49 protein-coding genes (2 of these 49 running past the window's edge) are annotated in these 57,671 nt (G+C 39.5%); 18 read left to right on the top strand and 31 right to left on the bottom strand.

What is annotated here, in order from left to right; genetic code table 11:
• Positions 1–2,084: the 5' portion of an NACHT domain-containing protein gene (locus tag NMK36_RS22390; RefSeq protein ID WP_254174649.1), read on the bottom strand. The gene continues 268 nt to the left of window position 1, outside the view; only the first 2,084 of its 2,352 coding nucleotides appear in the window; its start codon is at positions 2,082–2,084; its stop codon lies off the left edge, out of view.
• A gap of 236 nt (positions 2,085–2,320) precedes the next feature.
• Here NMK36_RS22390 and NMK36_RS22385 point away from each other — a divergent pair, with 236 nt between their 5' ends.
• Complete coding sequence (locus tag NMK36_RS22385; protein WP_083579932.1) at positions 2,321–2,974, top strand: hypothetical protein; 654 nt, start codon at positions 2,321–2,323, stop codon at positions 2,972–2,974.
• A 126-nt stretch (positions 2,975–3,100) separates the two neighbouring features.
• Here NMK36_RS22385 and NMK36_RS22380 read toward each other — a convergent pair whose 3' ends face one another.
• Positions 3,101–3,721: a DUF3177 family protein gene (locus NMK36_RS22380; protein WP_254174648.1), complete on the bottom strand. Its 621-nt coding sequence runs from the start codon at positions 3,719–3,721 to the stop codon at positions 3,101–3,103.
• 119 nt (positions 3,722–3,840) lie between these two features.
• Entirely contained in the window at positions 3,841–4,062 is a 222-nt protein-coding gene (locus NMK36_RS22375) for a Calvin cycle protein CP12 (RefSeq protein ID WP_072718402.1), read from the bottom strand.
• Between the two features lie 383 nt (positions 4,063–4,445).
• Between NMK36_RS22375 and NMK36_RS22370 the strand changes: the two genes are divergently transcribed.
• Both NMK36_RS22370 and NMK36_RS22365 read left to right on the top strand, forming a co-directional pair.
• Complete coding sequence (locus NMK36_RS22370) at positions 4,446–5,705, top strand: FIST signal transduction protein (RefSeq protein ID WP_072718728.1); 1,260 nt, start codon at positions 4,446–4,448, stop codon at positions 5,703–5,705.
• Between the two features lie 74 nt (positions 5,706–5,779).
• On the top strand, positions 5,780–6,379 hold the full coding sequence (locus tag NMK36_RS22365) for a hypothetical protein (RefSeq protein WP_072718403.1): 600 nt from the start codon (positions 5,780–5,782) through the stop codon (positions 6,377–6,379).
• Positions 6,380–6,483: 104 nt separating this feature from the next.
• Here NMK36_RS22365 and NMK36_RS22360 read toward each other — a convergent pair whose 3' ends face one another.
• A complete protein-coding gene (locus NMK36_RS22360; RefSeq protein ID WP_072718404.1) occupies positions 6,484–7,569 on the bottom strand; it encodes a metallophosphoesterase family protein in 1,086 nt (361 codons plus the stop codon).
• A 496-nt stretch (positions 7,570–8,065) separates the two neighbouring features.
• Here NMK36_RS22360 and NMK36_RS22355 point away from each other — a divergent pair, with 496 nt between their 5' ends.
• The gene (locus tag NMK36_RS22355; protein WP_072718405.1) at positions 8,066–8,344 is read left to right on the top strand and encodes a hypothetical protein; all 279 of its coding nucleotides are present in this window, start codon (positions 8,066–8,068) and stop codon (positions 8,342–8,344) included.
• On the opposite strand, the gene NMK36_RS22350 is transcribed toward NMK36_RS22355, so the two are convergent.
• The 5 genes from NMK36_RS22350 to NMK36_RS22330 all read right to left on the bottom strand — a co-directional run bounded on the left by NMK36_RS22350 (position 8,328) and on the right by NMK36_RS22330 (position 12,677).
• On the bottom strand, positions 8,328–8,951 hold the full coding sequence (locus tag NMK36_RS22350; RefSeq protein ID WP_072718406.1) for a cysteine hydrolase family protein: 624 nt from the start codon (positions 8,949–8,951) through the stop codon (positions 8,328–8,330). The genes NMK36_RS22355 and NMK36_RS22350 overlap by 17 nt on opposite strands.
• Positions 8,952–8,972: 21 nt before the next feature.
• Entirely contained in the window at positions 8,973–10,505 is a 1,533-nt protein-coding gene (locus tag NMK36_RS22345) for a leucine-rich repeat domain-containing protein (RefSeq protein ID WP_254174647.1), read from the bottom strand.
• Between the two features lie 20 nt (positions 10,506–10,525).
• Complete coding sequence (locus NMK36_RS22340) at positions 10,526–11,242, bottom strand: metallophosphoesterase (RefSeq protein ID WP_072718408.1); 717 nt, start codon at positions 11,240–11,242, stop codon at positions 10,526–10,528.
• A gap of 2 nt (positions 11,243–11,244) precedes the next feature.
• Positions 11,245–11,826: a L,D-transpeptidase gene (locus NMK36_RS22335; protein ID WP_083579933.1), complete on the bottom strand. Its 582-nt coding sequence runs from the start codon at positions 11,824–11,826 to the stop codon at positions 11,245–11,247.
• Positions 11,827–12,032: 206 nt separating this feature from the next.
• On the bottom strand, positions 12,033–12,677 hold the full coding sequence (locus NMK36_RS22330) for a bifunctional 4-hydroxy-2-oxoglutarate aldolase/2-dehydro-3-deoxy-phosphogluconate aldolase (protein WP_072718409.1): 645 nt from the start codon (positions 12,675–12,677) through the stop codon (positions 12,033–12,035).
• A gap of 134 nt (positions 12,678–12,811) precedes the next feature.
• On the opposite strand from NMK36_RS22330, the gene NMK36_RS22325 reads away from it, so the two are divergent.
• Positions 12,812–13,186 (top strand): DUF4870 domain-containing protein, encoded by a 375-nt coding sequence (locus NMK36_RS22325; RefSeq protein ID WP_245824202.1) that lies wholly within the window; start codon positions 12,812–12,814, stop codon positions 13,184–13,186.
• A gap of 12 nt (positions 13,187–13,198) precedes the next feature.
• On the opposite strand, the gene NMK36_RS22320 is transcribed toward NMK36_RS22325, so the two are convergent.
• From NMK36_RS22320 to infC, 6 genes are all read right to left on the bottom strand, one after another.
• The gene (locus NMK36_RS22320; protein WP_254174646.1) at positions 13,199–14,020 is read right to left on the bottom strand and encodes a bestrophin family protein; all 822 of its coding nucleotides are present in this window, start codon (positions 14,018–14,020) and stop codon (positions 13,199–13,201) included.
• A gap of 12 nt (positions 14,021–14,032) precedes the next feature.
• A complete protein-coding gene (locus NMK36_RS22315) occupies positions 14,033–15,526 on the bottom strand; it encodes an IS5 family transposase (protein ID WP_254173932.1) in 1,494 nt (497 codons plus the stop codon).
• Between the two features lie 28 nt (positions 15,527–15,554).
• A complete protein-coding gene (locus tag NMK36_RS22310; RefSeq protein ID WP_254174645.1) occupies positions 15,555–15,809 on the bottom strand; it encodes a bestrophin family ion channel in 255 nt (84 codons plus the stop codon).
• A gap of 45 nt (positions 15,810–15,854) precedes the next feature.
• Positions 15,855–16,340, bottom strand: a complete 486-nt coding sequence (locus tag NMK36_RS22305; RefSeq protein ID WP_072718411.1) for a Crp/Fnr family transcriptional regulator — start codon at positions 16,338–16,340, stop codon at positions 15,855–15,857.
• 117 nt (positions 16,341–16,457) lie between these two features.
• The gene (locus tag NMK36_RS22300; RefSeq protein ID WP_072718412.1) at positions 16,458–19,496 is read right to left on the bottom strand and encodes an MFS transporter; all 3,039 of its coding nucleotides are present in this window, start codon (positions 19,494–19,496) and stop codon (positions 16,458–16,460) included.
• Positions 19,497–19,655: 159 nt separating this feature from the next.
• On the bottom strand, positions 19,656–20,189 hold the full coding sequence (gene infC, locus NMK36_RS22295; RefSeq protein WP_072718413.1) for a translation initiation factor IF-3: 534 nt from the start codon (positions 20,187–20,189) through the stop codon (positions 19,656–19,658).
• 152 nt (positions 20,190–20,341) lie between these two features.
• On the opposite strand from infC, the gene NMK36_RS22290 reads away from it, so the two are divergent.
• Both NMK36_RS22290 and NMK36_RS22285 read left to right on the top strand, forming a co-directional pair.
• Complete coding sequence (locus NMK36_RS22290) at positions 20,342–21,268, top strand: alpha/beta fold hydrolase (RefSeq protein WP_072718414.1); 927 nt, start codon at positions 20,342–20,344, stop codon at positions 21,266–21,268.
• A 147-nt stretch (positions 21,269–21,415) separates the two neighbouring features.
• A complete protein-coding gene (locus NMK36_RS22285) occupies positions 21,416–22,270 on the top strand; it encodes an Rpn family recombination-promoting nuclease/putative transposase (protein WP_193870267.1) in 855 nt (284 codons plus the stop codon).
• A 16-nt stretch (positions 22,271–22,286) separates the two neighbouring features.
• Here NMK36_RS22285 and NMK36_RS22280 read toward each other — a convergent pair whose 3' ends face one another.
• The 3 genes from NMK36_RS22280 to NMK36_RS22270 are packed head-to-tail and all read right to left on the bottom strand — an operon-like array spanning position 22,287 to position 26,793.
• Positions 22,287–22,856, bottom strand: coding sequence for a 2'-5' RNA ligase family protein (locus NMK36_RS22280; protein ID WP_072718416.1), 570 nt, complete (start codon positions 22,854–22,856; stop codon positions 22,287–22,289).
• 49 nt (positions 22,857–22,905) lie between these two features.
• Positions 22,906–23,286 (bottom strand): calcium-binding protein, encoded by a 381-nt coding sequence (locus tag NMK36_RS22275; RefSeq protein ID WP_254175220.1) that lies wholly within the window; start codon positions 23,284–23,286, stop codon positions 22,906–22,908.
• Between the two features lie 36 nt (positions 23,287–23,322).
• Positions 23,323–26,793, bottom strand: a complete 3,471-nt coding sequence (locus tag NMK36_RS22270; protein ID WP_254174644.1) for a response regulator — start codon at positions 26,791–26,793, stop codon at positions 23,323–23,325.
• Positions 26,794–27,457: 664 nt separating this feature from the next.
• Between NMK36_RS22270 and NMK36_RS22265 the strand changes: the two genes are divergently transcribed.
• Positions 27,458–28,027, top strand: coding sequence for a GNAT family N-acetyltransferase (locus tag NMK36_RS22265; protein WP_193870264.1), 570 nt, complete (start codon positions 27,458–27,460; stop codon positions 28,025–28,027).
• Between the two features lie 7 nt (positions 28,028–28,034).
• On the opposite strand, the gene larB is transcribed toward NMK36_RS22265, so the two are convergent.
• Positions 28,035–28,820: a nickel pincer cofactor biosynthesis protein LarB gene (larB, locus tag NMK36_RS22260; protein WP_193870263.1), complete on the bottom strand. Its 786-nt coding sequence runs from the start codon at positions 28,818–28,820 to the stop codon at positions 28,035–28,037.
• Positions 28,821–28,837: 17 nt separating this feature from the next.
• The gene (locus NMK36_RS22255; RefSeq protein WP_254174643.1) at positions 28,838–30,607 is read right to left on the bottom strand and encodes an ABC transporter substrate-binding protein; all 1,770 of its coding nucleotides are present in this window, start codon (positions 30,605–30,607) and stop codon (positions 28,838–28,840) included.
• A gap of 307 nt (positions 30,608–30,914) precedes the next feature.
• Between NMK36_RS22255 and NMK36_RS22250 the strand changes: the two genes are divergently transcribed.
• The 6 genes from NMK36_RS22250 (at position 30,915) to NMK36_RS22225 (ending at position 37,432) form a co-directional block, all read left to right on the top strand.
• Positions 30,915–31,826: a hypothetical protein gene (locus NMK36_RS22250; protein WP_254174642.1), complete on the top strand. Its 912-nt coding sequence runs from the start codon at positions 30,915–30,917 to the stop codon at positions 31,824–31,826.
• Positions 31,827–31,959: 133 nt separating this feature from the next.
• Positions 31,960–32,637: a COP23 domain-containing protein gene (locus tag NMK36_RS22245; RefSeq protein WP_254174641.1), complete on the top strand. Its 678-nt coding sequence runs from the start codon at positions 31,960–31,962 to the stop codon at positions 32,635–32,637.
• Between the two features lie 195 nt (positions 32,638–32,832).
• Positions 32,833–33,408: a COP23 domain-containing protein gene (locus NMK36_RS22240; RefSeq protein WP_254174640.1), complete on the top strand. Its 576-nt coding sequence runs from the start codon at positions 32,833–32,835 to the stop codon at positions 33,406–33,408.
• A gap of 145 nt (positions 33,409–33,553) precedes the next feature.
• Complete coding sequence (locus tag NMK36_RS22235) at positions 33,554–34,420, top strand: S1 family peptidase (protein ID WP_254174639.1); 867 nt, start codon at positions 33,554–33,556, stop codon at positions 34,418–34,420.
• Between the two features lie 30 nt (positions 34,421–34,450).
• Entirely contained in the window at positions 34,451–35,437 is a 987-nt protein-coding gene (locus tag NMK36_RS22230) for a S1 family peptidase (RefSeq protein WP_254174638.1), read from the top strand.
• 207 nt (positions 35,438–35,644) lie between these two features.
• Complete coding sequence (locus NMK36_RS22225) at positions 35,645–37,432, top strand: SdrD B-like domain-containing protein (RefSeq protein WP_254174637.1); 1,788 nt, start codon at positions 35,645–35,647, stop codon at positions 37,430–37,432.
• A 113-nt stretch (positions 37,433–37,545) separates the two neighbouring features.
• Here the strand turns inward: NMK36_RS22225 and NMK36_RS22220 are convergent, their stop codons facing one another.
• From NMK36_RS22220 to NMK36_RS22210, 3 genes are all read right to left on the bottom strand, one after another.
• Entirely contained in the window at positions 37,546–37,947 is a 402-nt protein-coding gene (locus NMK36_RS22220; RefSeq protein ID WP_254174636.1) for a hypothetical protein, read from the bottom strand.
• A gap of 43 nt (positions 37,948–37,990) precedes the next feature.
• Positions 37,991–39,619 carry an iron uptake porin gene (locus tag NMK36_RS22215; RefSeq protein ID WP_254174635.1) on the bottom strand — a complete coding sequence of 543 codons (1,629 nt, stop codon included), beginning with the start codon at positions 39,617–39,619 and terminating at the stop codon, positions 37,991–37,993.
• A 74-nt stretch (positions 39,620–39,693) separates the two neighbouring features.
• Positions 39,694–40,803 (bottom strand): sulfate ABC transporter substrate-binding protein, encoded by a 1,110-nt coding sequence (locus NMK36_RS22210; RefSeq protein ID WP_254174634.1) that lies wholly within the window; start codon positions 40,801–40,803, stop codon positions 39,694–39,696.
• Between the two features lie 265 nt (positions 40,804–41,068).
• Between NMK36_RS22210 and NMK36_RS22205 the strand changes: the two genes are divergently transcribed.
• A complete protein-coding gene (locus NMK36_RS22205; protein WP_254174633.1) occupies positions 41,069–44,584 on the top strand; it encodes an ATP-binding protein in 3,516 nt (1,171 codons plus the stop codon).
• A 15-nt stretch (positions 44,585–44,599) separates the two neighbouring features.
• Here NMK36_RS22205 and ispF read toward each other — a convergent pair whose 3' ends face one another.
• The 4 genes from ispF to NMK36_RS22185 all read right to left on the bottom strand — a co-directional run bounded on the left by ispF (position 44,600) and on the right by NMK36_RS22185 (position 48,947).
• Positions 44,600–45,082, bottom strand: coding sequence for a 2-C-methyl-D-erythritol 2,4-cyclodiphosphate synthase (gene ispF / locus NMK36_RS22200; protein ID WP_254174632.1), 483 nt, complete (start codon positions 45,080–45,082; stop codon positions 44,600–44,602).
• 63 nt (positions 45,083–45,145) lie between these two features.
• Entirely contained in the window at positions 45,146–47,014 is a 1,869-nt protein-coding gene (locus NMK36_RS22195; protein WP_254174631.1) for a pyruvate kinase, read from the bottom strand.
• Positions 47,015–47,260: 246 nt separating this feature from the next.
• Positions 47,261–47,452 carry a hypothetical protein gene (locus NMK36_RS22190; protein ID WP_072718425.1) on the bottom strand — a complete coding sequence of 64 codons (192 nt, stop codon included), beginning with the start codon at positions 47,450–47,452 and terminating at the stop codon, positions 47,261–47,263.
• A gap of 376 nt (positions 47,453–47,828) precedes the next feature.
• Positions 47,829–48,947, bottom strand: coding sequence for a Gfo/Idh/MocA family protein (locus NMK36_RS22185; RefSeq protein ID WP_072718426.1), 1,119 nt, complete (start codon positions 48,945–48,947; stop codon positions 47,829–47,831).
• A gap of 152 nt (positions 48,948–49,099) precedes the next feature.
• On the opposite strand from NMK36_RS22185, the gene NMK36_RS22180 reads away from it, so the two are divergent.
• Positions 49,100–49,249, top strand: a complete 150-nt coding sequence (locus NMK36_RS22180) for a hypothetical protein (protein WP_186440315.1) — start codon at positions 49,100–49,102, stop codon at positions 49,247–49,249.
• A 97-nt stretch (positions 49,250–49,346) separates the two neighbouring features.
• On the opposite strand, the gene gshB is transcribed toward NMK36_RS22180, so the two are convergent.
• Both gshB and NMK36_RS22170 read right to left on the bottom strand, forming a co-directional pair.
• Entirely contained in the window at positions 49,347–50,321 is a 975-nt protein-coding gene (gene gshB, locus NMK36_RS22175) for a glutathione synthase (protein WP_254174630.1), read from the bottom strand.
• Positions 50,322–50,383: 62 nt separating this feature from the next.
• Positions 50,384–51,478, bottom strand: coding sequence for an RRXRR domain-containing protein (locus NMK36_RS22170; protein WP_254174629.1), 1,095 nt, complete (start codon positions 51,476–51,478; stop codon positions 50,384–50,386).
• Positions 51,479–51,877: 399 nt separating this feature from the next.
• Here NMK36_RS22170 and NMK36_RS22165 point away from each other — a divergent pair, with 399 nt between their 5' ends.
• Positions 51,878–53,329 carry a trypsin-like serine protease gene (locus NMK36_RS22165; protein ID WP_254174628.1) on the top strand — a complete coding sequence of 484 codons (1,452 nt, stop codon included), beginning with the start codon at positions 51,878–51,880 and terminating at the stop codon, positions 53,327–53,329.
• A 21-nt stretch (positions 53,330–53,350) separates the two neighbouring features.
• On the opposite strand, the gene NMK36_RS22160 is transcribed toward NMK36_RS22165, so the two are convergent.
• Positions 53,351–54,250: a 2OG-Fe(II) oxygenase gene (locus NMK36_RS22160; RefSeq protein WP_072718429.1), complete on the bottom strand. Its 900-nt coding sequence runs from the start codon at positions 54,248–54,250 to the stop codon at positions 53,351–53,353.
• Between the two features lie 448 nt (positions 54,251–54,698).
• Between NMK36_RS22160 and NMK36_RS22155 the strand changes: the two genes are divergently transcribed.
• Positions 54,699–54,923, top strand: coding sequence for a hypothetical protein (locus NMK36_RS22155; RefSeq protein WP_072718430.1), 225 nt, complete (start codon positions 54,699–54,701; stop codon positions 54,921–54,923).
• Positions 54,924–54,987: 64 nt separating this feature from the next.
• Here the strand turns inward: NMK36_RS22155 and NMK36_RS22150 are convergent, their stop codons facing one another.
• On the bottom strand, positions 54,988–57,671 hold the 3' portion of the coding sequence (locus tag NMK36_RS22150) for a PAS domain-containing protein (RefSeq protein ID WP_072718431.1). Its footprint extends 196 nt past the window's final position; 2,684 of the gene's 2,880 nt are visible here — the last part of the coding sequence; its start codon lies off the right edge, out of view; it ends in the stop codon at positions 54,988–54,990.

Below are 57,671 nucleotides of genomic sequence, written 5' to 3'. Positions count from 1 at the left end.
CGCTCTCGATTCTTCTGAATATTAAGCTTATCAAGAGTTTCAAGGATGGGGCAATTGCTATCAAGTAGCCTTGTTGATAATTCAAGAGCCTCCTCTAAATCAACTGAGTCAATGTACCCCTTAGATAAACCATCAACAACTCTTAACAAGCGTATATCTATTGCTGTCTCTTCATATCTAAGAATATTAAATTCTTCTTCAAAATTAAGAAAAATAAAATTATATTCTTTTTTTAAGCTTTCTAGGAATAGTGATGGAACTAGATCCTCTAAAAAATAAAAAATTCCGGGTCTACAAGCAAATTCAAAATAGAAAGCGCGTATAGCTACCTCTTTATAGAACGATACATAGGCTGTACTTGATTTTACATTAACCCAACTTATAAAGTTCTGCAAATCTTTATCTGAATTTAGAACTTGATCAATCTGTTGCTTCATTAAACGTAACAAATTATCAGCAGACGGCAACATTTCAACAGCCAATAAAAAGCTCTCACGCCATCTTGCTTCCATAACGTGGTAAGCCAGCTTTTCCAACGCTTGTGGATGAGAATTGGTAACAAATTTTCTGGTGGTGAAAAATTCCTGAAATGTTAAGTGAGAAAAAGAATAAATTTTTTGCGCCCGCTCCACCAATAACCCATGCTGCGCTTCAATTGATTTCAATACCGTCTCACTATCCAGTTGTAAAGCTTCTGGGTCATTTTGAGCATCAGGTAAATTGTGAATGTAATCAGAAATATACTGCTCTAATTCTTTTTGTTTAAAGAAATAATCTCCTCGCTCAAATGTTGTTAAAGCCATTTGACTTAGTAAATCTTTTTTACGCTGCAATGACAGATACTTATAAACTTGATCTCGCTCTATGTTTCGTGTTTCATCCCATTTTTTTAGTAAAATATTAATTCCTTCTTCATAAAGTTCTGAACGATTAGCCGGAAATTTGAGTGAGTCTTCAAAAACTAAACATAGTAACGTTAAAAGCAGTGGATTAGTTGCTAATTCTCGAATTCGACTATTTTGTTCAAGTTCTTGAATAAATTCATAGAAATTTCCAAGATCGTTAAGTTGAAACCAGTTTTGAACAAAAGTAAAAATCTGTTTATTATCGAAATCTGCAACTGCAACCTCTCTAAATTTCTCAAAATTATAAGTTTTCGCTGCACTTCGACAAGTGATTACAAATTTATTCTGGCGAAATTTTTCCGACAAATCACGAACTTGCTTGATAACACGGCTATTATCCTCTATTTTTACTTCATCCAAACCATCTAATAAAATTAGTAACTTCCCCTGTTTCAAAAGAATAGATACCTGTTCACAAGAGACATCATAATCAGAAAATATCTCGGTGATGTATTCGAATAAACTCGGTTTTTCTGCGACTTCTGCAAATTGCTTGAGTGTAATAAAAATTGGTACAAGTTCAGCTTTTAAATTCGCTTTATTACACTGGATAGCTAAATGTTTTAAAAACGTGGTTTTTCCTGCTCCTGGATTACCTAATACCATCAATTTTAAGTATTTCTTAACCGCTTCTATTCCTGGTATTGGTTTATCAGTTACTCTACCAAGCCCAAAGCGATCAAAGTTTTTTGAGTTAAAGTCTTGCAATAGTTCATCAATTTCATATTGTTGATGACTGGGAATTTTTTCCAGAACATTAACGTTAGTGTAAAGGTCGCTGACATCAATGGGTTGTGACATTGTGAGCGATCGCATTGTGCCACATTGATCTTGAATGATTTCATAACACTTCTGACGAACTTCTTGCACTAAATTATTTAGCTCATCCTCTGACAGATTATTAAAATTTGCAGAGTCAGGAGCCTTAAATTTTTGATACTCAGTAGTTAGAAAATTGAGCAAGCGACCATATTTCCCTGGGCCTTTGCCATTAATACTAAACTTCTTGTAAACATGACTCATTCGAGTGCGAAGTGCCGTATCAGAAATATGAAGTTCTGTTGCTATCTCTAATTCTGTCTTTTTACTGTTAAACCAGATTACAAAAGCATCCTCTTGCTCTGGTGAAAGATCATATTTACGAGCCATTTCCATTAAAAATTCACGGGGTAGCGACATTAACCAATTTCTCCATAGCTTGAAAGCGAATCCAGTCTTTCTAATCTAGCCTAAAACTATAGTTAAGACTACTCTAATATTACTGATTCGGGAATAAGAATAATATTAAAGAGCAGCCTAAAATTGAAGATTGTAGATAAGTCAGCCTAAGTCAGTCTAAGTCAGCGTTAACTTGAGAGATATCTCCAAAACAAAATTGCGACATTGAATTTAGCAATTTTTTGGAGATGGTTTTTATGAAAAGAACCTACATTAATGGACGGGTTTACTACCAAGACGAAAAAGGCATTCGGCTACCATCCGTTACTACCATACTGAAGGCTACACAACCTATTGAGTCTGTTGGGACTCTTTCTAATTGGCGCAATAAGGTAGGAAATACAGAAGCAACTCGTATGACTTCAACGAGTCGTCGCCGAGGAAAATTATTGCATCAGTGGGTTAAGGACTATTTACAAGGGTTATCTCCTGTTGCTGATAGCCTAATTCAACCTTATTGTTATAGTCTGAAATCGGTTTTAGAGAAACTCAGCGATGTACAGTTAATTGAGACAGTTGTGCCAAATTATGTCGAAGGATATGCTGGGAAAGTTGATTTAGTTGCTCGTTATCAAGATGTTCCCTGTATTATTGAATTGACAACGGCTGAACAACCGAAACAGCAAATCAGAAAACTTTACGATAAGCCGTTACAATTGGTTGCTTATGGAGGTGCAATTAATCGCTATTACAGAGATAGTTTGTTTGGTGCTAAAATTTCTAACGGTTTGATTATTGTTGCACTTCCAGATCAAGATGCAGAAGAATTTCTGATGGAACGGAAACAATTAATTATTTATTGGCAGGAATGGTTAAAACGATTGGAAAAGTATGTTAAAAAAGCTGCCTGATCAATGATTTTCTCTGTCTTTACTCTTTCTGACCTAAATAGAAAATATCCCTGGTGGCTTTCCTCATAGGGGTGGGTTCAACACGTTAACCTAAAATATCCTAAAATCCACCCCTAAAAGATTAGTTTACCCCATAGCTGAACGTCCTTGTTTTCCTAATTTAAAGAATACAAAATAACCTAAACACAGAATATAAAATGCTAAACCCACTAAAGCTAAAAAGCCTAAAAACTGCTCAGTTAAGTTGGGATGAAAGGTTGCTTTATATAACCAAGGGGGATCTAACCAGATCCGACAATTTGGATCAGCTAATAATTCTTTTTGACCTTTAAAAAATGCACAATGTAGAAAAGGAACTAAAGCGATCGCACCTAAAGTATTATAAACAGTCACAGCCCACCGCCAAGCGGTAAAAACTAACTTGAGGGCTGAAGCGGGCATTTCTGAAACTTCTTCATTGAGATCTGCCCAAAACCAAAGGCTAATCGGAATTAAAACCCGTGCCATAATTGAAGAGAGAAAACTAATCGGTAGAGCAGCGATCATTAAATACACGGTAATCATTAACAAACTAGCAACACGCCAATAGATAACCATTAACCGTTGAATCGCTTCTACTTTCCCAACAAACGCCCAAATTGAGATTACTAACGGCAGGATAACTGTAAAGATAACCGCTAATCGATAATCCATCCAGACGAATGGTTGAATCCAAGGAGATTGTACAGCCAGTAAAGGATTGAACATTCTGAATCATCAAACCCAATATTATAAAAATTAAGCAACTGGGTTAACCCTAGTTAAATCCCAGTTGCTTATCAATCAGCAAACTTTAGAGAAGAGTTCTTCCCTGATCAAACGGTTGATTAATCTTCATAAAGCCGACATTCAGCAGCATCGGGGTTATCGTCGCAATAAACTTGGAAAGAGGTTTTGGGTTTTTCTTGTTTTTGGTGTGAAGCTTCAGCTTGTAATTCTTCCACAGCATCCCAAGCTGCCGCACATTCTTTAGAAGTGGCGCCGCTAACATCGCAGACTGCACGCGCTTCTTCCAGTTCTTTTTCGATGAGTTCGTTGATGTTGTTCATAAACCTTTCGTTAAATCCAATCTACTAAGTACAGGTTCTAATCCCACTTTAGAACATTAAGCAAGGGTTACTCACTGTGTCCATTTTACTGCCCAGTGCAGCCAAAGTTTGGATTTCCCCCCTCACTGTAATACATCAGCCTTAATCTAACCACAACTTCAAGCTGGATTTTTTAAGATTTGCTGACGTTGAACTAATTGTGTTACAGATCAATAAATTATGCCAGATTGGGTCACTCTTTGACATTTGCAACCCTTGAGCTAACCCAGATGGCAACGGTCAGAAATAGTGTATCTGCTGTATTTCTACACAATCTGCTATCTTAACACAAGAGAGCAGACTATTCAGGGAGGGCGAAAATGGCAGAATCGACAACCAAACCGATGCGCTGGGTTAGTGCTTTATCCCAACGTCCTTCATTAGAAGCGGCGATTAAGGAAGTCGTGGAACTAGCTCAAGATCACCTACGCGCTTCTCCAGATTTAGGCTTAGTCTTTATTTCCTCTGCCTTTGCTAGTGACTATTCCAGATTAATGCCGTTACTCCAAGAACAGCTTTGTCTTCCCACTTTGATTGGTTGTGGTGCTGGGGGGGTTGTAGGGATGAATTCTAGGCACCAAGCTCAAGAAATCGAGGGAGAACCTGCTCTCAGTTTGATGTTGGCCCATTTGCCTGATGTTAAAGTTCATCCGTTTCATTTATCCGCCGACGATTTACCCGATTTGGATAGTCCCCCGGATCAGTGGGTGGACTTAATTGGGGTAAAACCGGAAGATCAGCCGCAATTTATTGTTCTCGTTGATCCGTATTTCGGTCAAATCAATGATTTTTTGCAAGGTTTAGATTATGCCTATCCGGGTTCGGTGAAAGTGGGAGGACTGGCCAGTACGGGTGTCATGGGAGGAACAACGGGAGTGTTTTGTGGTTCCCGACTGTACTCGGAAGAAATTGTCGGTTTAGCCTTGCACGGGAATATTGTGATTGAAACCATTGTTGCCCAAGGTTGCCGTCCCATTGGCTATCCCTATCGAGTCACCCAAGGGGAACGCAATATTGTCTTAGAAGTGGAAACTCAAGCAGAGGATGCGGATTTGGAAATGGCTTCTTCTGGGGTATCGGTGCGTTTATCCCCCTTAGAAGCGTTGCAAGACCTGGTACAGGACTTAAACGAAGAAGATCGACAACTTGCTCAAAATTCCCTGTTTGTTGGGGTTGTGCGGGATGAATTTAAACAAAAATTAGAACCGGGAGATTTTTTAATCCGTAATTTAATTGGGGTTGATCCTAGGGCTGGGGCCATTGCCATTGGCGATCGCGTTCGTCCAGGACAACGGATTCAATTTCACCTGCGCGATTCTCGCACCTCCGCAGAAGATTTAGAATTGTTAATGGAACGCTATCAACGACAAGCTTCTTCTTTTCCCGAAGAAATGACCAATGCGGCGGCGTTAATGTTTTCTTGTTTAGGACGGGGAGAGGGACTTTATGGGGAACCTAACTTTGATTCTGAACTCTTCCGACGGTATTTGAACATTCCTCTGAGTGGCTTTTTCTGTAATGGTGAGATTGGCCCGGTTGGAAATGGAACATTTTTGCATGGTTATACCTCGGTCTTTGGCATTTGTCGGCAAAGGAAAAATTAACCTTTCTACGATGATCAAAAGAGGAATAAAGAGTTGTACCAACCTATCGAGTAAAAATTCAGTTTTTAAAATTTATGAAGCGAAATTCAGAACATTTTTTAGTCTTGGAACAATTATTTAAAGTGGGCATTGATCGGGCTGATTCGATGCTAGAAACAATTACTCGATCCCCGATAAAATTAAAATTACTTTCTTTGGATATATTTCCCCCACAGCATTTGACGCTTCAACTGGAAAAACAGTTAGGTTCAACGGATCTCAAGGCAATGGAATTGGTATTTACTGGAGAGTTTCAAGGAAATAGTCAACTCATGTTTCCTAAATCCACTGCCGGGATGTTAATTGATTTAATTGACAATCAAGAGCGGCGAAAATTAGATAAAGATGTGTTTGAAAAAGCCATTTTTAGTGAAGTTGGTAATATTTTTTATAATGGGATTATGGGAGTCATTAGCACCCTATGTGAATATGGAATTACTTATATGATTCCTAAATATAAAGAAGGAAATCTCAGACAGTTACTCTTAGGAACGTTATCTCCTAAATATTCACTAGCCGTTATTGGAACAGTTCAAACGTTCCCCGACCGCAATCTTGTTTTCTGGTTTCAATTTGATACCTTAGATAAATTGTTAGCCCAAAGCAGTAATCTTTCAGATTATTTTGATGTTTAAGGGAACAGGGAACAGGGAACACTTCGACAGGCGAGCGTGCAAAGCAGGGAACAGGGAACAGGAAAGAAATTATTAACTTTTAGTCCCTGAGTCCTGAACTTTTTTTAGGATAAGATTAACTGAGCAAAATTATCAATCTGATCCGTTGCACTAAATCCTTCAAAGTAACGGCGAACAGTCGGTGGAAACACTTCAAAGTTAAATTGAGCATCTCCGTTAGCAATATCTGCCCAAAAATAGCGGAGATGAGGAACTAATTTCTCAGCTTCTTGAACGGTTAATTTTAAGGGTGGATTCGTTAATAATTTCATCATAAAAGGAAAGGAACGCTCACCCATCCATTCTCTTGATTTTAACGGTAAATCTGGCCAATCTTCAACGGCGGTAATCCGATGGGATTCTATTTTCAATACAGGTTTCCCTTGAGCATTTGTATTGACATGAATGACTCGATAGGGATGGGGATAACTGACTAATGATCCCGTTGTAATATCATAAATTCCTTGCCATTGGGCAATATCTTGGACGTGCAAATGTCCGGTAAAAACTAACTGCACTCCGGCTTGTTTTAATAAATTCAAAAAGCGAGGGGCGTTTTCTAACATATAGCGTCGTCCCAACGAATTTGTCGCTTGTCCAGGTAAATGTTCAATCACATTATGATGAATCATCACGAAAACCAATTGATTTTTGACATCAAATAAAACCTGTTCTAGCCACTCTAACTGTTCTTCTCTTAAACAACCGATTTGATTACCCTGGGCATCAAAATGATTAGAATTTAATCCGATTAATTGTAAACCGGGTAAAATTTCCTGGGTATAATCTAAACTTTGAGTTTGTTGATATCCAAAGGAACGATAATACTGAGGGAATTCCCTAAAACCGATTAAATTTTTCTGACTTTCTAAGACAGGAAGATCATGATTTCCGGGAATAACATAAACTGGGTAAGGAAGCTGGCTTAACCGTTGACTTAACCATTGATGATTCTCTCGTTCTCCATGTTGGGTTAAGTCTCCGGGTAAGAGGAGAAAATCTAAATCTAACTGTCCTAGATGCTCTAATACCAGTTCTAAAGCAGGAATACTCACTTCAACTAAATGAAAGCGATTTGGATGATCCCAAATGGTCTGGGGTAGGGCAATATGCAAATCACTGACAACGGCAAATTTAAAATTTAAGCTCATAAAGAAATCAGTACAAGGGGAAATAAAAAGGCATTGCTTAACACAAAAATTGACCGGATTAGGGTATGAGATAACCGGAATCAATGTGTTTCATGAGATTGATTTTGTAAATCGGCTTTGATATCTTTCTTAAAAGAATATAGCGAAATTAACGGGGTTTTTTAAAGTATATTAAGAATTTTAATATTTACGTTACATTTCTTGATATATTCCTGACGATTTGTTTGAGTAAAAATCTCTATTTTGTTTAAGGATTGGGATTAAAGTTTTTATATTTTTTTATTTATGTAAATAAAATAAGACGAGATCTTCATCCTTGAAAAAAGTTCATCTGTAACAACGATCTGTATTTTTGAATACAGACAAATGATTTGTTTTCTGAATGTCAATCTGTACATATACTCATTTTTAACATAACTCTAAAAAGAGTTGAAATTCTTTAAGAAGTGTAATACAATCCTTAAAGAATTGTTAAAAATTTTTTAGCAGTATACCGATGCACAAGGACTATTACGGCTTATTAATCTCCGCGCTCAGTGTCCGTCATCGCTGGAAATGGCAAATTATTCTTCCTTATGGCGGGTATTTGACCTCCAGCGAAGACTATTCATCTGCCGAAGATGCTCTCAGTGGCGGAAAATGTTGGGTAGAACGAGAGTCAACCTTTAATGCAATTAATAGCTGTTTGGCTCAGTTTTATAGCGCGGGTGTGCTCAATCCTTCGGAATATAGTAGTTTAATGGATTCTCTGCGGGGTATTACTCAACGCTGTTAATTTGAGCCTCCAGTTGTTGAATTTGAGAGTGCCAAGTTTCTAAACAGGAGGGAATTTCTTCCAAGGTCACGACCTCTAATAAATAGTTTAAATAACGCTTAAGGGTAATCGCGTGAGATTCTGGATAATCGGCACAACAATCAGAAATCATCACGGTTAAAAATCCCAATTGAGCAGTTGAAGCGGCGGTAAACAAAACGCACACAGAAGTCGCTAATCCGGCGGTGAGTAAAAAACGTTTGCCTCTTGTCTGAAGATAATCAATGAGTTGGGTATTTTGACATCCATCTAAAGTGTATTTTTCAAAGACTTTTTCCCCTGGAAGTTCCCTCGCCCAATCTAATACCTCAGCACCGGATGTTCCTCGAATGCAAATCGCACGTTCTCTCAAACGATATCGGGGTAGCCAATTAGAGCCATTCGGTTCAAAGACTTCGCGTAAATGAATCACTTCTAGTTCTTCTTGGCGACAAAAGTTGAGCAGGCGACGAATATTGTTGGGAAATTCGGGAAAGGCTGCTTGGAGTTGAGGTTCCCAAAAATCATTTTGAACATCAATCAGCAGTAGTGCAAAAGGTTGCCATTGATGAGAAAAATTAACAGTCATAAACAAATAAAGGGTAAACGTTTAAAACAAACAAATGGATTCAGGAGAAACGGGACATTCTTTTTTTGAAAGCGGATTTCCGATTAAGTTCAATTCTTTTAACTGGTTTAACCCGGATAAGGATTTGACTTCTGAAATTTTATTTTTTTGCAAGGAAACTGTATGTAAATTCTTCAAAGAAGAGAGGGAATTTAAACTGTTAATTTGATTTTGACTTAAATCTAAGGTTTTAAGGGCTTTTAAGGAAGAGATAGACTTAATATCAATAATTTGATTTTGGTTGGCGTTTAAATCCGTTAAATTGGTTAAAGACGCTAACGGGTCAAGGGTTTTTATTTGATTCAAACTAATATTAAGTTGAGTTAAATTCCTTAAAGGGGAGAGGGGTTTTAATTCGGATATTTGATTTTGGCTTAAATCAAGAACCACTAAATTTTTTAAGGAAGATAGAGGAGTCAGGTTAGAAATTTGATTATCATTGAGATAAAGTTCTTGAAGGTTGGTTAAGTTGGATAAAGGACTAATATCTTGAATATTATTAGATGTAAGGTACAGTTTATTTAATTGGGTTAGAGTTGCTAAAAAATTTAAGCTTGAAATTTGATTTGCGTTTAACGCTAGAATTTTGAGGTTGGTTAAGGATTCTAAAGAAGGAATCGTGATAATTTTATTAGATTTAATATAAAGTTCAGTCAGTTGGGTTAAATTTTCTAAGAAACTCAAGTTAGAAATTTGATTAGAGTTTAAATACAGTTTATCTAACTGAGTTAAGGAGGATAAGGCTTGAATATCTTTAATTTGAGTGGAATCTAAATGCAGTTCTGTTAAGTTTTTTAAAGGGGTTAAAGCGCGAATATCACCCAGGGGATTTGAATCTAAATGCAGTTCTTTTAAACGGGTTAACTTGGCTAAAGGGCTGAGATTAGCAATTTGATTAGTAAATAGTTGAAGTCGCGTAAGTTGAGTTAATGTATTTAAGGGACTCAGATCAGAAATTTGGTTTTTGAATAATGCTAGGTCGGTAAGATTGGTTAAATTAGATAAGAAAGTCAGATCAGAAATTTGATTAACACTGAGATCTAATTGAGTTAGCTGGGTTAAGGAGGATAACGGACGAATATCAACAATTTGGTTAGCACTCAAATGCAGTTGGGTTAAATGAGTTAAGCAAGAAAGCGGGGTTAAATCAGAAATTTGATTAGAGTTTAAATTTAGGGTTTTTAGACTAACTAAAAACTTTAAGGGAGTTAGGTCAGAAATATAGGTATTACTGAGATTGAGTTCGGTCAGATTTAATAAAGTTTGATTCGCTTGTAAACAATCGGTAGTCTCTAATTTTTTTAATAATTCATGAATAGTTTTTGCAACGTCTGAGGAAAGATTAGAGCGATTTTTACATAAATTTGTGAAATCTTGAACTTCAGGGGGTATTGAGGGAGAAGAACTAGAGGAAACGGGTTCAAACCCTTGAGAAATCACAGCACAATTGGATAATCCCAAGGTCAGTATAATTCCTACAGGGAATAACCTCGATAAAATAGGGATTAAGATCATAGAAATTTTTGGGTTTCTAATTATGAAATCGTAAACAATCTTCTACTGGAATTAGAGGGTTTAAATTCATCAATCCAAGCCGTTCGAGAGTGACTCATTTGATTAGCTTGCCAAATTTTACCGCTATTAACCTCTAAACCTGTTAACCAACCATTCCCATAAACCCAAGTATCAATACAAATGGCATAGCCTAAATTCAGAGGTTTACCATTCTTTTGACGGGTATGACCACAAATCATGGTTTTTCCTGAAATATGGGGTTTAGCCGAATAAAATTTAGTTGTCAAGAGTTGCTGAGTAGATTGCTGATTTAAGGGAAGTTGGGAGTCAACATTCCCATGAACAAAAAAATGGTTTTCTGTTTCCCAATAGTCTACACAACTCTTTTCCAGAAATTCCCAATGGTGGGGGGGAATATTTTCTAAATCGGTTGTTGTTTGGCTGGTTGGATAGGAAGCTAAGGTTTCATATCCCCCCCACTTACACCAAGCATCAAACTGTTTAGGAGAATTCCGCGCCTCTAACATTAAAATTTCATGGTTTCCTCGCAACGCCACTAACTGTCCGGTTCTGTGGAGGGTGATTAATCGTTCGAGTACCCCGTTAGAATCGGGCCCTCGATCAACATAATCCCCTAAGGTAATGATTAAATCATCAGCTTGAAGTTGAATCATCGACATGAGAGTATCCCACGCCATTGAACAACCGTGAATATCCGCAATCGCAATAATTCGCATCGTTAGTCATGCACAATAACAGGGGTTCCGACCGATGCCCATTCAAACAACCATTTGGCATGATTGACTGCAACATTGGTACAACCGTGAGAAACCGGAGTCCCAAATAAATTATGCCAATAGGCTCCATGAATTGCCATCCCTCCATCGTAGTACATCGTGTAGGGAACATCCGGGACGTCGTAGTCTGGGCCGGTCATACGGGTCGTTTCATATTTGGTATAAATTTTAAAGACTCCGGTACGGGTGGGGGTGTCCGCTTTTCCGGTGGAAACAATCACCGCATAAACGGGTTGATTTCCTTCCCAAGCAATTAACCGTTGTCGAGATAAATCTATTAAAATCCAGCGTTCTGAGGATTGCTGTAATTCCATCATATTACGCGCAATTAAGTTGTGTTCTTCATCGGCGATCGCTAAATTTCCTTCGGTTAATCCTACCATAACTGTTAGAATTGCCCCCGTTGCTAAAATTCCTAAAGGCTGGAATTTTTTTAAAGAAAAAATGGGGGTATAATTAAACGGATTGAAGGAGTTAAAGTGGGAAAAAACGATGGGTTTTATGAAAGAGTTTGGGGTTTTCATGAGCTACTCCTCTTATTGAATTCAATTCAGATGAATGGGTTGGGGGATTAGATAGAATTAGAGGTTCAAATCCCTAGAGATTGATGACCGGATCGCGACGCTATCCTTGCTAATTTCTCTTAATTACAGGGTAATTCTAAGACCGAAAATTGTCAAAGGGGATTGGCAACAAATTTTGATTCCCCTTGCCCTATCGCTTCACCTATTTAATTGGAAATTTCGGATAACTGTTGCAGGAGTATTTGGGTTTTTTGCGCGATCGCATCCCAATTTTGTTCTACCATTACAGCAGGGGGAAATAAATCTCCGGCTAGTCCTACCGCGATCGCTCCGGCTTGAATAAAGGCAACGGCATTGTTTAACGTTACCCCTCCAGTGGGAATCAGAGGGATATTTCCCATCGGCCCTTTTATACTTTTAAGATAATCCACACCGCCAACGGCAGAAATTGGAAATACTTTCACACAACTGGCTCCTGCTTGCCAGGCTGTGATAATTTCTGTAGGGGATAAAGCACCCGGAATGATCGGAATTTCTGCTTGTTTTGCGGCTTGAATCATTGCCGGGTTAGTATGGGGAGAAAATAGAAATTGAGCACCCGATGCGATCGCATTTTTGACATCTTCAACGGTGAATAAAGTTCCGGTTCCAATCACACAGTCAGGTAATTCAGAACGTAACTCTGCAATTAATTCAGGAGCTTGATCACTATTCCAAGTAATTTCAATTAACCCCATTCCTCCGGCGGCGGTTGCTTGTGCCATTTGTTTTCCCAGTTGCCGTTTAGGAGCGCGGATAACCGCGATCGCTCGATATTGTTTTAACAAAGATAGCCAAATTTTAGAAGTCACTGTCAGTTTAAAATGCCTTTAAATTTTATAAATACTGTAATTATTATATAAAAGATCGTCCTTTTCCCTGGTTTGTTCAGATCCCTTGCCTACGGTTGTTTTTCATGCCCCCTTAAATTGTTAACTGAGTTATAATGAAGGGGTTATTGAGTTTTCATGGAGCGTTAGACATGGATCGAGATCAACGGCTAATTTTATCAGCATTTAGTCATGGTGCAATTTTCTTTAGTGCTACGATAGTCGCCATTGGAATTCCCATTGGCATTTTATTTTTCTCCAAAGATCCGGTTGTTAAAGCAAACGCGAGAGAATCGTTAAATTTTCATATTAATTTATACATTTATGGATTTGTATTCTGGATTCTCACCTTTCTATTAATTGGATTTCCTTTATTATTGGTTTTAGCCCTCGTTAGTTTTATTATGCCCATTTTGGCAATTATTTCTGTGGTTTCTAACCCGGATAAACCCTATTCTTATCCATTCATTTTTCGGATTATTGAAGGATAAGAGCCTTTATTTTTATTCGGGAAGGGTGATCAAGTTATCTCCATCAAGGGGAGCTTTTAGATCTGGATCATAGGTTTTAACACTGGGAGGGAGAGAGACTAAATCCTCAATATTTCTTAACATGGCTTGACAAATGGCATCAAGCTGTAAATCGTTTTCGTCATAACCAAACGGATTTTCAATTTGGCGGGCTATTTCTTCAATTCCCAGTAAGGTAAAACTGATAATTGCCACCACTAACCCTGTAAATGCTTCTAAATTATTGACAACTTTTAACGGTAAAATTAAACAATAAATTAATAAAATTTGTTGCAGATGAATTTGATAAGCCAAAGGAATCGGAGTTTTTAAAATACGTTCACAAGCTCCTAAAACATCCACCATAGTATCTAGGAGTTTATATAAAGCAGTCAATTGATAAATATGCAGATGATGCTTTTTATTTTGATTTTGTAAATAATCGCCTATCCAAAAGGCAATTTCCAAAGGGGGATGATTCATGGTTTTTAGTTTTTTATATTGTTCTGGAGACACTAAAGCTTCAATTTCAGAATTAATTTTTTCTCCTCTGAGATGAATTTTTGTAGCGACGGCAAAAGCAACTAATAATTTTAATATCGCAATTTTATCATCAGTCTCACTGACTTCTTTTTCGGGAACCATTAACCAAATTTGACGTGCAAAATTTCTAACGGTATTGACTAAAGTTCCCCACAGTTTCCGACCTTCCCAAAATCGATCATAAGCCGTATTGGTTCTAAAAACTAATAATAAACCGAGAACTAAATCTGGAAAAACTAAATAGGGCTTGCTGAAAAAGTAACAGAAAAGCAAAAGAATGATTAACTAGCAAATGGAGTCAGAAGGATAAATAAGTTTTTTTTGAGATAAGGAGTTAACAGATAAATTCTGGTAATCAATAACTCGAAAAAAGTAATTGAACAAAAAAATTGACCTAAAAATCCGTCTAAGAATCACAGAGAGATTCATGACTAAAAAAGTAATAGCAATTGCTGTTTCGGAAGTATGAGCTAGTTTATTCATAATCCGATTCAGGCTAAATCTTCTTTTCCCTTGGCCAAATTTCCCCTCAATGGAATTCCGAATTTTTTCATCCTCTAACGCCTGTTTCTTAGTAGCTTTACTAAGATTTGCTGACGGTCTCCCTAATGGGAGGCCACTGATTCTAATTCCTCTGTCTTTACACCAAGCTCGGTTGTCTCTAGTCCGGTAAATTTTATCTACATGGACTGATTCAGGATAATGCCCCGTGTATTCTTTAAAAGCCTCTATTTGTGTTTTTAAATCACAGGATTCGTTAAAATTATCCCAACTAATCCGGTCAAGAAATACATATTCATCCAGACAACTCGCAGACAATTTAGCACCAAATTCTACTGACGTTCCGGCTTTACCTCGCACAATCGGACGAATATGAGGTTGGCTCAAACTGACGATTCTATCGGAAATGCTCTGTTTGTTATTCTCATACATCCATTGCTGTTGACGGTAAACTTCTGATATTACTAATAAACTCTTATATTGCTTGTTATTTAAGCAATCTAGCGTTGCTCCATTGTCGATGAGTTGGTCTATATGTCCTAAGTTTCGTTTAATATATTGCAGTTGTTTTTTAACTGCTTTTCGTCTTTTTTGTCGGGAAGGTCGGCGTTGTTTGGCTACTTCTAGGTAGTCTTTTCTGGCTGTTTTTCGATAAGTTCTTGGTTTCTTTTCTGATTTATCCTGACGACTTTTATGCAAACTATCAATGATTTTTTCTGTCTGTTCTCTGGCTTTATTTAAAATTTTTAAGTCTGTTGGATATGTGATATCCGCAGGTGCACAAGTCGCATCAGCTATTAATTTTCCTCGGTTTTTCCTCTCACTTCCCTCTTCAGCTTCTGATTGATTTTCTGAGGCTGGCTCGGAACTCGCCTCTCGCATTCTTTTGACCATTAACCGATTAACTTTATTCACTAAATTTACATTGATTCTCGTCCGAAAGTGCACTAACATTGAGGCATCAAATGGAGCTTCGTTCCTGTATTCTGACAACCCGATAAAATACTGCAAGTAGGGATTTTCTTTGATTTGTTCTACTGTTTCTCGGTCGCTTATCCCTAATTTTTCTTTAATGATTAAGGCTCCTAATGCCATTCTAAATGTTTTGGCGGGTGCTCCCATCACAGATGAGAATAATTCTGCATATTCCACTTCAAATTCTTCCCACGGTATCCATTGAGCCATGATTACCCAGCGATTCTCTTCTGAGAGTTTTCCCTCAAATGGCAGTTTGAACTCTTCGGGTGGTGTTTTCTGTTGTTCGTCTTTACGGTACATTTTCCCCAACTCCTGCCAGGTTTTTGCGCTATTTTACACCCATCCCTTGCACCTGATTCATTTTTTCTTGTCTTCTCCTCCCGCCTGTTCTGGCTTTTCGCCTTTTTTCAGCAAGCCCTAAATAGCTCAATGCTTCAGTAGGGAGTAGAAAACCATAAATATGAAATATAGAAACTAGAATGCCCAATGTTGTGCATAAAATTACACGGGGCATAATGGCTGGAATGACAGAGCTTTTAACACGAATTGCTAACTGAAACCAATTGTTTTCAATCGTAGACATAGAGGATTTTAACTTGTTCTTCTCCTGACAATTTGCGTTAACAGATTATCCGGCTGAGGGTCGCAATTCTACTATTTTATTTCCTTCTACAGTGGGGGTTGGAGTTTGAGCATTTAACTTTTGATTCAGTTCTCGAATTCGTCGAGATAAGAGGCGAATAATATTAATCGCAATACCCGGAGTTTCATCAATGGCATCATAAAGCTGCATTTGCGTTAACACCAGACATTCACACTGTTCTAAGGTGCTCACAGTGGCTGAACGAGGTTCGGCATCAAATAAAGACATTTCGCCAAAGCAGGTTCCTTTTCCTAACTCGGCTAAATTGCGATCGCCAATATGAACTCGCACCCGTCCAGAGACGACAATATAGAGTGCGCGCCCTTCTTGACCTTCGGTAAAAATACTATGTTCTTCGGGGAAGGATAATTCATCCATTACCGATGCTAGACGTACTAAAAAATCGTCTCGCAATTCTTTAAAAATCGGGACACCCCTGACAAATAAAAGGCGTTCAACGCTGGTTAACATAGGTTTACTAAAAAATTAAAAATTCATATCTAGGAGGGAACAGGGAACGGGGAACAGGGAACAGGGGGGAAATCTTAACTTCTGTAGTCTGTACTCTGCACTCCATAATTCTTATCACTACTTCACTCCAAGCTGCACCATAAATTCCTCAACTTGGGCTGCGACTAAACGATCGGGATCGTTTTGTAGCATTGGCAATAATTCTATCAAAGCCCGTTGAGAGGCAATCTTTAGATATGCTAAGACCGCTTCTCGGACAAACCCGGTGGGATGGCGCAAGGACATCAAAGTTTGTTCCGCCGTTAAGCTCCAGCGAGCGCTTCTAGCCAGATGGAAACAACAAGCTAAGGCCCAGTCCGATAGAAAATGACGGTATTCTAATAAACGGCGGAGGCGATCGCTAGGTTTGAGCGGTTGATAACTGACCAAATCCGATAAATTCTCCAATTTCTCGAATTTAGAGTGCTGATCCAGAACGCTAATTAAAGCGCGCTTATGAACAATATCAACGACATTATCCAGGATTTCTAAACCCCGCGCCACATTAGAAGAAGAATTAGACTGAATATTAAAAGAAGCCGCTTGAATAGAGCTATGAGGATACAAAAACTTCATCAGCAAAAAGCAGCGATCCACCGCATCAACTTCTAATCCTTCTAAAGCTCGTTTTAACAACTGTTGAGGAGATTGCAGATTGGGGACACCCGGATCAAACGGATCAAACGTATCGGAATCTTCTGAGTCCGACAGCACCGGTTTTTCTAAGGACAAATCCAGCAAAGCGGCATAAATTTGACCAATAAACATTAACTCCTGCTCAATTAAAACTTCTACCCCCGTTCGTCCCACCCGATCTAACACCCCTTCAATTCCAGCATCTTGAGGAATTTTAAGTAAAATTTTCAAGATATTGCGCCGGGTGGTTCCCCAGGAAATCATCAACTCACTGATCAAGGTATCAAGGGCTTCTGTGGTGGCAATTTCACCCAAAGCTGTCCAAGCCTGTAACCGCACTAAATCCGGTTTATAGATATCACTGGCTTGCTGCATTAATAGAGGAATTGCTTCATTCCCCAATCTTACGAGAGCTTGTAAGGCCGTATCCCGTGTAGAACGATAGGACAGTGCCTTCATTAACGAGGGATAGTATTCTTCTAAATGGGTTGAAGCAATAACATCCAACAACGCACAACGCACCCGCAAAGATTCATCCTGTAATAAATCATTGAGATAGAGGCGGAGTCCTTGTAAATAATCCGCTTCTCCCAGGGCACGAACCCCCATCACCCGTTCCCGTTCAAGGCTAGAAGTGATCATGCGCCGGATGGTATTGGTAGCGGCGGCTTTTTGTTCGCGATCGCCTCGACGTAAAATTAAGGCGGCGGCGGTTCCCCGAACAACCGGATCAACTTTATTTTGGAGATAGGGACGCAACTGTTCAATATCGGGGCTAGTTTCCGTTAACCACAGATATCGTAACGCCAGAGCGAGAACCTCTGGGGGAAGATTGCTTTGGGTAAAGGCTCGAATATCTTCCAAATAGGCCGGATTTGGATGATTGAGCATAATTTCCAAGCTCTGACGCTGGAGGCTAGGGGAAAGGCTACCCAGGAGGGGAACCAAAGTTTCCCCAACGTTTTTCGCATCCAGTTGGCTCAGGAGTTCAATACAAGATCGTTTATCCGCGTCTTCTCCAGGTTTTTTCAAGGTTTCAACGACATTGCGCTTGAGTTGGGGCATATCGATGTCTGAGACACTCAGCCGTCCCCGTTCCGCACTGCGAACCAGTAAACTGACATATTGGGCTCGAATCAACCAAACGACAAACAACCAAACCAAAGCCATTAGGATGATCAAACCCACGAACACTAATCCCTGTTCACTGTGTAACTGGGTTTCGCTAGAGTTGGGTAAAATGATACTGGTGAGCCAAAGGGTGATTAAAATCAGTACCCCCGTCACCCCCGTTGACATGGGTTCAAATACCCCGTTCACCATGGATTGAATATCGCTGCGAACGTGATCCGGTAGGGGTTGAAATAAAACGGCTCCGGTGGTTTCAATTAAGGTGTAATGGAATAGTTCATCTAAAAACCGCAGGATCACAAATCCTACAAACACAGAAAATAGTCCAGTGATCCCACCAATGAAGGAAAATGTTCCTAAAATAATCACCCCAACGGGTAAAACAATTGCCGTGACAAATACCCCCGTGCGTTCGACCAAACGGCTAGAACCGAACCATTGAGTTAAGACTTGAGAAACACTTAAAATCCCTTCAAAAATTCCCAGGAAGCTAACAATGCCACTGGCTCCGGTTGTATCATTTTGAAATTCCAACTGACTAAAAAATTGGAAATCCACTAAAACATATAACGCTTCTGCCAGAACAAAAAAGGAGACTAAAGGAATCACATACCCTAATACGGGGCCTTTGAGGTTGCGAGTGCTAAATTCTTGTTCTTCGTCGTCCGGTGTCCAGCGTGTGGAATCAGGGAACGATTGACCATAGCGTTGAGACAGATAAAATAAAATTCCGGCGGCTAGGAGTACCATCACACCGGAAACCAAGGTAACATTATTCAATCCAACGACTCTTAATAGCACGGGCAGGGAAAATCCACTAATCACCCCAGCCACTAAAAATCCGCTACTAATAATCGGATAGGTGCGTTTAATTTCTCGAATATTAAACAGTTGGTTAGCGGTGATGGAATTATTTAAGTCGTTGAGAACATAAGACGCTTCCACCCATAACCACATTAAAAATAGGGTAATAAATTGAACGCTTAACCCTAATATTTTAACCTCGGATAATCCAATTCCCCAACGAAATAAAAACAAAGGAATTGCCATCATCACAAAGATAATCACAATTGCCCGACGCAGGGGAAATACTTTTTGTAGCGACGAATAGATAAAGCCTAGCCCTGAACCCATTCCCGCACTGGCGATATAGATCCAAGGCAATTTATCGGCACCGTATTCATCCAGAAATAAACCTACGGTACTGAGTTCTAACCAAATTAACCCGACTGATGCCAAGGTATACACTAAAAACATCAGTAGGGTTCTTTCTACTTCTTCCTGACGGAGATTCAGTCCCCGCAGCACCCCTTGTCCCACCAGAGCGGAACTACTCACTGGCTTGTCCATGCGATGCCCAAACCCCTTTGTGTGATTATCGGAAGTCTAAAATTAGAGTTTAACCGATTTGTTGCGACTATCGGGTGTGAGTTGACCCTTGATGATTGAGCGTTAATTGTTGACCGTTGACCATTGGCGGTTAACCGTCAACGGCCAACACAATCACGTTTACTTTTTAGGCGAGAGCAACATCATCATGCTGCGTCCTTCTTGTTTGGGTTCTTGTTGCACCTCAGCCAATTCTTGTAAATCAACAGCCATACGGTCGAGGAGTTCTTTAGCGAGGTGACTGTGTTGAATTTCTCGACCCCGGAACATAATTGTGGCTTTGACTTTATCTCCTGATTGCAGGAAGCGTTTGGCTTGATTGACGCGCACTTTGTAATCGTGATCGTCAATAATGTAGCGCATCTTGACTTCCTTAACGTCAATGGTGTGTTGTTTTTTCTTGGCTTCTCGAACTTTCTTTTCCTGTTCGTACTTATACTTGCCATAGTCCATAATGCGACAGACGGGGGGGTCGGCTTTGTCGCTGACTAATACCAAGTCGAGTTCTTTTTCCTCCGCTACCCGCAAGGCTTCACGCGGTGTGATAATCCCCAGTTGAGAGCCATCTGCATCGATGACCCGGATTTTGGGAAACCGGATATTTTCATTGATTGGAGGCAAATTGCGATTGATTTTTTTATCGGTCACAGGCATTAAAGAAGTTTGCAAGCGATTTATAGGATGGTGAGATAGATCTACAATTTCTTATTGTACTCACTCCCATCGATATTTTGTCCTTAATTTAACCTAAATTCCAGAAACGTTAAGATTAGAAATTGTAAAGTTATATTTTGATCGGAGGACATTTGGTTACTTCCACAAGCTGGCAAAACCAAGTTGGGTGTCAACGAAACTGGATTTGGCGAGGTTGGCGCATTCGCTATGCTTATAATCGCCCTCGTTTGTCCCCTTCCTCCATTCCCCGTTACCCGATGATTTTTTTACATGGGTTTGGAGCCTCTATTGGACATTGGCGATACAATTTAACGGAATTGAGTCAAAGCAATACGGTTTATGCTTTAGATTTATTAGGGTTTGGAGGCTCTGAAAAAGCGATCGCTCCCTACACGGCTCAGTTATGGGTTGAGCAAGTTTATGATTTTTGGCAAACGTTTATTGGAGAACCTGTGATTTTAGTGGGAAATTCCATCGGTTCTTTGATTAGTTTAATGGTGGCTTCTCAATATCCTGAATTAGCAAAAGGATTAGTTTTAATTAGTCTTCCTGACCCTGGATTACAGTTAGAAATGTTACCGCCCTGGGCAATTCCTGTGGTGGAAACGGTACAAAATATTGTGGCTTCTCCTCCAGTTTTAAGATTATTCTTTTCTCTTGCCCGTCGTCCGAGTTTTATTCGTCGTTGGGTAAAATTAGCTTATGAGAATCCCAATGCGATTACTGATGAATTGGTTGAAATTTTAGTAACTCCTGCCCTGGAACGGGGTGCAGCACGGGCGTTTTGTTCTGTTTTTAAAACAATGGGCAGCCCTCGCTTAGGGCCTGCGGTTAAAACTTTATTCCCTCAATTAAATGCGCCTATTTTGTTGCTTTGGGGTTTACAAGATCGATTAATTCCCATTCAATTTGCCAACCCTCGTCAATATTTACAATATCACTCGAATTTAAAATTAGTTGAGTTGGAAAATGCTGGACATTGCCCTCATGATGAATGCCCGGAACGGGTGAATGCTGAAATTTTAACTTGGCTGAAGGAAAGCTTTGATTGGGGTTAAGGGTTGATGTTTTTATGTTGAATATTAAATCAAGTGTACCCCCATGTCAGCCCTAACAACATTGTCTCATTCCAGGCGGCGTTTGTCAAGTTCGTCAGTTACCTTCTGAATTGATAGAATCTATAGCAAACAGATTTGACAAAAATCATGAGATTTATCAACCCCAAAACGGACTACGCTTTTAAAAAAATATTTGGTTCTACCGAAAGCAAAGACATTTTGATTAGCTTTCTCAATGCCTTGGTTTATGAAGGTAATTCTACCATTGAAGACTTAGAAATTATCAATCCGAACTTACCGCCTAAAATCGCCGGTTTTAAAGATACCTATCTCGATGTTAAAGCCAAACTGAATAACGGCACACTTGTCCTTATTGAAATGCAGGTTTTAAACGTGCAATCTTTTGGCAAAAGGGTTTTGTTTAATGCGGCGAAAACCTATTCTTTTCAATTGCAAGCTGGAGAAGGGTATCGAATGCTTAAACCCGTTATTGCTTTAACAATTACTGATTTTGAAATGTTCCCAGATCAGGAGCAAATGATTTCTCGTTTTGTTTATCGAGAAAAATCTGAAGGTTGGTACTATCATGATAATGATATTGAGTTATTATTCGTTGAGTTACCTAAGTTTACCAAAGAACTCGACCAGCTTGAAACCATTACCGATAAATGGATTTACTTTATCAAATTTGCGCGATCGCTGACATCTATTCCTGAAAATATGGACGATATTCCTGAACTACACCGAGCTTTTGAAATTGCTAATCAAGCCGACTTAACGGCTGAGGAGTTAGAAGATTTAGAACGTCGGGAAATGTTTATTTATGATCAGCAAGGAGCGATCACCCTGGGACGTGAACAGGGACGCGAGGAGGGACGCGAGGAGGGACGCGAGGAGGAAAAGCGTGACATTGCTCGAAACCTACTGGATCGACTGAGTGATGAAGCGATCGCTCAAGTCACAGGATTAAGTCTAAAAACCGTTCAAGAGTTGCGCTCTTAAAGTGAGTCCTAATTAACTATTGAGGAAAAGCAATATTTAAGAAAGGAAACTGTGCTTTGATATTCCAGTTTTGTCCGTTATGAATTAATAAAGTTAACTCAGAGATGGTAAAGTCAAAATAAATCGAACGTTGGGCAAATTCTAGCCATGCGGTTTTAAATGCTGTTCGAGTTAAATCTTTAAATGCTACGGTGACATGGGGAGAAAACAAACGTTTTTTCGAGACTTCATGAACAATATTAAGCTGTTGTTCTAAGTCATCCATTAACTGTTGATGAATCTTGATTAATTCAGGGGTTTTAATTACATCCACATAAATAACACGGGGTGGAAAGGCATTAAACCCCGATAAGGTGATCGAAATCGAAGACTGTTTGAGCGCAAATTCACTTAACCGTTGTTCTAAAGTTTGTAGGTCTTCTATTAACCATTTAAACGGAGGTTGTAAGGTTATATGAGGTGGGGATTTTAACGCATGGTGGCTATTATAGGTTTGGGCAAAATAGTGTTTAATTTCTGTAATTTGATTTTGAATTTCTTGCGGAGGAAGTAAGGCAATAAAAAAGAGTCGTTCTGATGGTTTCATAAAATTAATCTATAGCAGGGAACTGGGAACAGGGAGGACAAGAATTAACTTAAAAGTGATAACCTTGCTCTATCCAATATTGCCAATCTCCCAAAGCTTGTTGATTTTTTTCATCGGGGTCTATGGCTTCTATATCTGACAGTCGGACGGTATGAACATTATCTTCATTGTTACCCACATCAACAACTTCTACATACATATCACTTAAACATTCATCTTCTGATGCCATTCCTAACACCTTAACTTCTTTCTCTTGAATTTTTCCCGTTTTCCTAACTTTTCTACTCCATTTCCCAGCAAACGGAAAATTTATATTATCATTGAGGTAGTAGTACCAACCCATGGCAACTTCTTGTTCATCGTAAGCATCCACAATGATTTCGTAGGTAATACGATCTTCTCTGCTTTCATCCTTTTCAATACTAAACATCACTTGAATTCCAACTTTTAATAACGTAAGAAAGCCCTAGATTTGGGGAGTAATCATAACCGTTAATACTTTGTCGCCAATGCCTTTTAACTTATGGAATTCTTCGATAAGAATATCCTGGGAAGGGAGATAATCAGCCACCTCTTTAGACACTAAAATACTATTGGGATGGGCAACTTCCTGTAATCTTGCAGCCATATTCACCGCAGGGCCAATAGCGGTATAATCAGAACGTTCTGGAGATCCGAACATCCCAACAACGGCTGTCCCGATATGAATTCCACAGCGAAAACGCACGGCTTCAACGCCATTTTCACCGAAAATACCCTGTTCTCGCCAGCGTTGATTGAGTTTATCAAGGGATTGTAACATCTGTCGTGCCGAATTCACCGCCTGTTCAACCTGTTTTTCGGGGGGTAACTCCTCCGGGGCGCCATAGAGTGCCATGACCGCATCCCCAACAAACTTATCCACTGTACCGCCATTGGCAAAAATTACCCGTGTCATTTCAGCTAAATACTCATTCAAAACCACCGCAATGCCTTGAGATTGTAACTGATTTGACATTTGGGTAAATCCGACAATATCACTAAATAGAATAGTAATTAATCGAGGTTCGGGACTCAAATCCAAGGCTAATTGGCCCGTTGCCGCTTTTTTCACCATGGTTTCCGGTAAAAAACGTTTCAAAACAGACTCCGTTAAATACCAATTTAACTCAGCAACTCGCCGTTCATTCTCTTTTAACGATTGTAAATTCTTCACTTCTGCTAACAATTCTCGATCATTAAAGGGTTTGGATAGGTAGGCATCAGCCCCCCGTTCAACGCCTTCTAAGCGGGTATCTTCATCGGCTTTAGCCGTTAATAAAATCATCGGAGTCCCCTTCAATTCAGCGTTTTCTCGAATTAAGCGAATTAAATCCAACCCCGATACTAACGGCATCATTAAATCAGTAATAATCACTTCTGGATGATATTTTTGAGCCATTTCAAACCCTTCATGACCATTACAAGCCACAACAACATTGTATCCCGACTGGCGGAGAATTTTTGAGACATAGCGCCGTAAATCTGGGTTATCATCCACGACTAAAACTAAATTTGTGGAGGTGCTATTGTCCCCTAAAGCTATTATTTCTTCAGGAGTTTCTGACCCATCAGTATTGTCTTCATCACTAATATCAACATCAATATCTGCAAATTCCACCGAGGCGCGACTTGAATTTAATTCCGCCGGAATTTCTAATACTTGTTCTCCGGGTAAATGGGAGGTTCCTAATGGTAACCAAACGGTAAAAGTTGTGCCTTTTCCATAAACCGACTCCACAGAAATTTGTCCTTTGTGAAGTTCCACTAATTCTTTGACTAAAGCTAATCCTAAACCCGATCCTTCATAGGAACGATTCGCCGAGCCTTCCGCTTGACGAAATCGTTCAAATAAATAGGGAATTTGTTCCGGTTTAATCCCAATTCCGGTGTCTTGAACTTGCAGACGACAATGATCCCCCAAGGGTTCAACCCGCAACGTAATTGTGCCTCCGGCGGGGGTAAACTTCATGGCATTCGAGAGTAAATTATAGAGAACTTTATCAAATCGTTCTAAATCTAAATACAACAACGGGCAGGAGTGTAAATCCGTTTTTAAGTAGATTTCTTTCTTCTGACAATAAGGTTGAAACGACTCAACGGTACTATGACAAAAGGCAATCAAATCACAGGGACGGAAACTGGGCTGCATTCGTCCGGCATCAAACCGTTGTAAATCTAATAATTGATTGACTAACCGTAACAAACGTCGAGAATTTCTCAGGGCAATTTTAGCTTGTTCTTGGGGTAAATCTTGCTGTTGATTAATCGCAGATTCTAACGGCCCAATCATTAACGTTAAGGGAGTCCGAAACTCATGGGAAATATTTTGAAAAAATTCCGTTTTAATCCGATCAGCTTCTAACAATCGTTCCGCTTGTTGTCGAGTTTTTTGATATAAACGAGCTTGTTGCACTGCTAAAGCCGCCTGTACCGCCACCACTTCCACCAAATTAATTTCTGAATCCAGCCATTTGCGAGTCCGATTATTTTGTCGCAGGGAAATACTGCCAATAATCTCACCGTCGGAAAGTAAAGGCACCACCATTAAGGCTTTAGAAGCGGAACGCAGAGGTAATTCGGCAATATGAGATTCTGGTTGTAAATCTAAATCTTGAATCACAACAGGTTGTCGGGTGCGTAACAATTGTTGTAACACCGGATTTCCCCGAATCGGAACCAAAGACTGCGGCAACATTTCCAGAAATTGTTGAGCGTGAACCGTCGTATCCACACCCGCGAGGGGAGACTCTGACCACCATTCATCGCTCACCAAAGAAGCTTGTCGAGCCGCATCATATAAACCCACACATTGAACATACTCATCATCTCTTGTCCACAACGATAAAGCGCAACCATCAACCCGTAACGCCTCTCCCAACTGTTGCGTAATAGCCGCAAAAATAGTACGGGGATCAAGACTAGAGCGAATAGCAGAAGTAATCGTATTAACCAACGCCTCCCGTTTAGCCAGTTCTCGGACTTGTTCATAGGCGCGAGCTTGAGACAACGCCAAAGCCGCCTGATCCGCAACAGTAATCACCAACTGCACCTCATGATCCTGCCAAACATGAGAGTCTTGGCAGTGATGCAACGCCAAAACAGCCATTAAGTCTAGTTTGTAGAATAGGGGGACAACCAAACTAGAGCGAATCTGAGATTGAGTATAAGCTTGTTGACGTTCTATCACCGATACCACCCGTTCATCCGTTTCCGCCTCTTGGATCACCTCCACATCCGTCGTTTCCCAAACCAATAATTGCAGGAGATCCGTTGAGGGCTTTTGATCATCCGAAGTATCCAGAAGTTCTCCCCGTCCTGACTCATACATAAACCATTCATCTACCATTTGCCCATCTTGGAACGGTCGCAAAAGGCAATAGCGGGCCTCAAACATTTGACCCACCGTTTCCACAATCCGTTGTAGCATTTCCCGGTAGTTGGGGGCCGAACGAATGGTATTGGTAACGGCATAGAGGAGGGATTCTTGTTGGAGTGCCCGTCGCAGTTCTTCGGTGCGGGATTTGAGAACCGTATGGGTTTCTAAGGCTTGTTTAACAATCGCCTTGAGTTCGTCCGCATCCCAAGGTTTAGTCACATATTTAAAGACTTTACCCGAATTAATCGCTTCAACTAAATCTTCAACATCGGTGTAACCTGTAAGAATAATCCGAATAATATCGGGATATTGAGCCGCCGTTAAACTCAAAAATTCCGTCCCACTCATTTGTGGCATTCGTTGATCAGAAATAATCACAGCCACGTCAGATTGAGACGCTAAGATGTCCAGCGCCGTCGGCCCGCCTTCTGCTCGCAATACCCGGTATTCCCGATGAAAAGTGCGATACAGCAGATCTAGGTTATCGGGTTCATCATCGACAACTAAGATAGTCGGCTTAGATTTTTTCAGGGAATTCATGCACCGATCTCCTGCTGCAAGGGCTGTAGGGGGCTTGCGTTCTGTGTGGGTAACAGATTGGGGTGAACCCGCCCCTACCGGGTTATCAGGGTTAAGAACGTTTCAAGTGGTTTGGTGATTGAGGATGCCCCCTATTAATCTTATGCTTCTAGGGTGTTAGGTGTTGGATGTTGGGTCTTGAGGATGGATAGCTAACCCTCAACTGCTCACCAACAAGCCCAGCCCCTTTTGTACCCATCCGACTAGAAGGAATCGCTGCTCTCAGTTGAATCGGTTTTCCCGTGTCAGATGCCGTTTGTGGTTCAATTGTTAACCCCAGAAACCCCGACCCTCTCTCAATCTTTGTTGATTCTTGTTGGACATCTGCATCCAACCTTTGATGATCAAGATACTCATTGATTACTTATCCGATGCAGGTATAACCACAATCAGGATATTGATGCACAATATTTATTGTACCTTGATCATCCTGGGTGCGGAATTGTTGGCTGTTCTTAGGAAGAGGTAGGTGCAAGGATTTTATATATATTCTTGTGATCTTTATTATTCCTGTGCGATCTCTAAACTGGTGAATCATTTGTTTTTCTCTTCCCCATCTCACTCATCCTTTTTCGGATGCGAAAACCTCACTGGGCCGGGAACTCCTTCTCGGGTAGGAGGTTCTGTGGATTATTCTCGGTTACAAATTCGAGCGGCGACCTTGGGGGATCTCAGCGCCTTAACGGATGTTTTAGCCGAGAGTTTTCATTCCCGTGAGGGGATTTTTGGCTGGGTTTATCCGATTTTGCGGTTCGGGATTTATGAAGATTTACGCCATCGTCTGGTCATGGGTTCGGAACACTATCTGTGTTTAGTTGCTGTTGCTTCATCGGTCGGGGTTTCGTCCTCGATTTATAGACTCAATCAGGAGTATATTTTAGGAACGGTGGAAATGAGTTTGCGATCGCGGTATGCTTGGCAATTATCGTTAACGTCTCGCTATCCCTATTTATCTAATTTAGCGGTTCATCCCCATTATCGACAGCAGGGAATTGCCCAACAGTTACTGAGAATTTGTGAACAAACTGCCAAAAGTTGGGGATTTTCTCATCTTTATCTTCATGTCCTGGAAAATAATCGCCCAGCGAGACAGCTTTATTACAAACAAGGTTATCGATTAAAAGAGATTGATTCGGGTTGGGATTCGGTGTTATTTGGACAGCCTCGACGTTTGTTTTTACAAAAACGAATTTGAGCTTTTTTTAAGACTGAATTCGTTGTTTTAATCGTTCTCCCAAACGTAAAATTTGACACGCTAAAATCCCCGCCCCAAAGCCATTATCAATATTAACAACACCGACTCCCACCGCACAGGAATTTAACATGGTTAACAGAGGAGCTAACCCATTAAAACTCGCACCATATCCCACACTGGTTGGCACTGCAATCACCGGACAATCGGCTAAACCTGCAACGACACTGGGTAAAGCACCTTCCATTCCCGCCACTACAATTAATACATCCGCATCGGCAATTAAAGGCCAACTACTGAGTAAGCGATGAATTCCAGCAACTCCCACATCCCATAACCGTTTCACGGAAAAACCACATAAAGTGGCGGTTATTGCCGCTTCTTCAGCAACGGGTAAATCGGCAGTTCCGGCTGTTAAAATGGTTATTTTTCCGTTAGTATGAACCTGGGGAATGGTATCCGGTTGAATGGCACAAATTTTAGCCGATTCATAATAGCGTAAATCCGGTATTTGTGCTTTTAAGTGTTGATAAATATCGGGTTCAATTCGAGTCGCCATAACCACCGGATTTCGGGTTCGCATCACCTCGATAATCTTAATAATTTGTTCGGGGGTTTTATTCAGTCCCCAAATCACTTCAGGAAATCCGGTTCTTAATTTGCGATGGTGGTCAATGCGGGCAAAATCACCAACGGGTTCAAAATCAAAGTATTTAATTTTATCTAACGCATCGGTTGGGGTCAGTTGACCGGATGCAACGGATTCGAGTAACTGTTGTAAAGCTTCAGGATTCATTGAGGTTTAAAAACTAATTATTCAGCAATTTTGAGTTCATACAAATTCCAAAAACCTCCTCCTAAAGGGGTGAATTGAATGCCTTGAACTCGGTTGCGAATCGCTTCAAAGGAGAGGGGATTAACCATATATAATAAAGGCACTTGTTCGGCAATAATTTTTTGAGCTTTGCCATAAAGTTCTTTCCGCTTTTTCGGATCAAATTCTTGGGACGCTTTCACAAATAAATCGTCTATTTCTTGTTCCCAAGTAGAAACTTGCCAACCTTTAATCTCTGGTTCTCCCGGTTGTGGCCCTTGGTTAAAGGTGTGTAACCGTCCATTCACTGACCAAATATTATAACCCCCATGAGGTTCAACTCCGCCTCCAGTAAATCCTCCTAGATAGGCATCCCAATTTCGGGAACTCGAAAGACGTTCTACCAAAGTATTAAAGCTGAGAAATAATAAATCGACTTGAATCCCAATTCTAGCAAGATCTTGGTTAATTTGAGTTGCCATTTGTTCCCGAATTTTTTTACCCGCACTGGTTAAGAGAGTAAAGCGAACAAAATTTCCGTCACTATCGGTTAATTGCCCTTGATTATTATACTTAAATCCAGCATCAATTAACAGCTTTTTGGCTTGTTCAGGATCATAAAGATAGGTTTTTAATCCTTCTTCGGGAGATAAATAAAAGGGACTTTGTACAGGAATGGGAGAAAATTGTAGTTCTCCTAATCCCAAATAAAGGTTATTTTTCATCACGTCCCGATTAATCGCATAATAAACCGCCTGTCGGAATGCTGTATTATTAAACCATTTGGATTTAATCGGATCGACAAAGGGTTTACCTTGGGCATTTTTACCTTGATTTAAGTTAAATGCCATAAACACAGTCCCCATATCTGGCCCTGCATTAAAAATGGTAAATTTTCCCCGTTCTTCTTCGGGTTTTAATAAGGGAAATGCTTCGGGTTGAATCTGTAAATTATCTAAAGAACCTGAACGAAAATTCAATAATTGAGTATCGGTACTTTCTATAATTTGCCAGACAATTTGTTCAATATAGGGTTGGGGATTTCCTTGTTCATCTTTGCGCCAATAATAGGGATTTCGTTGTAAAATTACCCGTTGATAGGGAGCATAGCTTTGGATGCGATATTGACCATTTCCCACAATATCTTGGGGGTTTGTATCGGTTCCCCAAGTGGTTAAAAATTTAGGGTTTCCCTCAGCATCGGTTTGGGTTATAGATTCTTTTAAAATATGAGATGGTAAAATTGTTAGTCCGGCTACATATTGTAAAAAAGGAGCAAAGGGTTCTGCAACAGCAAATTCAACCCGACGATTATCTAATTTTTTAACCGTTGGGAATGTTCGACTTTTTCCGACTCGTAAAATATCTTTAAAACTGGTGGGAATTTTATCGTTTAAATAAATTTTATTATAGGTAAAAATAATATCATCAACGGTGAAGGGTTCACCATCCGACCACTTCAACCCATCTTTTAAGGTAATAATAATTTTTTGTTTATCTTGAGAGATTTCCCAAGATTCCGCTAACCCAGATTTCGGGATTAATTCTCCGGTTACGGGGTCTTCTTGAATTAACGGGTCATATAAATAGCCAAATACATTATAAGCCGATTGACTCATGGGCGGATTAAACGTCGCTGGGCCGCTAGGGGTGGGAATCACCAATCGAGATGGAATTTGGGATTGAACGGCACTACAGGCGCTCAGAACCAGTGCTAATAGAATAATTACAATCTTTTGTAACCTATGATCAGATCCGAATAAAATCATATTTCTGAAGTTACTTCAACTTTCCGAAATCATACAACATTTTTTAATTTTTTAGATTTTTACTTTTTCACGGAGTTCTTACAATTAGCGGTTTTCATTAAAAAATCTTATAAAAAATAAATAATTTTTTATTGGGTTTTTCTACAGTTTATTTTTTTTTATTTTTGTAACAATTGCTTAATATAGTATTGCCGTTAATTAAATACCTTTTTAGAATAAAGATAACTGATTTGATGGATTTATACAAGCTAATTAATTTTAACTTGGACTTTAGATTCATCTGAGACTGAGGGAAGGTTAATGCACAATGAAGTACATTAAGTTGTTTCAAGGAATTGCTCTGGCCTCTACTCTGATAAGTGGAATCATAGCAGGTGTTAGCAGTACAGTACAAGCACAGCAAGTGCTAGAGTCCTCAAAGACTCTTTCTGGTAGAATCGATTCTTCAACAGGTCTTATTCCTGTTCCTGGTAATCCTGTTATGCAAGGTGTTTCGTACACTTTTGAGGTGGAGGCAGGAGACGATATTGAAATCAAGGCTATAAACGATGAAGGTTCTAATAATAATCTTTTGTTAGTTGTCTACCCGCCCAACGGATCGCCAATAGGTCCACTTAATAATGGTAAGACAGAGGAATCGTTTCAGAGGAAGTCCATTGGTATTGGAGGGAGTTGGAAAGTTGACGTTATTTCATTCGATAATAAACCCGGAAACTACCATATCAGCCTGGTGATCAGACGCAATGGTGTTGTAGTTAAACCCCAAGAACAGTTGCCTTATGCGGATCAAGTTATGAAAAAACTTAACTTAACCGTAACCGCTTGCAGCACATCTGATGTTGTCGCAGTCATTGACATTGGAGGTGAAAAAAGATGTACAACCAGTTGGAAATCTGGAGAGTGGGTTTACGATGCAGCTACAAATGCTCTAGCCGCTAAACAACCTGCTGATCCCTATATTGCCATGATTAATAGTTGGGGAGCAACTCGCGTCGATTGTAACGCGGGGACAGCTTTAGTGAAGATTGCTTTTGAAACAAACAAAGTTTACTGTATTGTACCGACTTCAGAAGTACCGGCTGGGAACTATGCCTATGATCAGGCAAGTGGCGAGATTGTTCCTCTGGATGCTGCTCCCCAACCTCCTAATAATCCTCCACCTGACTATACACCTACTCCAGTAACTAATCCACAACCGATTGACGACGGAGGGTTCTGACTTGTTGTTAAAAAAACTCTAAAAGAGTTGCGGATTAGTGAAAACAGGTGGGGATTAATTAATCGTAACAACTTGATAATTAGGATGCTTGTCTTCAATCTTTCACCCAATTTTAATTAGGAGAAAAAATATCATGAAATCCCAATGGCTGATTTCCTTATCATGTTTAGCAATCGCGGTAGCAGGTATAGTGACGTTAAGCAGTGAAGCCCAAGCTGGTCGAATTTCCGTTCCTGTCAGAACGAACCCTGGAACCCAAGCACCTCAATCGCGCCCTCCACAACCGCCACCTGTACAACCTCCAGCGATGACAACTGTTCGTTGTCTAGGTCGAGTAACAGTGGCGGAAAAGAATGGCCGACAATCACCCGTTATTACATGGAGTACAGGTTATTTCGGAGATAACTATAGTCCTGAAACCCGATGCCAAATGGTTTCCCCTAAACTGAACAATGCAGTTGCTGCGAATGGAGGAACTTTTAAAGGAATGCGTTTTAATTCTGGAACTGTCAATGGTCTATTGGTGGTTTGTATTCTAGGGGCTGGCCAATCTGATTGTAACTCCGGCAATATGTTGTTTACTCTCAAACCCGAAAATCGACCTCGCGTTGGACAAATTTTGCAAGAGTTAACAAATTTTGGAGTATCAGGATCAAGTAGTATTGTGGAAGATCGTGGTGAAGGAGTACAAGTTGATATTAGTGATTTAGACCAGGAATTAGGAACTTCTGAACCTACTTATGCACCTCAGCCATCTTGGTCTGCACCTCAGCCTGCACCTCAAGCTGCTCCAGATGATACAGGTTTCTGATCTCTTGTCGTAATCACTCTCTAAAAAAAGAGTTGCGGATTAGTTAAAACAGGTGAGGATTAATTCATTGTAACAACTTGATAATTAGGGTATTTTTCTTCAATCTTTCACCCAATTTTAATTAGGAGAAAAAATATCATGAAATTCCAAGGGCTGATTTCCTTATCATGTTTAGCAATAGCTGTAGCAGGTATAGTGACGTTAACTCTTGATGCCCAAGCTGGTCGAATTACTCCTCACATTCCCGTCAGAATAAACCCTGGAACTCAATTTCCTCAAATGTCATCTGAAAAGCCACCAATAAATGTTCGTTGTGTAGCTCAACAAACAGTAGTGGACAATGGTAAATGGCAATCGGTTTTGATTACCTCCTGGAGTAAAACTTATTTTGGAGATAACTATACTCCTGAAACCCGATGCCAAATGGTTTCCTCTAGACTGCAAAATGCAGTTGCCATGAATGGAGGAACTTTTAAAGGAATGCGTTTTCTGAGTGGAGGTGTTTATGGTCAATTGGTGGTTTGTGCTCTAGGAGCCGATCAATCTGAGTGTACTTCTAGCAATATGTTGTTTACTCTCAAACCCGAAAATCAACCTCGCGTTGGACAAATTCTGGAAGAACTAACGAATTTTAAAACATCACCACCCAGCATTTTGGACATGTATCAACCTCCAGAAGTTGATATTAGTGATTTAGATCAGGAATTAGAAGGAGTTGTTCCATCTGAGCCTTCTCAGCCATTTGGGTCTGCACCTGAGCCAGTACCTTAGTATATTCCAGATGAGGATAGGATATAGGCTTCTGATATCTTGTCATAATCACTCTCTAAAAATCGATGAAGTAAACTCTTTTTGAGGGGTTGCCTTATAGAGACATCCCCCTACTCTTTTAAACTTAATATTGCTTATTTTCACAATGGAGTTACTATCTACCTTAATTGGGTTGCAACTATTAGCCATTAGTCCTGTATTCGGGGAATTGTTATGGGGTAGAAAAATTCCCTTTCTAACTCAGTCGCAGAGTTTAATCACGAGTACCACCAAGGTTCAATCCTCAGAAATACTAACTTCCCGTTTACCGCCCGTGGCGGTATCTGTTCCTGAAATTGCTAGACAAGTTACTGTTAGAATTCTAACAGAACCTGGTTTAGGATCGGGCGTAATTATTGATCGCCAAGGACAAACCTATACCGTTTTAACTTGCTATCATGTTGTAGAAAATAGCTATTACAATCAATACACAGTTCTGACTTCAGATGGTAAATCCTATCCGGCTCAATGGTTACAATCCGTTCAGTTTCCAAACTTAGATTTAGCTTTAGTTCAGTTTACAAGTAATCAATCCTATCAAGTAGCTACCATAGACTTACAGCCACTTACAACTGGCGAATTAGTTTATGCTGCTGGATTTCCAAATTGGTATTGGCCTAACCCAAATTCACCCTTAAGTACAAAGGATTGGGGAAATAAAGCTTACCATTTAACAGTGGGAAAGGTGGGAATGTTGTTGGCGCGATCGCTTCCTAAAGGATACCAACTCGGTTACACCAATGAAGTTGAAAACGGCATGAGTGGAGGGCCAGTTTTAAATCAATATGGTCGATTAATCGGGATTAACGGTCGCCTCAAATATCCGTTTCAAGGCATTGATGTGTTTAAATTTGAGGATGGAACATTGCCTTCAGAGGATTTATTTCAGCAAATGGAAGCCTTAAGTTGGGCGATTCCTATTTCGAGGTTTCAGAAACCCCAAACTCCTCCGGTTTCAGAAACATTATTTTAGAACTCAGGAGTTTTTACACAATTAGAGTTGATGGTGTTAAAAATTATGATTATCTCCTGTCGAGGCTCTAAAATTTTATCGTTGTTTTTAGGGGTAATTACAGCGTTCAGCTTAATTTTATTCAGTTCCCCTTCTCAAGCGATTACACCTGATGATATCGATGCCATGTCTTCCCAAACTACAGTTTTAATTGGGCAAGCTTTAAAAACAAGTGAGGGCGGATTAGAAACATTTAATCCCGGTTCAGGTGTGATTATTGCTCGCAATGGAAATACTTATTATGCAGTGACCAATACTCACGTTGTTAAACGGCCTAATCCCGACGTTCTTTGGGGAGTCGTCACCTGGGATGAAAAATTTCATGAAGTTTTGGATGTTGGGGATAATATTATTCGATTTGGCAACTATGAGTCCAGGGATTTACCCATTGCAGGTTTTGACTTAGCCTTAGTTAAATTTACTGCTAATGAGGATTATCCAATTGCTGTCATGGGTAATTCTGAACAGATTGAAGTCAATGACCCCGTTTATCTATCAGGTTGGCCTAAACCAGAAGGCGGAGTTGCTGGGACTGTGCGTGTTTTTAGTCCTGGTCAGTTAGTTAAAATTGACGATACTCCATTTTCAAATGGTGGGTATAACATTATGTATGATAACTGGACTAAACCAGGGATGAGTGGGAGTCCGGTGTTTAATCAAAATGGAGAAGTTATTGGAATTCATGCTGCTGGAAGAAGAAATGGGAATAATTATTGTATTGATCCTGAGTTAAATCTTAATAGTAGTTGTGGAATTGAAGCAGTTTATTTGATTAGTCAACTGGAAGCTAAACGGATTAGATTAGCTTTGAATCCACCCCCAGTTCAGCCTTCGGTAATTGCCAAAGGACGAGCCAATAAAGCTGAAGCTGATGTGATTGAGGATGTGTACAAAATCTTTAATCGAGTAGAATCACAACTCAGAGATTGTCCAACTGGAGTTCTGATTGATGAACCGGGATGTGAAAGTTCTTTCTAGTTCAAAGATTTAGAGATATATAACAACTGGATTGGCGGTTGCTATATTTAGATTTATGAATTGTAATTACAAAATCTCCATTATACTTAAGAAAACTTGCTTATTTTTTCTAAAAGTATTAAAATTATTTTGTCTCAAATCCGAAAATCTTTTTGACAAAGATTAGTGAATCATCTTGAAATCTAATAATTTTATAACTGTAAAAAAATGGGCACTCTCAACGGTACATCATTTAATGATATTAATTTTAATGGTATCTTCGATGTCGGAGATATTCCGCTTCCCAATGTCACAGTTTTTTTAGATACCAATGGCAACGGTTTACCCGATTCGCTAGAAGCAGTTACTATCACAGACATTAATGGTTTTTATTCGTTTCCCAATCGAATCACAGGAAACTATCTAGTTGAACAAGTTGTTCCTCCGGGTTTTATACGAACAACTCCAGCAACCTCAGTAACCCTGACGGGAAGTGTCACAGATACAGTTTCATTTAACATTGCTAATGTTCCGCAAACACTAGCAACAGGTAATATTACGGGAAGGAAATTTATTGACCTTAACAATAATGGCAGTTTTGAAGCGGGAACTGATCAACCTCAGTCGGGTGTCACCCTATTTTTAGATGGGAATAATAACGGACAACTGGATACTGGAGAATTACAAACTCAAACAGATTCAGACGGTGTGAAAGGTTTGTATCTCTTCGGAAATTTACCCACTGGCACTTACACTGTTCAAGAAATAGTTCCCACTGGATTTACTCGTATTACTCCGGTTCAACCTGTTAATGTCCTTGCTTTTAATACCACAACCTTTGACATTGCTAATATTCAACAAACACCAACAACAGGCAATATTAGTGGAACGAAATTTAATGATCTTAATGCTAACGGAATTCTTGATATTGGAGAACCTGGAATTGCCGGAATTGCGATTTACCTTGATCTCAACAATAACAGCACCCTTGATACCAATGAACCTGGAACACTAACAGATACCAGAGGTTTCTATCAGTTCAATAACCTACAACCCAATACTTATCAACCCAATACTTATATTGTTCGGGAAGTGCAACAACCGGGTTTTATATCAACTCTAGTTCCCAATCCAGTTACAATTGTTCCTGGTTTGAATGTAGAAAATATCAATTTTGGCAATGGCATTCCTGGGATTTTGGAGTTTAGTAACCCAATCTTTTCTGTGAATGAAGATGGCACAACCAATATGGACGTGATGGTGACTCGAACGGGAGGCAGTGTCGGCGCAGTAGATGTAACTGTATTACCGAGTAATGGGACTGCTAATGCAGGAACCGATTATAATCCAACACCAATTACTGTTTCATTTATCAATGGGGATAACACGCCCAAACCTATCCGAATTCCGATCATTAAGGACTCTCGAGTTGAACCCGATGAAACTATTAATCTTGCCTTAGTCAATCCGACAAACGGAGCAGTTTTAGGTGTACAAAGTACAGCTACTTTAATAATTAACCGTAGTGATACTGGTGTTCCCTTAAATTTAGGAACTGTCGGTGATTTACGAACGGTTGCTAATAATCCTTTAGTTTTAGAATCAGGGTTAAACTTTTCTACAAATGCCTTGGGAATTGTCAGCGTAGAGCAAGGAGGAAGCGGTAATTTTATCGATCCGTTGACCAACCCAGGACAGTTGGCTACTGCAATTACCTACGATCAAGGTCAGTCAATAATCATCAATGTAGCCGATGGATTTGATCAGAAATTTAGTTTCCGTTATGGGTCTCCATTTGCCGATCATCAAGTTACTATTTATGAGGGAGTAAATGGAACAGGAAATGTTTTAGCATCAGTACAGTTACCTCGAACACCTGACTCTAATTTAACCCCAGGTGCTTATATTTTAGAAAATAACCCTTCATCAACTCTATTTTTTGAAGGGATTGCTAAATCAGTCATTTTAGGAAGCCAACCTAATAAACTATTAATCAACAATATAACTTTTGGCTAAAGTGTTTTTAGGGTATGCCTTTTGAAAACTCAAGGGGAACAATTTATTCTCCTTGAGTTTATTGTTCTGTTTCCTGAAAATAACTTAAAAAGACAATGGGAATGTCTAAACCCTTAACGCCCTCTCGAAGAGGGAATAATAACATTTGTGCGATCAAAACTGGAAGGGATAATAACATTTGTACGATCAAAACTAGGAGATAAAATTTGTTGTCCAGAACGTAACTGACCTCCTGCATTTTCTCCATCAAATCCTACTTTTTGTAAAGAATCTACCGTTGTTGCTACCCCTCCTGTGCCATTCAACGGATCAGCAATTCCCCCTAAAGCATCATACAAAAATGTGTTCCTGAATCCCTGGTTTCTTTCTCCGGGGTCTTGCGACTCTTCAAAAAATGTCGGTCGGCGGTTTTGAGCTTGAGCAGGTGAAAGTAAAAATCCCATTCCTCCTATACTCAGAATAACTATAGCCAGGAAGGAATTTAAAAATTTTGAGTTAGGTAAAAACTGATTCATGATTTTAATCTCCAAAACTTGTGTTCAATTGAGACAAAACTGCTTAGAACAAAAAAGTGGTTCTGAGAACACCAATAAAAATTGTGTTGTTATCAGCATTATGTTCAGGAGCAGTAACAACAAATAAACCAGGAGTGAGCCACAGGTTATCGGATACACGCCAGCGATAAAAGGTCTCAAAGTGTAATGATGTATCTGGGTCAGTTCCGTTAGGTAAATCTCGACCTGCAACTAATTTGGGGGGTTGACCAAAGATGAAAGCAAATAAGTCTCCTTGGCGACCAAAGGGTTCAGAAACCCCCACAGAAACCGCGTAGGTTGTCGTATTGGCATAGGCATTGCTATCAAGGGATTCTCCCATGGTAACACCGCCCCACGCTGCCAAGGTCACTTGACGATTAACCCGCCATTGAAATGATCCACCCACTGCATTAATCTGCATCGGTTCATCCAACCCTCCAGAAGTATCGGCATTTAAGCTCCCCGTAAAGGTATCTAAACTACCATTGGCAGAGTAGGCGTTAATATAAGTTAGACCTGCTAAAGTGTTGCGAGAGGGTTTAATTAAAAACTGAACTCCTAATGCACTATGATCAGAGCCACTAATCCCTTGACGAGCATCGCTTGTGTTCCTTGTTCCATAGGCTGCTTGAAATCGCAGCCAATCTGTTACTAACCAATCTACACCAGCCCCCCCATCTAGGCTTCCGATTTTAAAGAGAGGGCTGGCTTCAGCAAATCGAGAGATTGCTCCCCGTCCAGTATCATAGTAGGGAGAATTAGCGGTCAAGACATTACTTAGACTAAAACCAACGGGCCGAACCGTAAAGACCGCACGATTGTTAAATGCAGGAAATCTGTATTCTAATAAGTCCAAAGCAATTCGGTTATTGGTATCAGTCTGATAAGACAGCAAAGCCATGTCACCATATCCCGGTTCTTCAAAAGTTCCAGCATAGCCCCGATTGCCAAAGTTTCCAGCCACTAAGCCAACTCTTAAGCGATCTAAACCACTAAAAGAAGAGACGGTTCCCAGACGTAACAGGTAATTAAGTACAGCTTGGTTATTACCCCTGTCTCCAGGGGGGTCGCCTCCTGCTGCTGTGGATAACCCAAAAATTGCTTCCCCACCGAAAACCGTAGTTGTGGAAAATTGGTTTGCTTCCAGTTCAGCAGTACGAGCTTCTAAAGCATCAATCCGACCCCGTAAGGTTGCTAATTCTGAGGCAAATTCTTCTTGTAATCTTTGTAAAACGGCTAAATCTTCCCGCGTTACTTTATTGATAACAGATGCAGCAATCAGTTCATTGACCCGTTGCAAGCAAGCATTCAAACCCGCAGCAAACTCGTAACGAGTCATGGCTCGATTCCCTTTGTAAGTGCCATCAGGATATCCAGCAATACAACCGTAACGCTCAACCAAAGATTGTAAGGCTTGAAACGCCCAATCGGTAGGTTGTACGTCTGACAGTTGGGAAACAGATGTTACCTGACCTTGAACTTCTGTCAAGCTATCTTCAATGTCCTCATTCAGATCCTGACCGAATTTTTGAGGTGACGTTGGGATGATTGCATCTGAAGATAACGAGTTTAAGGATTGGGCAAACGTAGTATCCTGAAACGCAAGTCCTAGTAATATTGGTAAGATTGGTAAAAAACACTTTATTCGCATACGTTCCTACTCAAAACCTATCATAATAATATAATTGATTAGTATGTTATGTAAATAGGCTGGCTCTTATATTACTAAGTCCCTGTGTTCTGAAGTTCTGCCTGAATTTGATCAAAAATCCCATTATCTTTAAAAAATTTGTCTTGAATATTATTCCATCCGCCTAGATCTTCGGCGTTAAATAATTTCTTAATGGGGGAAAATTTTTGAGAGGCTATCGGATCTAAGGGTCTAAATCCCACTTTAGCAAAAGCCCTTTGTGCTTCAGGAGTAAAGAGGAATTCTACAAATGCTTCTGCGACTTCACGAGTTTCTCGGCGATCAACATATTTATCTACAATGGCGATGGGATTATCAATAGAAATATTAACATCAGGAATAATCACTAAGGTGTTTTTAGCGAGTCCATTTTGAGCCGATAAAATCATTTCATTTTCATAATTAATTAATACATCTCCTTGATTTTGTCGTAGAAATAAATCCGTTGATTCCCGGGCATCTTTAGCTAATACAGCGACATTTCTATAAACTTGAGTCACAAAATTTAAGGCTTCGGTTTCCGTCCCCCCGGTTTGTGTAATCGCCCCCCACAACGCCAGGAAATTCCAACGCGCAATTCCTGATGTTTTGGGGTCAGCCGTAATCACCGAGACTCCGGGTTTTGCCAAATCAGACCAAGTACGGATGTGTTTTGGATTTCCTGCCCGGGTAACAATCGCGCCGACTGAATGGGCGACAATCCCCTGATTGGGGACTTCCTGTTCCCAACCCGGTTGAATTAAGCCAGCTTCCTGAATTTTGTTGGTGTCGAGGGCTAAGGCCAAATGCACGACATCCGCCGGAAATCCATTAATCACGGCGCGAGTTTGGGTACTAGATCCAGCATAACTTTGTCTAATTCTCACCTCCTGGTGATGTTCCCGATGCCATTTTTCTTTAAACAGAGGAATAATTTCGGCGTAGGCGGCGCGAGTTACAGCATAGGACACTAAACTCAGTTCAACGGGTTGACGTCGAGGAGTGATCTCGTCTGCGGGAGAAAAGGAAGAGGGAGAAACGGTATATCGATTACAGGCGGGGAGGAGGAGACTCAAACTCAGACTGGCCAGCAACAAAAACAAAAAGCTATGAGAGAGTATCCAAAATCCAGAGTCCATCCATTTCTGCCACTGACGATAGAACATAGCCCGTGAAATTCCTCAGTTATTGATTAAGATTTTAATCAAAAAATACTATAAGTTGGTAGGATTAGTGTACTTTATAATCAATAATATAACATTTTCGAGGATCAGGCGATCGCCAATCGCGGATTAATGTTGTTTTAAATACAAAAGAATTCAGGGGACAATTAGGGTTATAAACCTTTGCTAGAATATGAGGATGTATTGACTGTTTACCCACTCAATTCGGATTTTTTAGACTTTGAGTAGCTCCCGTAGGAAAAATAATATGGTTCGTTTTCATAAAAAGTTATTTCCTCAATCCAAAAGTTCAATTACTCGTGAAACTCTGATAAAAATGGCGGTTAGAATTGCGTTTGTTATCTTGGGATCAACCGCCCTCAGTTATCTCCATTTAATGTCTATTTTAGAAACTCAAACTATCAAACAATTAGATAAATATATTGTAGAACGGGGACAACGGGAAAGCAATATTTTCACCTTAGCAGAAGATAACCATGCTGTCTTAGAACAGGAAATTAAACGCCGTTTAGAAGAATGGGAAGATTATGACCCTCAAGCAGAATTTGATCAACGATTTGTCCGTTCTCATGATGGAGTGATTCGCAATCAACCGGAAAAGTTTGATCGCAGCCGTCAAGCCGGAGTTTATATTGGCAAAAATGTTGAACTTACTCCCGAAATTCGTCGTCGCGTTCTCATATTTTATGATTTAGTTATTTCCTTTGGAATGGCTTGGAGAAGTCGCTTTCAAAATACCTATATTAATACACCTGAAAATATAGGAATTATGTATTGGCCGGAGGTGCCTTGGGCGGAAAATACAACATCAGATCTCTATATTCCAAATGAAGACTCTTTTTGGATTACCAACTCCCAACATAACCCAAGTCGTCAGACAGTTTGTACTGGACTTTCTTATGATCGCATTGCCAGAGATTGGACGATTTCCTGTGGAACTCCTGTTGATATTGCAGGTAAACAGGTAGCGACTATTGGTCATGATATTGTTTTAAATGAACTCCTAGAACGAACCTTACAAGACCGCCTCCCCGGAACTTATAATCTGATTTTTCGCTCCGATGGTCGTTTAATTGCCCATCCCGATAAAATGGATGAAATTAAGAATAAGCAGGGAAAATTTGAGATTACTCAATCTCAAGATTTGCATTTAATCCGAATTTTTGAGTTAGTCAAACATTTAGAATCAGGACAAGTTGTTGTAAAAAATGATCAAGATCAAGAATATTTAGCCGTTGCCAAACTGGAAACGCCTGATTGGTATTTTGTTACAGTATTTCCCAAATCTATTTTAGCAGAAGTTGCCTTTAAAAATGCTCGTTTTGTCCTGATTTTAGGAGGAATTTCTCTAATTTTTGAAATTGTGATATTATTATTTGTTTTGCGTCAACAAGTTGCTGAACCTTTAAGTCAACTGATGGTTGCAACGGAACAAATTGCGACGGGGGATTTTAATATTAATCTCGATATTAAACGCTCAGATGAATTAGGGCAATTAGCATCATCCTTTAATACAATGGCTGGGGAAGTTCAGGCGCGAGAAGTAAGACTCAAGCAAGCACAAATTGCTTTAAAACGAACCGATAAACTTAAGGATGAATTTTTAGCGAATACCTCCCATGAACTTCGCACGCCCTTAAATGGAATTATTGGGATTGCGGAATCGTTAATTGATGGCACAACAGGTCAGTTAACTTCGGCTACCTTATCTAATTTAAGAATGATTGTATCCAGTGGCAGAAGGTTAGCAAATTTAGTCAATGATATTTTAGATTTCTCTAAACTCAAACATAAAACCCTAGAACTTCAACTCAAACCCGTCGGGTTACGAGAAGTTGTCGAAGTCGTGATCACCCTGAGTCAACCCTTAATTGATCAAAAAAAATTACAGATTCACAATAAAATTTCACCCTTATTACCTGCGGTAATAGCGGATGAAAATCGCCTGCAACAAATTTTTCATAATTTAATTGGAAATGCTTTAAAATTCACCGATAGTGGTAAAATTGAAATTACCGCTCAGGCTATTTCTAATTCAGCATCACAACAGCTACAAATTACCGTTTCTGATACTGGAATTGGCATTCCAGAGGATAAATTAGAACGAATTTTTGAGTCCTTTGAACAAGCGGATGGTTCCACAGCTAGAATTTATGGCGGGACAGGATTAGGACTGGCGATTACCAAGCAATTAATTGAATTACAGGGCGGAGAAATTTGGGTAGAGTCAACACTCAATGAAGGGTCTCAATTTCATTTTACTTTACCCATAAGTCTGGATTTAGAAAGCCATTCTTCTAATACTTCTATCTTGAGTTTAAGAGATCATTTTTCTTCATCTGTGGTCATGAGTTCTGCTGTCTCAGTCTATTCTGAAGACAGGTTTACGGAGAGTGAAGAACAGGTAATTGAGGAAATTTCATCAACTTTGATTCAAGATCAACAACAAGTTTACAAAATTTTAGTGGTTGATGATGAACCTGTTAATCGTCAAGTTTTAGTCAATCATTTATCTTTATATCAATATGAAATTACAGAAGCTGCTTCAGGTTATGAAGCCTTGGATTTGCTTAGAAACGGTTTGAAACCAGATTTAATATTACTGGATGTGATGATGCCTCGAATGACGGGTTATGAAGTGACGCGCAAAGTTCGAGAAATTTGGCAACCGAATGAGTTACCCATTGTGTTACTCACAGCAAAAAATCAAGTCTCTGATCTCGTCATTGGTTTACAAGCAGGGGCAAATGATTATGTGACGAAACCTATTACAAAAAGTGAATTAATTGCCCGGATTACAACCCATTGTACTCAAGCAGCAACCTTCTTAGAAAATGCCCGTCTTTATTTAGAATTACAAGCTTCTGAAGCCAGAGAAAGAGAAAGATCCATGCAGCTTGAGCAATCTTTAGAACAACTCAAAAATGTTCAATTACAAATGATTCAAGCGGAAAAAATGGCGAGTATTGGTCAATTAGTCGCTGGAGTGGGTCATGAAATTAATAATCCAATTTCATTTATTTTAGGTAATATCAGTTATGCCGAAACGTCGGTTAAAGATTTAATTGATTTAATTCTTATTTATCAGGATAAATATCCTCAACCTTGTTTGGAAATTGTTGAGAAAATTGAGAAAATTGATTTATCTTACTTAATTGAAGATTTACCCCAGGTGATGGCTTCTTTAAAAATGGGAGCAGAACGAATTAGGCAAATTAGTATTGCTTTACGCACATTTTCTAGGAGAGATACAGATCAGAAAGTAGAATTTAATCTGCATGAAGGAATTGAAAGTACCCTGATGATTTTAAAACACCGACTTCAGGGGAATTCCAAGCGCCCGGAAATTACTATTATTAAAAATTATGGAGATTTACCCCCGATTAATTGCTATCCTGGACAACTGAATCAAGTATTTCTCAATCTTGTCGCCAATGCTATTGATGCGTTAGATGATGCGATGGAAGATCGAGCTTATCGAGAGCATTACAATTCTCCTCAAAAAATTAGTATCCACACAGAACTCTCTCAAGATGAACAATGGGCAATAATCCGAATTAAAGATAATGGTATGGGGATGATAGAATCAGTAAAACAAAAAATATTTGAGCATTTATTCACAACAAAACCTGTGGGGAAAGGAACAGGAATTGGTTTGTCAATTAGTCATCAAATTATTGTGGAGAAACACGGAGGTAAACTCAGTTGTGTTTCTTCTTGGGGAGAAGGTTCAGAGTTTATAATTGAAATTCCAGTCGAATAAAAATGAACGGGAATCTTAATTCACTTTTTCTAATAACGCTACTGCATAAGCTGCAATGCCTTCCTCACGACCAACGGGGCCTAATTTTTCATTAGTGGTTGCTTTGACACTAATTTGATCAAGATCTAAGTTTAATGTTGTAGTCAGCATATAGCACATGGCTTTAATATGAGGTTTTAATTTCGGACGTTCTGCAACAATTACAGAATCAATATTCCCCACTTTCCAACCTCGATCTAAAATTAATTGATTCACCTGTTTTAATAATACTAAACTATCTGCTCCTGCCCATTTCTCATCCGTTGGTGGGAAGTAATGCCCAATATCTCCTAAACTTAAAGCACCTAACATGGCATCCATAATGGCATGGGTTAAAACATCCGCATCACTATGTCCTAATAACCCTAATTCATGGCTAATTTTTATCCCGCCTAAAATTAACGGCCGTCCGGTAACTAATTTATGAATATCATACCCATTGCCAATGCGAATATTCATCAGATATTGTTTCCCATTAAAATCAACATAGTTTTTTATTTTACCATCAATTCGGATCAAGTTTTATAAATCGGAAATACTCAACTTTCTTAACATTGAGGTTTTTTTGTCTTGGTGGGCTTGCATTCGTCCTAAGACATCACAGAGGAATTGTAACGCTTTATCAATATAAGCTCCTTTATTTAACATCACACATTCTGCCCGACTTCCCATGGCTGCATCCGTCACTTCTGCACGAGATGGCATTCCTCCTTTTGCCATAGATTCTAACACCTGAGTTGCCCAAATAACCGGAATATGAGCGGCTTCACACAGCCATAAAATCTCTTCTTGAACTTCTGAAAGTCGTTCAAATCCTAATTCTACGCCTAAGTCTCCCCGTGCGACCATAACAGCCAGGGGAGGATGTTGCATGGCTGTTAATAACAATCGAGGAAGTTGATCAAAAGCTTGTTGATTTTCGATTTTTAAAATTATCCCTAAATGTTCTCCTCCGGCTCGTTTTAATTCTGTAATTAATTGTTCGATATCTTCAGGTTGCTGCACAAAAGAAAGTGCTACCATATCTCCAAATTGAGCAATAAATTCTAAATCTTGAATATCTTTTTCTGTTAAAGCCGGAAGATTTAACATGGTGTCAGGAAGATTAATTCCTTTTTCGCTTTTGAGTTTATTTTTACCATTGACAACGGATGTAATTTCAACTCGAAACTGATTTTCAAATACTTCTCGAATAATACCTGCTATTTTTCCATCATCAAAAAAGATCCGTTCCCCGATTTTAACATCTCGAAACACTTCAGGTAAACTACAACCGATACAAGCTGGTTGGATGAGATTTCCCTGTTCATCTAAAACCGCCGATTTTCCTAAAATTTCTCCTTGAATAATCAGGAGTGCATCGCCTTCAGCTAGGGTAATGGCTTGAGGTTGGGGCGAAATTTGAGTAACAGTATCTTTGGCGATTAATTTCTTCCCTCGATACAAAGATAATTTAGTATTAGAAACAAGATAAGTTGTTTTATCACTTTCACAAATACAAGTGGTTTTATTGACTTCGATTACGTTCAAAAATCGACGGCTTCCCCTGGTATCAGTCAAGCGAATTTGATCCTCAACTTTTGCCAGTTCTAGTAAATTTCCTTGAATCGGAATTACATTATTTTTATCGGGTAAGGTATGAGGTTGAGAAGTAAAATAAATTTTTTCCGGTTTAATAACTTGTCCTAAAACGTTGCGCGTCGGTTTGCATTTGATTAATTCTGGCCCAGGTTCAATCTGTTCTGTGCGTAATTTTGGCCCCGCTAAATCAAAGGAAATGCGGCAGGATTTCCCTAGTTGTCGTTGAGCAGCGCGTAAATTTAGGATCATTTTTTCCCAAGCTTCAGGATGATCATGGGCGCAATTAATTCGCATCACATTCATCCCTTGAGCTAATAAATTATAAATAATTTTAGGATCATGGGCGGCTTCACTGGGAATTGTTACCATGACGCGGGTGTTATGTTGTTTAGGACTAGGGCCTAATATGGCGACAGCGTTTTCTGCTAATAGGGCACTCCCGACCGCAAAGGTGATGGGGGCTTCCTGTTCTAAATCAGTGGGAATAGGGCGTTGATCTAAGCGATATAATGTGCCTAAAACAGCATCTAAAGATGCCATTACATGGGCTTCCATACGTCCTAAAGAACTTAATCCTAATCGAATTAATTCCCGTTGTAATTCCCGCAGATCATGACGACGGATGGCTAAATAGTGAACTAAATTATAGGCACTTTCTCGACAAGCTGGAGAGGTTTTTTGTAGTAAATCAGCTAATTCTTCTTCTAGGGATATGGCGGTTTGTCGGAGTTCGGTTACAGAACGAATCGCTCTTTCAATGGTAATCGCACGAGACAGTTCAGCAGATGTATATCGCTGTTGTGGTTTCATATCTTTAAGTAGACCTAAGTTAAGTCCAGGAAAAAGTTTTATTCTGGACTTAACTTTGATTTTAGAGTAAGAATCCTTCCTCGCGCAATCCCATTGTTAAAAAGCCTCAATAAACTTAAAAATTATTAGGAATCCGCAAGAAAAATTACCAGGGGAAATGTAGGGATATTTTGCTGAACTGGACGTTAGGATAAAATTTAAACTTAACTTAAACTGTTCTTAAACAATCTAGGCTATACCCGATGTTTAAAAACTCTGTGAAGATGAATGAATAGAAGGTGCAGAAACGGGATGGGACTGAGAAGCAGCAACACCAAAAAAAACAAATAAAATCAGGAATACGCTAACCACATAACTTAAACTGATCATCGCGTAGGAATTAGCCATACCATTGAGGAATTGTTTAATCAGCAAGAAATTGATGAGTAAGGTGTTCATGATTGTAACCTCCATTGTGGAATTTATGAATCGGTGATACTCAACCCGCAAAAGAGTTAGCACCCGGTTGATTTCATTGGGTGATGTTAGCGTTGTTCTATAGGGATGACTCTTTTGGAGGATGTTGCTTCTAATGCAAACTCATTCAGATCAAACTAGCAGGCATAGAAATTATAACAACTGCCACCAGGGCTTTTCAGGTTGTTTTTTGCAGCTATCTTACAAGCATTTACTTCTTGTCTGAGGAGTTGCAAATCTATAATACCACAATCACTGTTCAATGAAAAGTTAAATCGAGGATTATAATCCCGTAGTAGGATGGCTTATGCCCACCCCTAATCATATTGAAGAGTGAAAATAAGCCGTTTTTTCAGTTTTATTCAGACTTTAAAAAGGGTTCAAATGGGGGGACATTAACCCAAGTTCCGGTTTCATTGGATTCATGGGTTAAATCCATTAGCAATTGAGAATAAACCCCTTCTTTTAAGGAGGGTTCTAAACTTTTTCCTTGTTCAATTCCGCTTATCCATTGATTAATAACTCGCATTAAAGGCGCAATCCGACCATCAGGATAAATTTGAGGAAATTCTAATTGTTCAGGAATCGAAATTTCGCTTAAAGCTTCACCTTTCTTGCTTCCCCATAGCCGAAATCCATGTACATAATCTTGTTGATTATCACTTCCTAAAATTAAGGTTCCTTCACTGCCATAAACTTCTACCCAATGTCCTCGTCCTTGATAGGTGACAGAGCTTAAACAAACTTGACAAGGCGTGCCATCATTGAGTTCTAAAATTAAGGTACAAATATCATCCGCATCAACGGGTTTTAATTCCCCTCCCGCTTCAGGATCAGGACGTAAGGGAATGGTAGTATTGAGTTGCCCACAGAGGCGTTTAATTGAACCAAATAACCAGGAAATATAATCAAAACTATGGGAACCAATAGCGCCTAATACACCGCCTCCTTTGTCTTTTTGAGCATACCAATTCCAAGGACGGCTTTCATCGGCACGACTGGAGACTAACCAATCAATTTTGATCAATCTTTTTTGACCGACATAATTTTCGGTTAAGAGTTGGGCAAACTGTTGCCAAGGGGGAATAAACCGAAATTCAAAATCTAAGCTGGTTATACGGCCTTTAGATTCAGCAAGTTGATAGAGATATTTGGCTTCTTGAACTGTAAGTGTTGTCGGTTTTTCTAATAATAAATGTTTGCCAGCATTGAGGGCTTGTTTTGCCATTTCAAAATGTAAAAATGGGGGCGTTGAAATCGCCACTCCTTGGACTTCAGGTAAGGCAAAAATCTCATCAATGCTATTAAAAGCATAGGGAATATTATGGCTAGATGCGATCGCTTTTGCTTTTTCTAAATCTCGATGATAAACGGCTACAACTTCGGTTTTAGGATGGTCTTGAAAGGCAGGAATATGAACTTTTTTACCGAATCCTGTCCCAATTACAGCAATACCAACTTTTGTGTCTGTTGTCATGGTTTCTCCTGATGAAAATATCCGCAGTTTTAGATCGGCATTAAACGACATCTCTGTCTTGATTGAAATTAAAAATATTGTGATTATTTTAACATAAATAGGTATAATATCAACAAAGGTTGTTTTGATTAAAATAGCTAAAGGATGAAAGAATGGGTTATCGCACCTCTCAACTTTTGAGTATTGTTCAAGCTAATGTCAGGGTATTTGTATTTGCTTCAACAAATTTGTCAGGAGATGCGATCGCTTTAACTTTTGTTAATACTTTGTCCCAAATGACAAGATTTGCTTTAAATAATTAACCCCCTTTTATTGCTAAAATTTATCACCCTGGACGAGTTACTCTTTGGATAAACAATACAAAATGCTCCGAAAAATCAAACCCTATACCCGCTAAGATTACAAACGAGTCTTAATTTTATTTTCTACCCATGCTATTACTTTTTCTCCTAAAGAAACGTTATCTAATAAATCAATTTCTCGAATTCCCGTCGGACTGGTAACATTCACTTCTGTTAAATAGCCTCCAATCACATCAATTCCGACAAAATATAAGCCATCTGCAATTAATTTAGGGGCTAATTTCTGACAAATTTCATACTCTCGATCTGTAATTTCTGTTTTAGCGACTCGTCCGCCCACAGCCATATTTCCTCTAAATTCTTGACCTGTGGGAATGCGATTAACTGCACCAATGGCTTCTCCATCTAATAGAATAATTCGCTTATCTCCGTCTTTAGCTTCGGGTAAAAATCGTTGAATCATCACTGGATATAACCCTTGTTGAGTGCTAATTTCAATTAAAGAATTGAGATTGCGATCGCTAGGTTCTAAAAATAAAATTCCTTCTCCTGCTTTTCCACCTAATGGTTTCAAAACTGCGGCACTTTCTTGTTCAACAAATTCTCGAATGACCCGTTTATCTCGACTCACAATCGTTGTCGGGATACAATCTTTAAATTGCAGCGCATACATTTTTTCATTCGCTGTTCTTAACCCATGAGGTGAATTAATCACCAAAGTTTTTTCAGAGTTAATATAATCTAAAAGATAGGTAGCATAGAGATAGGGAATTGTTACAGGGGGATCGGTTCGCATAAACACCGCATCCATATTTTCTAAAGGTTGAAGGGTCGGTTGCTCAATAGAAAACCAAATTTCACCGACAACCCAACGACCTTGATCCCTAACAATGGGGGTGAGGCGAACTGGCGTTAAAAGTGCCCAGGTTTGACCCTCAATCACATTTAATTGATGCACTTGTGTCACCCAGATTTCATGTCCTAAAACTTGCGCGGCTTCCATTAAAGCAACGCTGGTATCATGGCTGGGATTTAATTTTTCGATTGGGTCAATGATGAAGGCAAATTTCATCGAAAAAATTGGTTTTGAAACCCCGTCCTTTAGCGAAGCGGAGGACGGCTTTACAAAATCTTCTAAGTAACAATCAACCCGTTAGAACGGCGAATTAACTGTACTTTACTAGAAGCAATCTGCCCTAACCGTTTCCAGTTAGCATCGCTGACAGATACTTGTCTTTCGGTGTCTCCTGACACATAACCAACACCCTTGGGAGATTTAACCAAATCACCCTTGCGAAAACCATGACGAGTTGTAGAACCTCCATACTTCCGACGCACTCCATTTAAAGCCGGAAGCATTAAGTGAAGTTGGCGACGAGAAAAAGGGGGTCTGCGAATCACTCGGAATTCAGAAGTGGTAATCACAACATCACCAAACCAATTAGCACCATCAGTTTTTGCTGTATGATATTGGCGATATTCAACAAACGCTGTTGCAGCAATCGCTACACCATCAACTGCATGAGTGTTGAATTCCGGCTTGGATTTGTCTGTTTTGTTCTTGGTTAGCCCCAAGTATTTACGAGTTGATGCCGTTTGATCACCTTCAATCTTAACTACGGGGGCTAACTTTTCTAGTTGGCTACACATCCATTTTTGCCCAACCATAACAGGTGAAAAACCTTTACCCGATTTAGCTTGTTTACGCCCACTGGTTAAATCAACATCAGCTTTGACATATTCGTATCTAATTTCTGCAACTGGGTAAATCTTGAATAATTCGGAAACTATTCTCAATTCCAATTGACGATTAGCACGAATTGAGGGAGCCAGTTTACCTTGGCGACGATTATTAAAGCGTTTTTGGCGATGGTTGCGTTTTGAGAACTCAACCTTGCGGTTAATTCTTCTTCCTCTGCGACCTCGACGCATTAATCGTCTTGCATCCATGCGTTCACGGACTGTCTGAAATGGCAAAATCAGATGAGCCGTATACAGTGTAAACTTAGCTGATTGAACACCAATCCCAGAGAATTTCTTGCCCGGATCAATTCCAATCACAATATTTTGGGTTGTGTATCCACTCGGTTTAACTAACAGTTGAACATAAAATTGCCCACAGTCTGAGTAGCGTTTAACTGCTTTTCCTGACTCAATCCACTTCCTCGCTCTTGCTGGTGTGGTTGGCATCAATGGCTTGTTGTTTTGATCGACTACTGGTATTCGCATTTTGGTATAACCCAATTTCTTGTTTCAGTCTCTTGGCTCAACTCAATTAAGATGTCTTGGCTTTACCCAACACCTGAACCAATCCGGTTTAGATTTTGTCCGAACTAGAGAAGTATTCGGACGTCTGTACCCAATTGAGTCTCCATGAGCTATTCACTGCTTGCGTTGCCTAAATTGGTTTAAGCAATCCCCGCACTTTTAGGGCGGGGTTAGTGAACTTTATTCACAGTTAACGGTTAACAAATTAAACAGACGTTAAAACAGAAGACAAATTTTAGATCCTGACCTTTGAAACCTTCCTTTCATCCATTGAAACTGTCAAAGTGACAGGATTTAGAATAAAATTAAACCAGCAAAGGATCAAGTTTTCCTTAATTATATTCATTTAAGTTCAGCGAAATGTCAACTTCTTTAACTGTAAATGCACCTCAACCTCGGATTTCAGTTCCCACCTCTAATCCCGATAATCCGGCTTATCTTGTACAACCTGGAATGGGGTTAGATGGTGTTGTTAAAATTCAAGAAATTAATGGTCATAGTTGTAGCGGATCATTGCTAACAACTGGACGTCATATTTTAACCGTTGCCCATTGTGTCACAGATGAATTCGGACAAGCTGATTATAGTTCTCCTTCAGAATATACGGTTTATTTTAATTTACCCTCTGGGACAGTCTCGATTCCCGTTTCTCAAATTTATATTCATCCCGATTGGACTTCTGATACTAATTATAACAATGATATTGCTATTTTAGAACTTTCTCAACCTGCACCTGAAGCCGCGAATCGCTATGAAATTTATACCGGGGCTGATGAAGTGGGACAGATTATGCAAAAAGTAGGCTATGGTGTTCCAGCAACGGGAAATTCTGGAGAAGCCGATTATTCTGATTTAGTTCCAACTAAACGAATGGGGCAAAATCGTTATGAAGCTTCTGGCGAATTATTTAATAGTTATCCTTATTATTATAGTAACCAACCCGGAAAACAATTAGTTTATGATTTTGATAATGGCTTACCCCAAAATGATGCCTTTGGGCAAGAATTTGGCATTAACGATTTAGGATTAGGATTATCAGAAGTTAATATTAGCCCTGGAGATTCAGGGGGGCCAGCCTTTATTAATGGAAAAATTGCGGGTTTGACCTCTAATGGTTTTAGGTCAGCAACACCGGGTATTGATGTTACTAATGCCTTAGATGATAGCTTTGGAGAATATGCTTCTGATACGAGGGTTTCAGTTTATGCAGATTGGATTAATCAAATTATTAATCCTTCTCCCTATAGTGGTAATGATAATATTGTTGGTACGATTAATAATGATTTTCTCTATGGATATCAAGGGAATGATACCCTCAACGGTTTAGGGGGGGATGATCATTTATTTGGGGGAAAAGGGGGAGATAATCTTTATGCAGACGAGGGAAATGATCTTGTTTATGGAAATTTAGAGTTTGATATTCTCTGGGGGGGTTTGGGAAATGATTTTTTAGCAGGAGGTCAAGATTTTGACTATCTCTATGGAGAAGAAGGAAATGATACCTTAACAGGAGATCAAGGCAGTGACTATTTAACCGGAGGAAGTGGCTCTGATCTTTTTATTTTGTCTTTAGCAACGGCAAATTCAGATCAATTGTTAGCAGATACTATTGATGATTTTGAACCCAGTTTTGTTGATAAGATTGGCTTAACAGAAGGTCTAACAGAAGCCAATTTAACCTTAGAACTTTCGACCAATTTCTATTCTAACTTACCTGAAACGGTCATTCGGGTCACAAGCTCAAATCAAATTTTAGGGGTAGTTTCTAATATTTCTCCTGAACAACTTCAAGGTCGTTTTATTTCTGTTTAACAACGGATAAAACTTAGAAATTTATTTTCTAGCCCAACCATTAATTGTAAATCGACTATCCGCAAATTGTTTAGACGGACAATAAACGGGTAAAACTTCGTGCATTAAACCGCTATAAAAAAAGATAATGCGATTATTCAAAGGTTCGATGGTTTTAAAATTTTCTAATTTTGAGTAAGCATCTTCACCGTGCCAATGGGTATCATAAATTAATAATTCTCCTCCGGTAAAAGCTTTGGGTTCTCGATAGAAATAATAAACATAAGTTAACGTTCGAGTTGCATCTCTTTCTGAACCATTATCATTATGAATGCGGAAATAGTGGCCGTGATTATGGGCGGTGAGTTGAGCATCAATATGAGTAATCGCAAAAGGAGGAATATTCAGGTGTTCTAAAGCTTTCCAAAACACAGCCCTAACTCGGTTGAGAATAATATCAGCAAATTCTGGAGAATAATACAACACTAAAGAATTTCGATGTTCGGGATAATCAGCCGTGTTTGTTGCGGGGCCAGTTAATTCATAGTTTCCTTCTTGTTTAATCGCATAATCGAGAAGAGTTTGATGTTCTTCTGGAGATAAAAAATTATCAATTTGCCAATAGTTAATATTAAAAAGTTCAGCTTTCGGTGTCGGGGGAAGGGAAGGAGATTGAGTTTTAATAAAAATTGGAGGTTCGGTGATCACCCCCACTAAAGAATCACTGGAAAACCATAAGGCTTGCTGCTGTCCATTGACCGGAATTTGAAACAATTTAGGCGGTTCATCTCGATTTTGTTCTGTTCGATGAACCACTGCATTTAATAAATTTAAGAGTAAAGGAGAATTAGAGGGTAACGTGATCCCATATTGATAGCCACCGAGAAGCAGTAACGTCACCTGAATGTCTTGAATAGTCGGTGTGAGTGTTGGGTTGTGCATAAATTCCTGAAGCCACTGGAAAAGTTGATGTTGATTTTAACTTGAATCCTATACGGCTGATGATCACTTCAAAAATTTTATAGGAACAGAACCCCAGTTTCTTCAAGAAACCGGGTTTCTGCGTATGTGAGCAAAGAATGTTGGGGGTGATCGCAACTTATTAGACGCTAAGGTGACAGTATCTTGATGGCTCCCTAGCAGTAGTAATGTAACTTGAACGTCTCCAAGGTCAAGGGAATTTTAGAAAGAAACGAGGCAATTGTCAACCGGGAACCACCGTAATTTTACGGAGAATTCTTTTTAAGATTAAACGCTTAAAATTCCGAATAATTACTGAGTTATTTCTAGGTAAAATCTGTTACCATAAAGCAAAACAATTAAATAGTTATTGATTGCGATCTACCCAGATCATCGATTTTAATTCACAACTTTAGGGTTTAAAAGTTCTATGCTTAGACAGTCTGACGTAGCCCGAATTTTAGGAGTTTCCCATCAGCGAGTCTCTCAATTAAGATTGAGACACCGCATTGAGTTTGCTTGGGATGAGGACTTAAGAACGTGGGTGACAACACCCGAAGAAGTGGAACGCTTCTTAGAATGTCGAGCCAAGCGTTCTGCTCTGGTTTATCATCAGGAACCCTCCTTATCTATAGTGCGTAGCACTAGAGAATAGGGAATAGAGAATAGGGAATAAGTTGGCTAAATTTAGACGTGTCAACCACTGTTTAAGTTTGTTTTCAGGCGGTGGAGGACTGTACTTCTAACAGCAGGGTAGGATTTTGTCTAAACTCTTGTTTTAAAGGGAGTTCAATAACAAATTCTGTGCCTTTTCCTAATTCTGAATAGCAGGTTAATTTACCCTGATGTTTGGCAATAATTTGATAACTAATAGCTAATCCTAAACCCGTTCCTTTTCCAACGGGTTTTGTCGTAAAAAAGGGTTCAAATAAACGATGTTTGACTCGATCTGTCATCCCAGCGCCATTGTCAGTAATGCGGATCACTACTCGATTCATGTCATTTAATTCGGTGTGAATCCGAATGGTTGGGGTTGTGGAAGAAATCTGCCATCCCACCGCCGGGGAATTCAAGCACTGGGGAGGATGAATAAACTTAGATTCTCCTTCTAATAACGCATCAATGGCATTACTGAGAACATTCATAAAAACTTGATTCAACTGACCGGGATAACATTCGGTTTTCGGTAAGTTACCATATTCTTTAATCACTTGAATGGAGGGATTTCGTTTTTCCCTAGGGCTACCTGCTTGGGGGCGAAGCCGATGTTGTAAAATTAATAAAGTATTCTCCAACCCATCATGAATATTCACAGGTTTCATGTCTGCTTCATCCAAGCGAGAAAAATTCCGTAGGGAGAGAACAATTTCTCGAATACGGTTGGCTCCGACTTCCATAGAAGATAAAATTTTAGGTAAATCATCGAGGATAAAATTTAACTCAATGGTTTCTTGATGTTGTAGAATTTCAGCATCGGGTTGGGGATAATACTGTTGATACAGAGCGATTAATTCTAATAAGTCTTGGATATATTGACTGGCATAGGTAATATTGCCATAAATAAACGTAATGGGGTTATTAATTTCATGGGCAATTCCGGCGACTAATTGACCTAAACTGGATAATTTTTCGGTTTGAATCAGTTGCGCTTGTGCTTGTCCTAATTCTCTTAAAGTCAGTTCTAATTGTTGCGCTTTAGCGCGTTCTCTAGCTTCTGATTGGCGTAGAGCTTCTTCTGTTTTTTTGCGATCGCTAATATCTTTAACGGTTCCCGTCATGCGGATGGGTTGTTGTTGCTCATCGTGCACCACAACTTTACCATGATTGAGAATCCATTTCCATTCCCCAGCATGGCTTAACATTCGATGTTCCATTTCACAAAATGGGGTTTCTCCGGCTAAATGTTGTTTCAGAACAGCAATTACGGATTCTCGATCATCAGGATGAACTAACTTTAACCAAGAACGAGCTTTTCCTTGAATTTTGTTGCTGTCATACCCCAACATCGAACTCCATTGGGGACTAAAATAAACCTCTCCACTGACTAAATTCCAATCCCATAATCCTTGATCGGTTCCGGCTAACGCTAATTTTAACCGTTCTTCACTGGCTTTCAAAGCTTCCGATGCTTGGCGTTTTTCAGTAATATCAAAAATAGCACCATTTAACCAACAAGTTGATTCTTCATCGGTCACAATAACTTGTCCTTTTTCATAAACCCAGCGAATGGTTCCATCAACTCCAATTAAGCGATATTCTAAAATGTAAGGCTGTCGAGATTCTAAACTGACCCGAATCTTACGCTTGACTTTATCTACATCATCGGCATGAATAATACTATTAAAAGAGCGGACTCGATTTTGAATAAAATCACTGGGGGGATATCCCGTAATCGTTTCAATCCCTTGACTGAGAAACACCATCATCCGGTCTTCTTCTAAGATTCCCCGATAGACTGCACCGGGAATATTAGAGACTAAGGAACGAAATTCTCCTTGACGTTCGCGTAATGTTCGTTCAATTTGTTTGCGATCGCTAATATCTCGTGCAAAGGCACATTGATATTCTTTTCCATTAAAATTGAGATGACTAATCGTAATTTCAACCGGAAAAACTCGGTTATGTTTGGTACGATGGCGAGCTTCAATATTCAAAGATCCACAACGCCTTAAAATTTTCCAATGTAATGACCAAGAGGATTCAGGAAAATCAGGATTAATATTATGAATGGTCAACTTTAATAATTCTTCAGGTGCATAACCCAGAGATCGACAAGCAGCATCATTCACATATAAAATTTGTCCGTCTTCTCCCACCCAAAAAATCGCATCGGCGGCTTTATCAATGGAAAATTTAGTTAGTTTCAGGACTTCTTCTAGGGGTTCCTGGAGATTTAATTTAATGGGAAAAGTTGTATCTAATCTAAATAAGTAAGAGAAATTGGCTCGAAGTTTATCTAATTTTGAAGAGCTTTGAGAAGAAATAATTTGATGATGGCAACTTTCACAACTATTGAAAAATTCAACCGATGGGGTAGGTGGGAAAATCCCCGTGGCGGATTGAGTCAGTAGGAGAATCAATCTCCCGACGCTCCCCAAAAACAGAACTGTAAACACAGCTTGACTGATAGCGAGGGCATTATGGGTGGGATAGAATTCTCGCAACAGATAGATCAGATGAAGTGTTCCATTGGCGATTAAACCCAAGATTAACAATGTTCCCAGGGACAATTGAGGTTGAGCGGTCGAAGGCTTGAAGGAAAACCTGGTTAAAACTCGACGCACCCAGGACGTTGATTCTACCGTTGGGGATGTCTGTAATTCTGAACCTCTGAGTTGACGATAAATCAGCCACCCCGCTAAGGCGTACTGAGCTATAATCATCAGCCCTTCTGTACCCAGAA

Source organism: Planktothrix pseudagardhii (genome assembly GCF_904830925.1).
GTDB lineage: Bacteria > Cyanobacteriota > Cyanobacteriia > Cyanobacteriales > Microcoleaceae > Planktothrix > Planktothrix tepida.
The sequence above is the reverse complement of the archived record's forward strand: the minus strand, read 5'-3'. Positions and strand labels throughout refer to the sequence as shown.

Coding starts and splice junctions, on each gene's coding strand:
- NMK36_RS22385 (WP_083579932.1), top strand. CDS start 2,321: ATGAAAAGAACCTACATTAATGGACGGGTTTACTACCAAGACGAAAAA.
- NMK36_RS22380 (WP_254174648.1), bottom strand. CDS start 3,721: ATGTTCAATCCTTTACTGGCTGTACAATCTCCTTGGATTCAACCATTC.
- NMK36_RS22375 (WP_072718402.1), bottom strand. CDS start 4,062: ATGAACAACATCAACGAACTCATCGAAAAAGAACTGGAAGAAGCGCGT.
- NMK36_RS22370 (WP_072718728.1), top strand. CDS start 4,446: ATGCGCTGGGTTAGTGCTTTATCCCAACGTCCTTCATTAGAAGCGGCG.
- NMK36_RS22365 (WP_072718403.1), top strand. CDS start 5,780: ATGAAGCGAAATTCAGAACATTTTTTAGTCTTGGAACAATTATTTAAA.
- NMK36_RS22360 (WP_072718404.1), bottom strand. CDS start 7,569: ATGAGCTTAAATTTTAAATTTGCCGTTGTCAGTGATTTGCATATTGCC.
- NMK36_RS22355 (WP_072718405.1), top strand. CDS start 8,066: ATGCACAAGGACTATTACGGCTTATTAATCTCCGCGCTCAGTGTCCGT.
- NMK36_RS22350 (WP_072718406.1), bottom strand. CDS start 8,951: ATGACTGTTAATTTTTCTCATCAATGGCAACCTTTTGCACTACTGCTG.
- NMK36_RS22345 (WP_254174647.1), bottom strand. CDS start 10,505: ATGATCTTAATCCCTATTTTATCGAGGTTATTCCCTGTAGGAATTATA.
- NMK36_RS22340 (WP_072718408.1), bottom strand. CDS start 11,242: ATGCGAATTATTGCGATTGCGGATATTCACGGTTGTTCAATGGCGTGG.
- NMK36_RS22335 (WP_083579933.1), bottom strand. CDS start 11,826: ATGAAAACCCCAAACTCTTTCATAAAACCCATCGTTTTTTCCCACTTT.
- NMK36_RS22325 (WP_245824202.1), top strand. CDS start 12,812: ATGAAGGGGTTATTGAGTTTTCATGGAGCGTTAGACATGGATCGAGAT.
- NMK36_RS22315 (WP_254173932.1), bottom strand. CDS start 15,526: ATGTACCGTAAAGACGAACAACAGAAAACACCACCCGAAGAGTTCAAA.
- NMK36_RS22310 (WP_254174645.1), bottom strand. CDS start 15,809: ATGTCTACGATTGAAAACAATTGGTTTCAGTTAGCAATTCGTGTTAAA.
- NMK36_RS22305 (WP_072718411.1), bottom strand. CDS start 16,340: ATGTTAACCAGCGTTGAACGCCTTTTATTTGTCAGGGGTGTCCCGATT.
- NMK36_RS22300 (WP_072718412.1), bottom strand. CDS start 19,496: ATGGACAAGCCAGTGAGTAGTTCCGCTCTGGTGGGACAAGGGGTGCTG.
- infC (WP_072718413.1), bottom strand. CDS start 20,189: ATGCCTGTGACCGATAAAAAAATCAATCGCAATTTGCCTCCAATCAAT.
- NMK36_RS22285 (WP_193870267.1), top strand. CDS start 21,416: ATGAGATTTATCAACCCCAAAACGGACTACGCTTTTAAAAAAATATTT.
- NMK36_RS22280 (WP_072718416.1), bottom strand. CDS start 22,856: ATGAAACCATCAGAACGACTCTTTTTTATTGCCTTACTTCCTCCGCAA.
- NMK36_RS22275 (WP_254175220.1), bottom strand. CDS start 23,286: ATGTTTAGTATTGAAAAGGATGAAAGCAGAGAAGATCGTATTACCTAC.
- NMK36_RS22270 (WP_254174644.1), bottom strand. CDS start 26,793: ATGAATTCCCTGAAAAAATCTAAGCCGACTATCTTAGTTGTCGATGAT.
- larB (WP_193870263.1), bottom strand. CDS start 28,820: ATGAATCCTGAAGCTTTACAACAGTTACTCGAATCCGTTGCATCCGGT.
- NMK36_RS22255 (WP_254174643.1), bottom strand. CDS start 30,607: ATGATTTTATTCGGATCTGATCATAGGTTACAAAAGATTGTAATTATT.
- NMK36_RS22250 (WP_254174642.1), top strand. CDS start 30,915: ATGAAGTACATTAAGTTGTTTCAAGGAATTGCTCTGGCCTCTACTCTG.
- NMK36_RS22245 (WP_254174641.1), top strand. CDS start 31,960: ATGAAATCCCAATGGCTGATTTCCTTATCATGTTTAGCAATCGCGGTA.
- NMK36_RS22235 (WP_254174639.1), top strand. CDS start 33,554: ATGGAGTTACTATCTACCTTAATTGGGTTGCAACTATTAGCCATTAGT.
- NMK36_RS22230 (WP_254174638.1), top strand. CDS start 34,451: ATGGTGTTAAAAATTATGATTATCTCCTGTCGAGGCTCTAAAATTTTA.
- NMK36_RS22225 (WP_254174637.1), top strand. CDS start 35,645: ATGGGCACTCTCAACGGTACATCATTTAATGATATTAATTTTAATGGT.
- NMK36_RS22220 (WP_254174636.1), bottom strand. CDS start 37,947: ATGAATCAGTTTTTACCTAACTCAAAATTTTTAAATTCCTTCCTGGCT.
- NMK36_RS22215 (WP_254174635.1), bottom strand. CDS start 39,619: ATGCGAATAAAGTGTTTTTTACCAATCTTACCAATATTACTAGGACTT.
- NMK36_RS22210 (WP_254174634.1), bottom strand. CDS start 40,803: ATGTTCTATCGTCAGTGGCAGAAATGGATGGACTCTGGATTTTGGATA.
- NMK36_RS22205 (WP_254174633.1), top strand. CDS start 41,069: ATGGTTCGTTTTCATAAAAAGTTATTTCCTCAATCCAAAAGTTCAATT.
- ispF (WP_254174632.1), bottom strand. CDS start 45,082: ATGAATATTCGCATTGGCAATGGGTATGATATTCATAAATTAGTTACC.
- NMK36_RS22195 (WP_254174631.1), bottom strand. CDS start 47,014: ATGAAACCACAACAGCGATATACATCTGCTGAACTGTCTCGTGCGATT.
- NMK36_RS22190 (WP_072718425.1), bottom strand. CDS start 47,452: ATGAACACCTTACTCATCAATTTCTTGCTGATTAAACAATTCCTCAAT.
- NMK36_RS22185 (WP_072718426.1), bottom strand. CDS start 48,947: ATGACAACAGACACAAAAGTTGGTATTGCTGTAATTGGGACAGGATTC.
- NMK36_RS22180 (WP_186440315.1), top strand. CDS start 49,100: ATGGGTTATCGCACCTCTCAACTTTTGAGTATTGTTCAAGCTAATGTC.
- gshB (WP_254174630.1), bottom strand. CDS start 50,321: ATGAAATTTGCCTTCATCATTGACCCAATCGAAAAATTAAATCCCAGC.
- NMK36_RS22170 (WP_254174629.1), bottom strand. CDS start 51,478: ATGCGAATACCAGTAGTCGATCAAAACAACAAGCCATTGATGCCAACC.
- NMK36_RS22165 (WP_254174628.1), top strand. CDS start 51,878: ATGTCAACTTCTTTAACTGTAAATGCACCTCAACCTCGGATTTCAGTT.
- NMK36_RS22160 (WP_072718429.1), bottom strand. CDS start 54,250: ATGCACAACCCAACACTCACACCGACTATTCAAGACATTCAGGTGACG.
- NMK36_RS22155 (WP_072718430.1), top strand. CDS start 54,699: ATGCTTAGACAGTCTGACGTAGCCCGAATTTTAGGAGTTTCCCATCAG.